Source organism: Sphingorhabdus sp. (assembly GCF_023910635.1).
Taxonomy (GTDB): domain Bacteria; phylum Pseudomonadota; class Alphaproteobacteria; order Sphingomonadales; family Sphingomonadaceae; genus Sphingorhabdus_B.
Genome location: NZ_JAAVVZ010000005.1, coordinates 57,672 through 115,342, shown reverse-complemented (window position 1 = coordinate 115,342; position 57,671 = coordinate 57,672). Strand labels below are relative to the sequence as shown.

At 54.4% G+C, this 57,671-nt stretch carries 51 protein-coding genes and 1 tRNA gene (2 of these 52 cut by a window edge); 9 read left to right on the top strand and 43 right to left on the bottom strand.

Going from position 1 to position 57,671, the window contains the following annotated elements; translation table 11 throughout:
- The 16 genes from nuoF to tkt all read right to left on the bottom strand — a co-directional run.
- Nucleotides 1–845, bottom strand: partial view of an NADH-quinone oxidoreductase subunit NuoF gene (nuoF, locus tag HEQ34_RS04365; protein WP_296197911.1) — the 5' portion only. It extends 451 nt beyond the left edge of the window; 845 of the gene's 1,296 nt are visible here — the first part of the coding sequence; the start codon lies at nt 843–845; its stop codon lies beyond the left edge, outside the window.
- Nucleotides 845–982, bottom strand: coding sequence for a hypothetical protein (locus tag HEQ34_RS04360; RefSeq protein WP_296197908.1), 138 nt, complete (start codon nt 980–982; stop codon nt 845–847). The genes nuoF and HEQ34_RS04360 overlap by 1 nt, the downstream gene beginning before the upstream one ends.
- Nucleotides 983–1,139: 157 nt before the next feature.
- Nucleotides 1,140–1,811: an NAD(P)H-dependent oxidoreductase subunit E gene (locus HEQ34_RS04355; RefSeq protein WP_296197904.1), complete on the bottom strand. Its 672-nt coding sequence runs from the start codon at nt 1,809–1,811 to the stop codon at nt 1,140–1,142.
- A 171-nt stretch (nt 1,812–1,982) separates the two neighbouring features.
- Nucleotides 1,983–2,315, bottom strand: a complete 333-nt coding sequence (locus HEQ34_RS04350; protein ID WP_296198073.1) for a nuclear transport factor 2 family protein — start codon at nt 2,313–2,315, stop codon at nt 1,983–1,985.
- 52 nt (nt 2,316–2,367) lie between these two features.
- Entirely contained in the window at nt 2,368–2,547 is a 180-nt protein-coding gene (locus HEQ34_RS04345; RefSeq protein WP_295491143.1) for a hypothetical protein, read from the bottom strand.
- Nucleotides 2,547–3,758: an NADH-quinone oxidoreductase subunit D gene (locus HEQ34_RS04340; protein ID WP_296197901.1), complete on the bottom strand. Its 1,212-nt coding sequence runs from the start codon at nt 3,756–3,758 to the stop codon at nt 2,547–2,549. Before HEQ34_RS04340 ends, HEQ34_RS04345 begins: the two co-directional genes overlap by 1 nt.
- Nucleotides 3,755–4,507, bottom strand: coding sequence for an NADH-quinone oxidoreductase subunit C (locus HEQ34_RS04335; protein WP_296197896.1), 753 nt, complete (start codon nt 4,505–4,507; stop codon nt 3,755–3,757). The genes HEQ34_RS04340 and HEQ34_RS04335 overlap by 4 nt, the downstream gene beginning before the upstream one ends.
- Nucleotides 4,504–5,040, bottom strand: a complete 537-nt coding sequence (locus tag HEQ34_RS04330; protein WP_296197893.1) for an NADH-quinone oxidoreductase subunit B family protein — start codon at nt 5,038–5,040, stop codon at nt 4,504–4,506. The genes HEQ34_RS04335 and HEQ34_RS04330 overlap by 4 nt, the downstream gene beginning before the upstream one ends.
- A complete protein-coding gene (ndhC, locus tag HEQ34_RS04325) occupies nt 5,031–5,405 on the bottom strand; it encodes an NADH-quinone oxidoreductase subunit A (protein ID WP_296197889.1) in 375 nt (124 codons plus the stop codon). Before ndhC ends, HEQ34_RS04330 begins: the two co-directional genes overlap by 10 nt.
- A 102-nt stretch (nt 5,406–5,507) precedes the next feature.
- Entirely contained in the window at nt 5,508–6,326 is an 819-nt protein-coding gene (locus HEQ34_RS04320; RefSeq protein WP_296197887.1) for an inositol monophosphatase family protein, read from the bottom strand.
- Nucleotides 6,326–6,889, bottom strand: coding sequence for an elongation factor P (gene efp / locus HEQ34_RS04315; protein WP_295491160.1), 564 nt, complete (start codon nt 6,887–6,889; stop codon nt 6,326–6,328). Before efp ends, HEQ34_RS04320 begins: the two co-directional genes overlap by 1 nt.
- 81 nt (nt 6,890–6,970) lie before the next feature.
- Nucleotides 6,971–7,594: a thiamine phosphate synthase gene (gene thiE, locus HEQ34_RS04310; protein ID WP_296197884.1), complete on the bottom strand. Its 624-nt coding sequence runs from the start codon at nt 7,592–7,594 to the stop codon at nt 6,971–6,973.
- A gap of 63 nt (nt 7,595–7,657) precedes the next feature.
- Nucleotides 7,658–8,545, bottom strand: coding sequence for a fructose bisphosphate aldolase (locus HEQ34_RS04305; protein WP_296197881.1), 888 nt, complete (start codon nt 8,543–8,545; stop codon nt 7,658–7,660).
- Between the two features lie 75 nt (nt 8,546–8,620).
- Nucleotides 8,621–9,817 carry a phosphoglycerate kinase gene (locus HEQ34_RS04300; RefSeq protein WP_296197878.1) on the bottom strand — a complete coding sequence of 399 codons (1,197 nt, stop codon included), beginning with the start codon at nt 9,815–9,817 and terminating at the stop codon, nt 8,621–8,623.
- Nucleotides 9,818–9,827: 10 nt separating this feature from the next.
- The gene (gene gap, locus HEQ34_RS04295) at nt 9,828–10,835 is read right to left on the bottom strand and encodes a type I glyceraldehyde-3-phosphate dehydrogenase (RefSeq protein WP_296197875.1); all 1,008 of its coding nucleotides are present in this window, start codon (nt 10,833–10,835) and stop codon (nt 9,828–9,830) included.
- Between the two features lie 11 nt (nt 10,836–10,846).
- A complete protein-coding gene (gene tkt / locus HEQ34_RS04290; protein WP_296197873.1) occupies nt 10,847–12,805 on the bottom strand; it encodes a transketolase in 1,959 nt (652 codons plus the stop codon).
- A 221-nt stretch (nt 12,806–13,026) separates the two neighbouring features.
- Between tkt and HEQ34_RS04285 the strand changes: the two genes are divergently transcribed.
- The 4 genes from HEQ34_RS04285 (at nt 13,027) to HEQ34_RS04270 (ending at nt 14,545) form a co-directional block, all read left to right on the top strand.
- Complete coding sequence (locus HEQ34_RS04285) at nt 13,027–13,212, top strand: hypothetical protein (protein WP_296197870.1); 186 nt, start codon at nt 13,027–13,029, stop codon at nt 13,210–13,212.
- Entirely contained in the window at nt 13,212–13,526 is a 315-nt protein-coding gene (locus tag HEQ34_RS04280) for a cell division protein ZapA (protein ID WP_296197867.1), read from the top strand. The genes HEQ34_RS04285 and HEQ34_RS04280 overlap by 1 nt, the downstream gene beginning before the upstream one ends.
- 216 nt (nt 13,527–13,742) lie before the next feature.
- Entirely contained in the window at nt 13,743–14,312 is a 570-nt protein-coding gene (locus HEQ34_RS04275) for a 5-formyltetrahydrofolate cyclo-ligase (protein ID WP_296197864.1), read from the top strand.
- Nucleotides 14,309–14,545 (top strand): DUF2842 domain-containing protein, encoded by a 237-nt coding sequence (locus tag HEQ34_RS04270; RefSeq protein ID WP_296197861.1) that lies wholly within the window; start codon nt 14,309–14,311, stop codon nt 14,543–14,545. Before HEQ34_RS04275 ends, HEQ34_RS04270 begins: the two co-directional genes overlap by 4 nt.
- A 14-nt stretch (nt 14,546–14,559) precedes the next feature.
- On the opposite strand, the gene HEQ34_RS04265 is transcribed toward HEQ34_RS04270, so the two are convergent.
- The 5 genes from HEQ34_RS04265 to thyA form a co-directional block, all read right to left on the bottom strand.
- Nucleotides 14,560–14,636, bottom strand: a tRNA-Asp gene (locus tag HEQ34_RS04265).
- A 326-nt stretch (nt 14,637–14,962) separates the two neighbouring features.
- Nucleotides 14,963–16,234 (bottom strand): dihydrolipoamide acetyltransferase family protein, encoded by a 1,272-nt coding sequence (locus HEQ34_RS04260; protein WP_296197859.1) that lies wholly within the window; start codon nt 16,232–16,234, stop codon nt 14,963–14,965.
- Between the two features lie 4 nt (nt 16,235–16,238).
- Nucleotides 16,239–17,267: an alpha-ketoacid dehydrogenase subunit beta gene (locus tag HEQ34_RS04255; RefSeq protein WP_296197856.1), complete on the bottom strand. Its 1,029-nt coding sequence runs from the start codon at nt 17,265–17,267 to the stop codon at nt 16,239–16,241.
- The gene (locus tag HEQ34_RS04250; RefSeq protein ID WP_296197854.1) at nt 17,267–18,553 is read right to left on the bottom strand and encodes a thiamine pyrophosphate-dependent enzyme; all 1,287 of its coding nucleotides are present in this window, start codon (nt 18,551–18,553) and stop codon (nt 17,267–17,269) included. Before HEQ34_RS04250 ends, HEQ34_RS04255 begins: the two co-directional genes overlap by 1 nt.
- A 108-nt stretch (nt 18,554–18,661) precedes the next feature.
- Nucleotides 18,662–19,594: a thymidylate synthase gene (gene thyA / locus HEQ34_RS04245; RefSeq protein WP_296197851.1), complete on the bottom strand. Its 933-nt coding sequence runs from the start codon at nt 19,592–19,594 to the stop codon at nt 18,662–18,664.
- Nucleotides 19,595–19,981: 387 nt separating this feature from the next.
- Here thyA and HEQ34_RS04240 point away from each other — a divergent pair, with 387 nt between their 5' ends.
- Entirely contained in the window at nt 19,982–21,049 is a 1,068-nt protein-coding gene (locus HEQ34_RS04240; RefSeq protein ID WP_296197847.1) for a transglutaminase-like cysteine peptidase, read from the top strand.
- Here the strand turns inward: HEQ34_RS04240 and HEQ34_RS04235 are convergent.
- From HEQ34_RS04235 to HEQ34_RS04210, 6 genes are read right to left on the bottom strand one after another with little or no spacing between them, the layout of a single operon-like run.
- Entirely contained in the window at nt 21,035–22,294 is a 1,260-nt protein-coding gene (locus HEQ34_RS04235; RefSeq protein ID WP_296197845.1) for an HlyD family type I secretion periplasmic adaptor subunit, read from the bottom strand. The two genes, HEQ34_RS04240 and HEQ34_RS04235, sit on opposite strands and share 15 nt — an antisense overlap.
- Complete coding sequence (locus HEQ34_RS04230) at nt 22,291–23,361, bottom strand: cell wall hydrolase (protein WP_296197843.1); 1,071 nt, start codon at nt 23,359–23,361, stop codon at nt 22,291–22,293. Before HEQ34_RS04230 ends, HEQ34_RS04235 begins: the two co-directional genes overlap by 4 nt.
- Nucleotides 23,358–25,523 carry a type I secretion system permease/ATPase gene (locus HEQ34_RS04225; RefSeq protein WP_296197841.1) on the bottom strand — a complete coding sequence of 722 codons (2,166 nt, stop codon included), beginning with the start codon at nt 25,521–25,523 and terminating at the stop codon, nt 23,358–23,360. Before HEQ34_RS04225 ends, HEQ34_RS04230 begins: the two co-directional genes overlap by 4 nt.
- 37 nt (nt 25,524–25,560) lie before the next feature.
- On the bottom strand, nt 25,561–27,222 hold the full coding sequence (locus HEQ34_RS04220; protein ID WP_296197839.1) for a TolC family protein: 1,662 nt from the start codon (nt 27,220–27,222) through the stop codon (nt 25,561–25,563).
- A gap of 13 nt (nt 27,223–27,235) precedes the next feature.
- Nucleotides 27,236–27,949: an OmpA family protein gene (locus tag HEQ34_RS04215; protein WP_296197835.1), complete on the bottom strand. Its 714-nt coding sequence runs from the start codon at nt 27,947–27,949 to the stop codon at nt 27,236–27,238.
- 30 nt (nt 27,950–27,979) lie between these two features.
- The gene (locus tag HEQ34_RS04210) at nt 27,980–38,023 is read right to left on the bottom strand and encodes a DUF5801 repeats-in-toxin domain-containing protein (RefSeq protein WP_296197832.1); all 10,044 of its coding nucleotides are present in this window, start codon (nt 38,021–38,023) and stop codon (nt 27,980–27,982) included.
- Nucleotides 38,024–38,405: 382 nt separating this feature from the next.
- Between HEQ34_RS04210 and HEQ34_RS04205 the strand changes: the two genes are divergently transcribed.
- The gene (locus tag HEQ34_RS04205) at nt 38,406–40,115 is read left to right on the top strand and encodes a hypothetical protein (RefSeq protein ID WP_296197829.1); all 1,710 of its coding nucleotides are present in this window, start codon (nt 38,406–38,408) and stop codon (nt 40,113–40,115) included.
- Nucleotides 40,108–40,746, top strand: a complete 639-nt coding sequence (locus HEQ34_RS04200) for a response regulator transcription factor (RefSeq protein ID WP_296197826.1) — start codon at nt 40,108–40,110, stop codon at nt 40,744–40,746. The genes HEQ34_RS04205 and HEQ34_RS04200 overlap by 8 nt, the downstream gene beginning before the upstream one ends.
- A 10-nt stretch (nt 40,747–40,756) precedes the next feature.
- Here the strand turns inward: HEQ34_RS04200 and HEQ34_RS04195 are convergent, their stop codons facing one another.
- The 14 genes from HEQ34_RS04195 to HEQ34_RS04130 form a co-directional block, all read right to left on the bottom strand.
- Nucleotides 40,757–41,248 carry a prepilin peptidase gene (locus HEQ34_RS04195; RefSeq protein ID WP_296197823.1) on the bottom strand — a complete coding sequence of 164 codons (492 nt, stop codon included), beginning with the start codon at nt 41,246–41,248 and terminating at the stop codon, nt 40,757–40,759.
- Nucleotides 41,245–42,090 carry a hypothetical protein gene (locus tag HEQ34_RS04190; RefSeq protein WP_296197821.1) on the bottom strand — a complete coding sequence of 282 codons (846 nt, stop codon included), beginning with the start codon at nt 42,088–42,090 and terminating at the stop codon, nt 41,245–41,247. Before HEQ34_RS04190 ends, HEQ34_RS04195 begins: the two co-directional genes overlap by 4 nt.
- A gap of 7 nt (nt 42,091–42,097) precedes the next feature.
- On the bottom strand, nt 42,098–43,138 hold the full coding sequence (locus tag HEQ34_RS04185) for a hypothetical protein (protein WP_296197819.1): 1,041 nt from the start codon (nt 43,136–43,138) through the stop codon (nt 42,098–42,100).
- Between the two features lie 4 nt (nt 43,139–43,142).
- Nucleotides 43,143–44,087, bottom strand: coding sequence for a type II secretion system F family protein (locus HEQ34_RS04180; RefSeq protein WP_296197817.1), 945 nt, complete (start codon nt 44,085–44,087; stop codon nt 43,143–43,145).
- Between the two features lie 31 nt (nt 44,088–44,118).
- Nucleotides 44,119–45,120: a type II secretion system F family protein gene (locus tag HEQ34_RS04175; RefSeq protein WP_296197814.1), complete on the bottom strand. Its 1,002-nt coding sequence runs from the start codon at nt 45,118–45,120 to the stop codon at nt 44,119–44,121.
- The gene (locus tag HEQ34_RS04170; protein ID WP_296197812.1) at nt 45,120–46,475 is read right to left on the bottom strand and encodes a CpaF family protein; all 1,356 of its coding nucleotides are present in this window, start codon (nt 46,473–46,475) and stop codon (nt 45,120–45,122) included. Before HEQ34_RS04170 ends, HEQ34_RS04175 begins: the two co-directional genes overlap by 1 nt.
- 3 nt (nt 46,476–46,478) lie before the next feature.
- A complete protein-coding gene (locus tag HEQ34_RS04165) occupies nt 46,479–47,588 on the bottom strand; it encodes an AAA family ATPase (protein WP_296197810.1) in 1,110 nt (369 codons plus the stop codon).
- An 89-nt stretch (nt 47,589–47,677) separates the two neighbouring features.
- A complete protein-coding gene (locus tag HEQ34_RS04160) occupies nt 47,678–48,307 on the bottom strand; it encodes a TadE/TadG family type IV pilus assembly protein (protein ID WP_296197807.1) in 630 nt (209 codons plus the stop codon).
- The gene (locus HEQ34_RS04155; protein WP_296197804.1) at nt 48,307–48,801 is read right to left on the bottom strand and encodes a TadE/TadG family type IV pilus assembly protein; all 495 of its coding nucleotides are present in this window, start codon (nt 48,799–48,801) and stop codon (nt 48,307–48,309) included. The genes HEQ34_RS04160 and HEQ34_RS04155 overlap by 1 nt, the downstream gene beginning before the upstream one ends.
- A 2-nt stretch (nt 48,802–48,803) precedes the next feature.
- Entirely contained in the window at nt 48,804–49,985 is a 1,182-nt protein-coding gene (locus HEQ34_RS04150) for a TadE/TadG family type IV pilus assembly protein (protein WP_296197801.1), read from the bottom strand.
- Nucleotides 49,986–50,005: 20 nt separating this feature from the next.
- The gene (locus HEQ34_RS04145) at nt 50,006–50,278 is read right to left on the bottom strand and encodes a hypothetical protein (protein ID WP_296197799.1); all 273 of its coding nucleotides are present in this window, start codon (nt 50,276–50,278) and stop codon (nt 50,006–50,008) included.
- The gene (locus tag HEQ34_RS04140; RefSeq protein ID WP_296197797.1) at nt 50,268–51,704 is read right to left on the bottom strand and encodes a type II and III secretion system protein family protein; all 1,437 of its coding nucleotides are present in this window, start codon (nt 51,702–51,704) and stop codon (nt 50,268–50,270) included. Before HEQ34_RS04140 ends, HEQ34_RS04145 begins: the two co-directional genes overlap by 11 nt.
- 4 nt (nt 51,705–51,708) lie before the next feature.
- Nucleotides 51,709–52,665, bottom strand: coding sequence for a Flp pilus assembly protein CpaB (gene cpaB / locus HEQ34_RS04135; RefSeq protein WP_296197795.1), 957 nt, complete (start codon nt 52,663–52,665; stop codon nt 51,709–51,711).
- Between the two features lie 75 nt (nt 52,666–52,740).
- Nucleotides 52,741–52,929: a Flp family type IVb pilin gene (locus HEQ34_RS04130; RefSeq protein WP_296197792.1), complete on the bottom strand. Its 189-nt coding sequence runs from the start codon at nt 52,927–52,929 to the stop codon at nt 52,741–52,743.
- Between the two features lie 454 nt (nt 52,930–53,383).
- Here HEQ34_RS04130 and HEQ34_RS04125 point away from each other — a divergent pair, with 454 nt between their 5' ends.
- A complete protein-coding gene (locus HEQ34_RS04125; RefSeq protein WP_296197790.1) occupies nt 53,384–54,652 on the top strand; it encodes an O-antigen ligase family protein in 1,269 nt (422 codons plus the stop codon).
- Here the strand turns inward: HEQ34_RS04125 and HEQ34_RS04120 are convergent.
- Nucleotides 54,615–55,412, bottom strand: coding sequence for a DUF2569 domain-containing protein (locus tag HEQ34_RS04120; RefSeq protein WP_296197787.1), 798 nt, complete (start codon nt 55,410–55,412; stop codon nt 54,615–54,617). The two genes, HEQ34_RS04125 and HEQ34_RS04120, sit on opposite strands and share 38 nt — an antisense overlap.
- Nucleotides 55,409–55,588 carry a hypothetical protein gene (locus tag HEQ34_RS04115; RefSeq protein ID WP_296197784.1) on the bottom strand — a complete coding sequence of 60 codons (180 nt, stop codon included), beginning with the start codon at nt 55,586–55,588 and terminating at the stop codon, nt 55,409–55,411. Before HEQ34_RS04115 ends, HEQ34_RS04120 begins: the two co-directional genes overlap by 4 nt.
- A gap of 203 nt (nt 55,589–55,791) precedes the next feature.
- On the opposite strand from HEQ34_RS04115, the gene HEQ34_RS04110 reads away from it, so the two are divergent.
- Nucleotides 55,792–57,671 carry the 5' portion of an EAL domain-containing protein gene (locus HEQ34_RS04110; protein WP_296197781.1) on the top strand. It continues 259 nt past the right edge of the window, so the window shows 1,880 of its 2,139 coding nt (coding positions 1–1,880); it begins with the start codon at nt 55,792–55,794; its stop codon lies beyond the right edge, outside the window.

The following is a 57,671-nucleotide window of genomic DNA, read 5'->3' as shown; positions in this document are numbered from 1 at the left end:
AAATTGTCCCAACCGCCGCGAACGCCGCCGCAATGCTTTTCAATCAGCTCGCGAAACGGGATGCCCATTTCTTCTTCGACCACGCATGGCTTTTCGACATGGCCGGAGATTTGGAATAGCTTAGTACCATGGTTATTCTCGCGACCAAAGCCTTTGAACCACGCCGCGCCGCGCCGCAATATGGTTGGCACGACCGCAATGCTCTCGACATTGTTCACGGTCGTCGGGCAACCATACAGCCCTGCACCTGCCGGAAATGGGGGTTTCAGGCGCGGCTGGCCCTTTTTGCCCTCAAGGCTTTCTATCATCGCGGTCTCTTCGCCGCAAATATAGGCGCCCGCGCCGCGATGGACGAATACGTCAAAATCATAACCCGACTTTGCGGCATTCTTGCCCAGCAAACCTGCCGAATACGCCTCGGCAACCGCTTTTTCGAGAACCTTGGCTTCGAAAATATACTCGCCGCGAATGTAGATATAGGCCGCACGGGCGCGCATCGCAAAGCCAGCGATCAGCGCGCCTTCAATCAGTTTATGCGGATCGTGGCGGATGATCTCGCGGTCCTTACACGAACCGGGCTCAGATTCATCGGCGTTGATGACGAGGAAATTGGGACGTTCAGGCGTCGGGGCCTTCGGCATGAAGCTCCACTTCATTCCCGTCGGGAAGCCCGCACCACCGCGACCGCGCAGTCCCGACGCCTTCACTTCCTCAATAATCGCATCCTGCCCGACCTTCATCAGGTCAGCAGTTTTGTCCCAATCACCACGCGCCTGCGCCGCTTTCAGGGCGAAGTCCTGATAGCCGTAGAGGTTGGTGAAAATGCGGTCTTTGTCAGCGAGCATCAGCCCAAACCTCCAATAAAAAACCAAGCCGCCCCAGCGATCAGCAAACCAATAACGGCCAGCTTAATAACGCCCTTGAGCAATTTCCACGCGACGAACGCGGCGATGAGAATGCCGATGAGGGGGAGAAATTCCATTACGGCAATACCTCGCCTAAACTGCGGTCATGCTGAACTTGTTTCACCTCTGGTGACTGACGTTCCAGCATCCATCGTGCCACGCAGACCGAAGAGTAAAGGAGCGAAATGGACCCTGAAACAAGTTCAGGGTGACGTTGAGTTGGAAGGTAATGGCTCACTTCCATTCCCCCCGATAGTCATGGTTCTTGTCCACCATCGCATGCAAGGTCGTTACGCCACCATAAGGTTCCACCGTGTGCCGACCCGGCAATTGCGTGCCGACCTTTGGCTGCTTGCCCTCGGCCAAGTCTTTTAGGATCGCGGTCATGCTGCTATGATCAAGATCTTCGTAATTATCGTCGTTGATCTGCACCATCGGTGCCGACGCGCAATTGCCCATGCATTCAACTTCGGTCAGCGTAAACATGCCATCAGGTGTCGTCGCATTTTTCACTAGCCCACGGCTCTTGCACGCCGCAATAATATCATCCGACCCGCGCAACATGCATGGCGTGGTCCCGCACACTTGCACATGATAACGGCCCACGGGCGCGAGATTGTACATCGTGTAGAAGGTCGCAACCTCATAGGTGCGCATATAGGGCATGCCGAGATAGTTCGCGACATATTCGATCACCGGCACCGGCAACCAGCCTTGCGTCTGCGTTTCTTCGCCGACCTGACGTTGCGCCAGGTCAAGCAACGCCATCACGGCCGATTGCTGCCGTCCGGCGGGATAGCGGCCGATATACATATCGGCTTTGGCCTTATATTCCGGCGAAAAGGCAAAGCTGCCCCATGTCGCACGGGTTTCTGCTTCGTTGGGGATTGCTACTGAATCAGCCACCACACACTCCGTCACCCTGAACTTGTTTCAGGGTCCATTTATCTGCACGCTCAATTTTTGAAATCGAACGCAATGTTTCCGATTCAGTTTGGCCACTGCACGCGCCGGACTGGCTGCACGATGGACCCTGAAACAAGTTCAGGGTGACGAATGAAGAGAGCTGAGGATTTGTCATCGCACAAACTCCACGCGACTGACTTTGTCGCCTTCAAAACTGTAGATGGACATCACTTCAAACGGCTCTGCCGTCGCTGAGCGAAACACACGTTCATGCAACGCGACATAATCGCCGAGTTCATAGGCAGTCAGAATTTCGGCCCTGTTTTCCGGAAATTCGGCGAACATGGCGTTCAGGCCTGCCCGCGTGCCTTCTTTCCCCTCACGCACCACAGCACCGCGATAGCTGGCTTCGCAGGCATCGCCGGTCATCAACGCAACGTAAGAGTCAGCATCTTGCGCGTTATAATGCACGATCATTTGGGTGGCTGTCGAGAGTCTAGTCATCGGAAACGCGCCGCTTAACACAGTTTCGGCTTCGTTGGGGATATTTACTGCGTCAGCCATGTGCTTCTTTCCGTCCCCAAATCCGCCCGATATACGCGCCAAACATCATGGCCGCAGCGGTCGAGCCCACTTCTTTTGCCGACACCTCGGCATGAAACAAATAGAGATAGGCCGCGACCAACGCGACCGAACCAAATGCCGCCGATGCCAAAAACATAAGCTCGCGAGACATCAGCGGTCACACTCCCCAAAAACGATGTCGAGCGCGCCCAAGATTGCGGTCGTATCCGCCAGCATATGCCCACGAGTCATGAAATCCATCGCTTGAAGGTGCGAAAAGGCTGTTGGCCGGATTTTGCAGCGATAGGGCTTGTTGCTGCCGTCGGCGACTAGGTAGACGCCAAATTCGCCCTTGGGGCTTTCGGTGGCGACATAGACGCTGCCTGCGGGCACTTTGAAGCCTTCGGTGTACAATTTGAAGTGATGGATCAACGCTTCCATCGACTGTTTCATTTCGGCGCGATTGGGCGGTGCGACCTTTCGGTCGTCGCTGCATACCGGACCTTCGGGCATCTGTTGCAAGCATTGCTTCATGATGCGGACCGATTGGCGCACTTCTTCGACGCGGACCATGAACCGGTCGTAGCAATCGCCGCGTGTGCCGACGGGAATGTCGAATTCCATCCGGTCATAGACGTCATAAGGCTGGCTTTTGCGGATATCCCAGGGGATGCCCGCGCCACGGATCATCGGGCCGGAAAAGCCCCATTTGATCGCGTCTTCCTTTGACACGATCGCGATGTCGACATTGCGTTGTTTGAAAATGCGGTTGTCGACTACCAACGACATTGCGTCCTCAAACAAGCGCGGCATGCGGTCATCGAGCCACTCGGCAATATCGGTTAAAAGCTTTAACGGCACATCCTGATGCACGCCGCCGGGACGGAACCATGCCGCGTGCATACGCGCACCGCTGGCGCGTTCATAAAAGCCCATGATGTCTTCGCGGATTTCATACAGCCACAAAGGCGGCGTCATCGCGCCGACATCGATAATGTGGTGCGCAATGTTCAGCGTGTGATTCTTGATCCGCGTTAGTTCGGCGAACAATACGCGCAGATATTGCGCGCGAAGGGGCACTTCGAGGTCCAACAACTTCTCAATCGCGAGCACATAGCTATGCTCCATCGCCATCGGCGACGCGTAATCCAACCGGTCGAAATATGGCAAAGCCTGCAAATAGGTTTTATACTCGATCAGTTTCTCGGTGCCACGGTGCAAAAGGCCGATATGCGGGTCAAGCCGCTCGACGATTTCGCCATCCAGTTCCATCACCAGACGCAAAACGCCGTGCGCTGCGGGGTGCTGTGGCCCAAAGTTGATCGTGTAATTCTGGATGACTTCATCGCCAGTGGTCGGCGCGAGATCTTGCTGCATGCTCATGCCTTGTCTCCCGTCGCCTTTGGTTTGCGCACGCTGCGCTTGACCGCTTCTTTGTTCGCAGCGTTACCGGCACCGGTCTGCGCCGCGGTATCGGTTGTTTTGGGTGTAGGCGGCGGCGGCGCGCCGTTGCCAGCGCCCTCGCCGCTTTTCTCATCGCCCGGCAGGACATAATCCGCGCCTTCCCAAGGGCTAAGAAAGTCGAAATTGCGGAAATCCTGCGCCAATTGCACGGGTTCATATTTCACGCGCTTTTCCTCTTCGGAATAGCGCAGCTCAACATAGCCCGACAACGGAAAGTCCTTACGCTGCGGGTGTCCCGAAAAACCGTAATCGGTCAGTATGCGGCGCAAATCCGCGTTGCCGGAGAATAATACGCCATACATGTCGAACACTTCGCGTTCCAACCATCCGGCGACGGGCCAAATGCTGGTGACCGACGGCACAGGATGATCCTCATTCGTCGTCAAATGCACGCGAATACGGTGGTTTTTGGTCAGGCTCAGCAGACAATAGACAATTTCAAAACGTGGGTCACGATCAGGCCAGTCAACGCCCGCAATTTCCATCAACTGCTGATACGCACATTCGTCGCGCAATTGGATCATGCATTCGACCAACGCATCACAGTGAATGTGCACGGCAACTTCACCATTGGCTTCTTCTATAGAAACCAAATGCTTGCCCATCGCTTTTGATATAGATTCTATCGTGCCATCGGGCGTTTTGATCAGGGGCGCAGAATGGGTCACCGTTCGATGGTCCCTGTCCGGCGGATTTTGCGCTGCAACTGCATAATACCGTAAAGCAACGCTTCGGCAGTGGGCGGGCACCCGGGTACATAAATGTCTACCGGTACAACACGGTCGCAACCGCGCACAACGCTGTAACTGTAATGATAATAGCCACCGCCATTGGCGCAGCTACCCATGGAAATGACATATTTGGGTTCGGACATCTGGTCATAGACCTTGCGCAACGCAGGTGCCATTTTGTTGCAGAGCGTGCCTGCGACGATCATCACGTCCGACTGACGCGGTGACGCGCGCGGTGCGATGCCAAAACGTTCAAAGTCGTAACGCGGCATATAACCGTGGATCATTTCAACTGCGCAGCACGCAAGCCCAAAGGTCATTGGCCACAAAGACCCGGTCCGCGCCCAATTAAACAGGTCTTCGGCCGAAGAAACGACAAAACCCTTGTCGTTCACTTCGCTTTCAATATCCTTAAAGAACGCTGCATCCGGCGCTTGCACGTCAGAGTGTGATGGCGCGATTACTCCCATTCGAGTGCTCCCACTTTCCATGCATAGATAAATCCGATGACCAATTCGAACAGGAACAGCATCATGGTGCCCCAACCGATCCAGCCTGTTTCACCCAGGCTGACCGCCCATGGAAACAAAAAGGCGGCCTCAAGATCAAAAATGATAAACAAAATCGCAACGAGGTAGAAGCGAACGTCAAACTGACTACGCGAATCTTCGAATGCTGGAAAGCCGCACTCATACTCGGTGAGCTTCGCCTCGGTAGGCTTGTGCGTGCCAGTTAATCGTGAAACACCCATCGGCAGAAACACAAAAGCCGACGACAGCGCAAGCGCCACCACGAGGAAAAGCAGTATGGGCAAATATTGCGACAAATCAGTCATATCAGACTCGTTTCCGAAACCCCGTAAGTTGCGGCGCTTTTAGGCAGAAGAATCCAGACCTGCAAGGCCAAGACTCGGCATTTTTGGTGCCATTTTCGCGATTTATTTTATGGCCCCAACCAACAGCTTATGTAGCTTGCTGTGGAGAATGTCATTTGCCGCCAAAACCTGAACATCTGCGATATGCGGGCTGCGTCCCCGATAGTCGGTTACAAAGCCCCCCGCCTCGCGCACAAGCAGACATCCAGCTGCCGTATCCCACGGAGATAAGCCGCTTTCCCAGAAACCATCATATCGGCCAGCGGCCAGCCAAGCGAGATCAAGGCTTGCTGCGCCAAAACGCCGAACGCCCGAAACCGAAGGTCCGATGGCCCCAAAAATCTTGGTCCATTCTTCAAAATCGCCATGGCCCTTATAAGGCGTGCCTGTGGCAATCAGAGCCTCGTTTAGCTGACGGCGTGCGGATACCCGTAAACGGCGGTTGCCAAGCCAAGCCCCCTTGCCCCGTTCGGCCCAGAAGCTTTCGTCCGTGATCGGGTTGTAGACAAGACCCGCGAAAATATCGCCCCAGCCCGAACCATCAGGCTTTGGATCTTGCACGGCAATCGAAATCGCAAAATGCGGAATTCCGTGCAGGAAGTTGCTCGTTCCGTCGAGCGGATCGACTATGAAGCGTGGTTTACCCTCCGCACCTGAAATCTCGCCGCCTTCTTCCATTAGAAAGCCCCAATCGGGACGTGCGATTTCAAGTTCCCGGAAAATCGTATCTTCAGCGCGCTCGTCGGCTTTCGATACAAAGTCTGCAGGCCCCTTTTGGGAAACCTGCAAATGTTCAATCTCACCAAAATCGCGGCGAAGCTTGCCACCCGCTTTACGAGCTGCTTTTTCCATGATGGTCAAAAGACCGGTTAATGCTGGCATTAGTCAGCCTTCCGGACATATTCCCGTTCGTAGACATCGACAACGATCCGCGTACCCGCGCTGATGAACGGCGGCACCATCACGCGCACGCCATTGTCGAGAATTGCAGGCTTATAGCTAGATGACGCCGTCTGGCCTTTTACCACTGCGTCCGCTTCGACAATCGTAGCCTCGATTTGGTCCGGCAAAGCGACCGAGAGCGCTTCGTCATCATACATTTCCATCACAACGTCCATGCCGTCCTGAAGGAAAGCGGCAGCGTCACCCAGAAGGTCGCTAGGCAAAGTCACCTGATCATAGGTTTCCTTGTCCATGAACACCAGATTATCGCCCTCTGCATAGAGAAACTGAAAATCTTTCTGGTCAAGGCGCACTTTTTCGACGCTTTCGGCCGAACGGAAACGGATATTGTTCTTGCGGCCGTCGCGGAGATTCTTGAGCTCAACCTGCATATATGCGCCGCCCTTACCCGGTTGGGTGTGCGCGGTCTTTACGACACGCCATAGGCCGCCTTCATATTCCAATATGTTACCCGGCTTGATTTCAACCGCGTTGATTTTCATGAGTGCACTCGCTTGACAGATGGAAAGAGCAGGCACGCAAAAACGTGCCGATGGACGCGGCCTTTAACGATGACGGCGCCATTAGGCAAGCAATGCGTTGAACGCCCTGACCGCTTCGGCGGGACCCTGCGGATGGTTCCACACCGCGCTGCTCACCGCTATGAAATCCGCGCCTGCATCGATTAATGGCTTGGCATTGTCTGATGTGATGCCGCCAATGGCAACGCAGGGGACCTCCGTCACAAACGACCATTTCTGTAACGTGTCGAGTTCAGCGACATGCTCAACCGTCTTCGTCGCTGTGGGGAAAAAAGCGCCAAAGGCCACATAATCGGCCCCGGCCTCGGCTGCCTCCATCGCCAGATGACGGCTGTTATGACACGTAACGCCAATCTGTGCGTCGCGGCCAAGCAGTTCACGCGCCTCACGCACGTCGCCATCGCCCTGCCCCATATGCACGCCGTCGGCTTTCAACCGCTTGGCCAAAGCCACACTGTCATTCACGATGAACGCGACGTCATGCGCGGCGCAAATGGCCTGCAATGGTTCCGCGAGCGTCGCCGCCTCATGCTGATCCACATCTTTTACCCGAAACTGGAACGCTGCAACGGGACCAGCGGATAAGGCAGCCTCAAGCTGGGCGGGAAATTCACCGCCTACGTCAAGCGGTGAGATCAAGTATAACTGGCAGGGAAATTCTTTCATGCCGCGCTCATTAGCGGGGCTTTAGGCTGGCGGCAAACTTCTTGCGCATAAGTGGTCCTTACCCTAGGTTGCGGATGCTGCGTGGATTTCGTCAATGGCGCTGGCAAGCGCGGCATCAAATTCCTCTCCGGTCATCTGGTGACGTAAATCTTCCAACAAAGCGCGGGAGAAGCTGGCGATCATGCCTTTATTCTTGGCGAGTTCAGCACAAGCCTCGGGACGGGCATAGCCGCCGGAGAGCGCGACAACGCGCAGCACGCGCGGGTGATTGATCAGCGCATCAAACGTACCTGCCTCTGCGGGAATCGACAGTTTCAACATCACCTTGTGATCGGCCGATACGTTATCGAGCGCTTTCAAGATTTCATCGCGCAGGATGATGTCGCTGTGCGCGCGATCAACGCTTTTGATGTTCACCTCAGGCTCGATAATCGGCATCAATCCAGCAGCGAGGATTTGTTCGGCCACATCAAATTGCTGTTTTACGATCGCGGCAATGCCGGATGGCGAGGCTTGATTGATGACGGAGCGCTTTTTTGTGCCAAACACGCCTTTGGCTTTGGCGCGTTGGAGCAACGCATCCAAGTCTGGCATTGGCTTCATCATTTGAACGCCGTCTGCTTCGTCCTCAAGCCCCTTGTCTACCTTCAGGAACGGCACGACGCCGCGCTCTTGCAATGCCATCGGCACGGGTTTGCCGCCTGCTTCACCGTCCATCGTGCGTTCGAACAATATCGCGCCCAGCACCTTCTCGCCGGAAAAGCTTGGTGCAGTAATGATCCGCGCACGCATGTTGTGGATAAGGCCGAACATCTCTTCATCGGTCGTGTAGGCATCTTCCTCTATGCCATAGCCCTTGAGCGCCTTGGGCGTTGATCCACCGCTCTGATCGAGTGCCGCAATAAAGCCCGAGGCGGTGGACACTTTTGCAAGCATTTCGTCGTAATTCATTGTTGGCATCCCATTATCTGGCCTTGCATACGTATGCATCGGCAATTGAAAAAAACGGGGCATTGCCCCGCAGGTTTAAGCGATATTTAAAGCATCGACCCCCGGAAGCGGCTTTCCCTCCATCCATTCGAGGAAAGCGCCGCCTGCAGTCGAAACAAATGTGAAATCTTCAGTCACGCCCGCATGGGCAAGAGCAGCAACGGTATCGCCACCCCCTGCAACCGATACTAGCGACCCTTCCCGGGTCAGGGCAGCCGCCGTCCGCGCCAATGAGACCGTTGCGGCGTCAAAAGGTTCAATCTCGAAAGCACCCAATGGCCCGTTCCACACCAAAGTGCGGCAGTTTTTCAAAACATCGGCCAATGCCTCAACAGCGGCAGGGCCCACATCTAAAATCATTTCATCCGCTGCCACTTCATGCACATTGACCGTCCGGATTGGCGGGTTTGCGCGGAATTCGACCGACGTTACAACATCATAGGGCAGATGGACCGTGCAGCCTGCTGAATCCGCCGCATCCATAATCGCATTTGCTTGATCCGCCAGATCATGCTCGCACAAGGATTTTCCGACATTGACACCGCGCGCAGCCAAAAAGGTATTCGCCATACCGCCGCCGATAATCAAATGGTCAACCTGCTTGACCAGATTGTTTAGCACGTCGAGCTTAGTGGAAACCTTTGCCCCGCCAACGACAGCGGCGACGGGATGCTCGGGCGAGCCCAAGGCAGCTTGAAGCGCCTTCAACTCGGCCTCCATGGCACGGCCAGCATAAGCTGGCAGGACATGCGCGAGCCCTTCAGTCGACATATGCGCACGATGCGCCGCAGAAAAGGCGTCGTTTACGTAAAAATCGCCGTTGGTGGCAACGGCGCGTGCAAGTTCAGGATCATTCGATTCCTCGCCCGGCCAAAACCGCGTGTTTTCGAGGAGTGCGATATCACCATCGGCCAATATACCAATGGACTGCGCAACCACATCACCCGCTATTTCCGGCACGAACATGATCTCGCGGCCGAGCACCTCTTGCAAGGCATCAAGCACCATCGATACCGACATTTCACTATGCTTCGCGCCCTTGGGACGCCCAAAATGTGCGAGCAGAAGGACCTTGGCCCCCTTATCCGCCAGTTCCAGCACCGTCGGCAACAACGCACGCATGCGCGTTTCATCGGTCACGCGCCCGTCAGCCATAGGCACGTTCAGGTCAACGCGCACTAAAGCGCATTTGCCCTTGATATCGCCGAGGTCGTCGAGCGTGCGGAATGCCATTGATCAATCCTTACAGAAACTTGCCCATGACACCGGCGGTATCAACCATGCGGTTGGAGAAGCCCCATTCATTGTCATACCAGCTCAATACGCGCACAAGCTTGCCGTCGATCACGGCGGTTTCCAAGCTGTCGATCGTCGAACTTGCGGGGCAATGATTATAGTCAATTGAGACCAAGGGCTCATCCGAATAGTCTAAAACACCCTTTAAAGCGCCTATTGACGCCGCTTTCAACAGGGCGTTGACTTCTTCGACGCTGGTATCGCGCTTTGGGGTGAAGGTCAGGTCAACGATGCTGACATTCGGCGTAGGCACGCGGATCGCAGAACCGTCCAGCTTGCCCTTCAGCTCTGGCATAACTTCGCCAACAGCGCGCGCAGCACCTGTCGTTGTGGGGATCATCGACATGCCCGCAGCACGCGCACGACGCATGTCATCGTGGATTTGGTCCAAGATCTTTTGATCATTGGTGTAGCTATGGATCGTGGTCATCAATCCACGTTCAATACCAATGGCATCGTTCAGGACCTTCGCCATTGGCGCCAGGCAGTTGGTCGTGCAGCTTGCGTTTGACACGATGATATCGGCGGCGCTCAACACTTCATGATTGACGCCAAAAACAACCGTCTTGTCGACATTCTTACCGGGCGCGGAGATCAGAACGCGCTTTGCGCCAGCCGCGAGATGCTTTTCGGCGCTGACGCGGTCTGTAAAGAAACCGGTGCACTCCAACGCAATATCGACGCCATTGGCGGCGTGCGGCAAATTGGCCGGGTCACGTTCTGCCGTCACATGAATACGCTTACCGTTGACGATGATGTCATTGCCATCGGCCTCAACCGTGCCGGGGAAGGCCCCATGTACGCTGTCACGTTTGAACAATAGGGCATTTGCCTTGGCGGGTGCAAGATCGTTAATTGCGACCAGTTCCAGATCATGGTCATCGCGTTCCAAAATCGCGCGGGCGACCAAACGGCCAATGCGACCAAAACCGTTAATTGCTACTTTCACTGTCATATCTGCTCCTATCAGCCCAAGCGGGCGACAATTTGAGGGGTGATTTTGTCAGCCGTCAGGCCAAAATGTTCATAAAGCGCCTCAATGGGTGCAGAAGCGCCAAAGCTGTCGATACCGATCCGAAGTCCGTCGCCGACATAACGTTCCCACCCCATGGTTGTGCCAGCCTCAATGGACACGCGCAGCGTATCTGTTGGTAACAGTTCCGTTTTGTACGACGCCGGTTGTGCGTCAAACCGCTCCCAGCTTGGCATCGAGACCACGTCCGCGCCAATGCCTTGTGCTTCGAGCCTGTCAGCCACCACAGCAGCAATCTCCACTTCGGAACCGGTCGCAACAAGGATGACCTTGCGTGCCGCTTTCGCCGCGCGCAATTTGTAAGCACCCTTGGCGGAGAAATTCTCGCTAATGTCCGTGCGCAGTTGTGGCAGATTTTGCCGCGAAAGCGCCAGCACCGAAGGCGTGGACGCGCTTTCAATCGCCAAGGCCCAGCATTCGGCGGTCTCAATCGTATCACATGGCCGATACACATCCAAATTTGGGATAAGCCGCATCGACATAATCTGCTCAATGGGTTGGTGCGTCGGGCCATCTTCGCCAACACCGATGGAGTCGTGTGTCATGACGTAAATGACACGGGTTTCTTGCAGAGCGGACAGCCGAATGGCGGCACGGCAATAGTCGGAAAAGATAAGGAATGTGCCGCCATAAGGAATGATACCACCATGCAGCGCCATGCCGTTCATCGCCGCAGCCATCCCAAATTCGCGAATGCCATAATTGATATAGCGACCCGAATAGTCATTTTTATCCAATGTGTTGGTGGACGCAGTGCGGGTAAAGTTGGAGCCCGTCAAATCGGCAGACCCACCCAACAGTTCCGATATCGCTGCCGTTGCAGCCGTCAGCGCGATTTCGGATGCCTTTCGCGTCGCAATCTTTTGCGGTGCCGCAATCAAGCTATCGAGATGCGGCTTCAGCCATGCATTCATTGGTTCGCCCGACATGGCGGTTGTGAACGCGCCGTTCTTGGCCGATACCGAGAGCCTAGAGTTCCACTCCGCATGTGCAGCTGCACCTGCTTTACCCGTTGCTCGCCATGCCCCAAGGATATCCTCAGGTATTTCGAATGCAGGATAGGGCCAGTCAAGAGCAGCGCGTGTCGCAACTATTTCATCTGCGCCAAGCGGGCTGCCATGCGGCGCTTTGGTACCTTCTTTATTGGGTGATCCCTTGCCGATTAACGTCCGGCAGGCAATTAATGAGGGGCGATTATCCGCCAATGCTGCGTTAATTGCGCGCTCTATGTCATTGAAATCATGACCATCGCAAGCCTCAACATGCCAGCCACTGGCAAGATACCGTCCTGCAATGTCTTCGCTGGTGGAAAGGTCGGTCGAACCATCGATGGTGATGCGGTTGTCGTCCCAGAACACAATCAAGCGTCCCAACCCAAGATGCCCGGCCAGACCAACGGCTTCATGGTTAATGCCCTCCATCAGGCAGCCATCTCCAGCCACAACCCAAGTCCGGTGATCGACCAGATCATCGCCAAAGCGCGCATTCAGATGGCGTTCCGCAACTGCCATACCGACGGCCATAGCTAAGCCCTGCCCCAATGGGCCGGTGGTGCATTCAATGCCGTCGATCAGGAAGTTTTCAGGATGTCCCGCACATGGGCTACCCAATTGACGGAAATTGCGGATATCTTCGATGGTCGGGCTTGCATAGCCAGTAAGGTATAAGGTCGCATAAGCGAACATCGAACCGTGGCCAGCGGACAAAACAAAACGGTCGCGGTCGGCCCAATCGGGGGCTTTTGGGTCGAATTTCAGAAATTTTGAATATAGCACCGTTGCGACATCGGCCATGCCCATGGGCATGCCGGGATGACCACTATTTGCGGCCTGCACAGCATCCATGGCCAGTGCCCGAATTGCATTGGCCATTTGCTGGTCACTGACGGTCATGTTCTTTTTCCCCAATGGTTACTCCCAGGTGGGAGCGGGTGGCGGGGCACATTCATTTGAGCAGCACCGCCGAATCGTTGGACCGAACCCTTGCGGTTTCAAGCGCAAAGCGTCAAGTGAGCGAGGGGGCTTTTCCCCATGAATTTGTGCTTATAAACGCGTTCACACATTTGCATACGGCAAAGTCTCTGCTAAGCTTCCTCAGCAAAGGAAACTAACCCATGATAGAACAACGTTTTTTTGTGGCAATCGGCCGTATAGAGAGTGCCCTGTCGCGCATCGAAAAATCGGCAATCGCGCCTGCATCCGCAGGCGATAATGACCTTGCCGAACGGCATGAGAAGCTAAAATCTGAAACACGCATGGCCGTTCAAGATTTGGACAAGATTTTGGCGGATGCGCGCTGATGCCCGACGTTAAATTATCTATCGCTGGTCGCGACTATTTCGTTGCGTGTAACGCCGGAGAAGAACAGCGCCTGCTGCAACTGGGCGCTATGGTGGACGCCACTGCGCTTGAAGTGGCTGGCGGCGCACGTGGCTTGACAGAAACGCGCGCGCTGCTGTTTTCTGCGTTGATGCTCGCCGACAAATTGCATGATACAGGTGGCACAGTGACCGCCGATACTGCGGGGCCTTCGGCCGCAATGATGCAATCCTGCGATATATTAGAGGGGGTTGCGACCCGGCTGGAAAATCTGGCGCTAAGGCTTGAGAATTAACGTAAGTGGCTTATATTGGATGATGGCGGAACTGTCCGGCACGAACTGATGAGAACATCCCTGAGGCGATTATCTATCTAAGGGAGCTGTCCCTGCCTGGGCCGTTTGGGAAACCTTAAGGTCCAGATCACACGGTGCCCACCTGACGTCCTGGCGTCAGAGGATATTCCGGGAAACGACCCATGGTGGTTCCGCCAACATTTTTCAGGAAAAATTGTGCAACCAAATTTTGACAAGCAGTCGCAGCGGTTGGAATTCCGCCATAAGCGTGACCAGTTTGTAGATGCACTGTCGCCGCAGGATCGCGCGCTGGCCTTCTCCAGTGTACCAAGTCCGATGGCGCAATATCTTTTACCGGGCAAGATTGTGGCCGGTTACATCGCTATTGGTTCCGAAGTTAATCCAGCCGCATTGTTGACACAGGCACATAAAATGGGCTGCGACATTGCCCTGCCCCATGTTACGAGCAAGACCGCACCGATGCGCTTCCTGCGTTGGACGCCCGGTGATGATCTGGTTCCCGGCCCCTTTGGATTGCAGCAACCTGCCGAAGATGCCCCCTTATGCACGCCAGATGTCGTTCTCGCACCCTTAGTGGCCTTTGATGCCCGTTTGATGCGGCTTGGACAAGGTGCCGGACATTATGACCGCGCCTTGAGCCTACTGGACCAAGCCGTGGTTATTGGCCTTGCATGGTCCGTTCAACATGCGCCCGCCCTCGCATCGGACATTTGGGACATGCCATTGGACGCTATACTCACTGAAAAATCATGGATGACCTTATGACAACACCACGCAAACAACCCACTTGGCGGAAACCTGCCGGAATGATGGCAATATTGCTGATTATATTGCTCTGGTCGGGCATCATTGTCAGTGCATCCGATTTTATCGGGGCGCAGAACATTGCGATCCAGAGTATCATCTATCTGGTTGCAGGTATCATCTGGATAGCGCCGATGCGGCCACTGATGATCTGGATGGAGACGGGATCGTTCCGAGCACCACCTCAAGCGTAAATACTTGAAAGAAGTGGCGCGAGTGACGGGGCTCGAACCCGCGACCTCCGGCGTGACAGGCCGGCGCTCTAACCAACTGAGCTACACCCGCTAACTTGCGGTGGGGGCGCACTATAAGCGGCGCAAGATTCTGTCAACGCCATTTGTCATAAAAGGGCATATTCGGCGACATCACCTTTCACCAACTTAGGGCCAGGACCTTTTAAACGCACTATCGCGCCGTCAAAATGGCCTCAAACCTCGATGGTGCATTTAAGTGGTCCTGACCCTAACAAAAGAATGCCCTAATAACGTCACCCAGATACTTCCGGGAAGGCCCGTAGAGCGCACATATAGGGGTTGGTGCGGCAACACAGCACCACCGATCGTTCTTGAGCCCCTACGCGCCGCGCAGGGACGCCCGTGCCGAGTTGCAAATCAGGCTGTGAACAACAGGACGGGCGTCTCGATCAGTTTTTTGAGAGCCTGAACATAATTGGCGGCATCCCAACCATCGACGACACGGTGGTCGCAACTGATGGACAGGTTCATCAACTTGCGCGCCTCAATAGTGTCGCCAACAAACATGGGGCGCTCCACAATCTTGTTCGGGCCGATAATCGCCACTTCTGGACGATTGATAACGGGCGTGGTTGCAATCCCGCCGAGCGGGCCAAGCGATGTGAGTGTCAGGGTTGAGCCCGATAGCTCTTCGCTTTTTGCAGAGCCACTGCGCGCCGCGTCGGCCAAGCGCGCGATTTCGGTCGCCAATTGCCAGATATTCCGGTCCTGCGCATCACGAATGACAGGCACCATCAGGCCAGCATCGGTCTGCGTCGCCATACCCAAATGCACGGCACCATGGCGGGTGACGATTCCAGCTTCATCATCGAAACGCGCGTTGATCATCGGAAACTGCGGAATGGTCTTGCAAATTGCGACGATCAACATCGGCAACATCGTCAGCTTTGGCTTTGACCCGCGATTGGCGTTCAAGTCTGCGCGCATCGCTTCGATGGCGGTAACGTCGAATTCCTCGACATAAGTGAAATGCGGGATGTGCCGTTTCGACGCTGCCATATTGTCGGCAATCCGGCGGCGCATGCCGATGACCTTGACGGCCTCATCCGCGCGCCGCGCATGGAACTGCGCAGGGCGATAGCCCAACTGCGTTCCATAGGTTAAAAACGCATCGAGGTCGGCGTGGCGAACATGCCCGCCTGCTGCCTTGACGTCCGCCAAATCGACCCCAAGGTCTTTGGCGCGCTGACGCACGGCGGGCGATGCCGTGACCTTGTCGACGGCGGGCGTGGCATGCTGCATTGCTGTTGGGGCGACGGGTGGAGGGGCAACGGGTGGAGGGGTGACTTCTGCGATAGAGACAGGCTCTGGCGCATGCGGATTTTCATCCTCGACCACAGCCAAAATCGGCTCTTTTGCTGGCTTTTCTGCCTCATTGTCGGCATCGCCAGCGACCTCAATTTCCACAAGCATCGCGCCAATGGCTATCACATCGCCCGCTTCGCCCGCAACCTTGGTGACAACACCCGAAACCGGGCTTTCCATTTCAACCGTCGCCTTGTCGGTCATCATATCGGCAAGCGGCTGGTCTTCGGAGATGATATCGCCAACCTTCACGTGCCAAGCGACGATTTCGGCCTCTGCAATGCCTTCACCAATGTCAGGCAGATTGAATGTAAATTTGGGCATCGCGTCAGTCCTTCATGATCTTGTCAAAGGCGCGGGCAAGCCGCACGGGTCCAGGGAAATAGGCCCATTCCAGGCTGTGTGGGTAAGGCGTGTCAAAGCCCGTCACGCGCTCAACAGGCGCTTCAAGATGATAAAAACACCGTTCCTGCACCTGCGCCGCCAATTCCGCGCCAAAGCCGCTTGTTCGCGTCGCTTCATGCACGACCATGCATCGGCCTGTTTTCTTAACCGATGCCTCGATGGTTTCAATGTCGAGCGGCAACAATGTACGCAGGTCAATGATTTCGGCGTCAATGCCATGTTCGGCAACGACAGCCTTCACGACATGCACCATAGTGCCATAGGTTAAAACGGTAACCGCCGCGCCTTCGCGCACAACCGCCGCCTTGCCCAGATCGATACGATAATAGCCTTGCGGAACTGCACTTCCGTCATGTTTTGACCATGGCTCAACGGGGCGGTCATAATAACCCGTAAACGGGCCATTATAGATGCGTTTAGGTTCGAAAAAGACAACCGGATCATTGTCTTCAATAGCCGCGATCAAAAGGCCCTTGGCATCATAAGGTGTGGCCGGAATGACGGTCTTGATCCCACACACATGGGTAAATAGGCTCTCCGGACTTTGGCTATGCGTCTGCCCACCGAAGATGCCGCCACCAAAGGGCGAGCGCACCGTCATGGGGCAAATAAAGTCATTGGCCGAACGGTAGCGCAAGCGCGCCGCCTCGCTCACCAATTGGTCAAGGCCGGGATAGATATAATCGGCAAACTGAATTTCGGGCACGGGGCGCAAGCCATAAGCCGCCATGCCAACGCCAACGCCAATGATGCCGCATTCGCTAATTGGGGTATCGAACACGCGCGTCTTGCCATGCTTGGCTTGCAACCCCGCAGTCGCGCGGAACACGCCGCCGAAATAGCCGACATCTTCGCCCATGATGACGACTTCGGGATCTTTGGCGAGCATGATATCCAACGCGCTGTTAATCGCCTCGATCATATTCATCGTTTTTGTGGCAGGCTCTGACATCAACGCGCCTCCCAATCGGGGCCAAATTTATCCTCTTGTTCCTCAAGCATTTGCGCGCATTGCTCTTTCAGATGCCACGGCATTTCTTCAAACACATCCTCGAACATCGTCTCGAACGGATGATGTAAGCCATGGCCGAGAATACCATTTTGTTCAGCCTCTTTCTGAATGGCCTTCACATATTCCGACAATTCCACGAGCAGCGCGTCATGCTGTGCATCGCTCCACGCGCCGATGGTAATGAGGTGGTCCTTCAACCGCGTGACTGGGTCGCCCAACGGCCACAAAGCATATTCCTCTGCCGCCCGATATGCGCCGGGGTCATCTGAGGTGGAATGCCCTTCCCCGCGATAGGTGAAATATTCAATCAGCGTTGGCCCGCCATTATTGCGGGCGCGGTTGGCGGCCCATTGCATCGCCGCGTAAACCGCCAGCGCATCATTGCCATCCACGCGCAAGCCCGCGATGCCATAACCTATGGCCCGCGCGGCGAAGGTCGTCCGCTCACTTCCAGCAAAACCGGAAAAGGATGAAATCGCCCATTGGTTATTCACAACCTGAAAAATAACCGGCGCGTTGTACACAGCGGCAAAGGTCAAGGCGTTGTGAAAGTCACCCTCCGCCGTTGACCCATCACCGCACCAAACCGCCGAAATACGGGTATCTCCGCGTGAAGCAGATGCCATCGCCCAACCCACAGCTTGCGGATATTGCGTGGTCAAATTACCCGATATGCTGAAAAATCCATATTCCTTGGCCGAGTACATAATCGGCAGTTGACGGCCCTTCAGCCGGTCACCGCGGTTGGAATAAATCTGGTTCATCATGTCCACGAGCGGATAATCGCGTGTGATCAATATGCCCTGCTGACGATAGCTTGGGAAACACATGTCATCAAAATGCAGCGCCATTGTCGTTGCAACCGACGTCGCCTCCTCACCAAAAGACTTCATGTAGAAGCTCGTTTTGCCCTGCCGCTGTGCCCGAAACATACGATCATCAAAAGCACGCAAAAGCAGCATTCTTCGCAACATGACCTGTAGAGTAGCGACATCAAGCCCGGGGTTCCAACTGCCCGACGCCTGATGGTCATCGCCGAGCACACGGACAAGACCATAAGCCAAAGGGTGAATGTCGGCCGGCATTACATGTTCGTCGGGGCGCGGATGGGCATCAACCGCAGGGACAATGATATCGCTAAAGTCGGCGACATCGCCGGGGCGGAATTTTGGTTCGGGGATGTGCAGATGCAGCGGCGCGAGATTGTCTTTCGTAGATTGCACCATGTCCATCTCCGCTCTCAACCGCCTGAACGACTCAGGCAATTTATTATCCATGCTTGATATAATATTTCAAACAGGACTTTAGGTCAACATAGCTGACCTAAATCGAGCTTAGACCGCAACAGGCGCGGAAATATGGGCCTGCGGATGATAATCGACGACCTCGAAATCTTCGATACGATAGTCGAAAATACTTTCGGGCGTGCGCAGTAGCTTTAGCTTAGGGGCGCCAGACGGTGTCCGCGACAATTGCTCTTCGACCAAGGGCGCATGATTCAGATACAAATGCACATCCCCGCCCTGCCAGATTAGTTCACCCGCTTGATACCCGCACACCGCTGCGAGCATCCGCGTCAGCAATGCCGCGGAAAATGCGTTAAAGGCAAAGCCAAGTCCCAAATCGCAAGAGCGCTGGAATAAGATACAGCTTAAAACACCATCGGCGACATGAAACTGGTATGTTTTGTGGCAAGGCGGCAGTGCCATTTGGTCCAGTTCGGCAACGTTCCAACCTTCGATGATATGTCGGCGTGAACCCGGATTGCTTTTCAGGCTCTCAACAAGCAGGCTAACCTGATCAATGCCCTTATCAGCCCGGCGGAATAGTCCGCTTTCTGTGGCTTCGTAACGCGGCCAATTCACCCATTGCGCGCCATAAACGGGTCCAAGGTCGCCCCATTTTTCGGCGAAATCGGCATCATCGATTATGCTTTGTTCAAAATCATCTTGCGAAATATCTGTGCCGGTTTCGCGGCGGTAGCGGTCCAACGGCCAATCGGTCCATATCTTGACCTTTTGTTCCAGCAATGGCCGGATATTGGTGTTTCCCGTCAGGAACCACAGCATTTCGCGGGCTGCCGTCTTCCAATAAACCCGCTTTGTCGTCAGCAACGGAATGGCATCGTCGGCGAGCGAAAAACGCATGGTCGCACCGAACAGTGCCTTCGTCCCGACGCCCGTCCGATCGCGCTGAACTGTGCCAGTTTCCCAGATCCGGCGCATCAACGACAGATATTGTTCTTCATAATGTGGCATATTGTGCATGTGCTATCGCTAAGCGCCGCGTAGCGTTTTTGCAACCTTGCCCATATCTTATTGTTGGGCGCGCTTTGTCGGCAAAATGGCCGATTGCATGTCGGCCACGCGACATCATCAAACTTAGGGTCAGGACCGATTAAAGAAGTGACGTTAATTCAGTCAGTCGAGCAACAATTGTTCACAATTCTTGCGTTGGGGCAGCATAAAATTGCACTTATTGCTGCGCTTCGTTCCGTAGCTGTCGCATGACCAAATCCGGATGACACATCGGCTTTGACATGCGGCACTTCAAGGATTTGTCGATGACGCAGCCAAAATTGTTAACATTGACCGTCGGATTGTTAACCGAACTTGGGAACGGAATAGCATTATTTTGTCCCGCAAAGAGCGGGCATGATTGAGAAACCGTTTTCTAAGCGCCCCAAAGCGCACAAAAGCGTTCTACGCAGAGCGGCGTTGCCTATGGCCGTCGCCGCGTTAGCCGCGGAGCTGGCATTTGCGAATGTGGCAATGGCGCAGACCTCTCAAGCCGCTGCATCCAACTTTTGCGCAGACAGTGCTGTTTCGCTCGCCTTTGGCAATAACATCCGTGTTGAACCTGCCGCTGGACCAGTAAGTTTGACAAAGGCCAGCGCAATCTTAGGTGGCACCATGAGCAAGTTGGAGCAAATGCGCTCCGCTCAGGCTTCCGGTCCATCGATTGCAGCCGCCGTTACGCCCCATAAAACAATAATCTCATCCGAATGTTCCCGCGAGCGCGCCATATTTGCCGCGCCGGGCATTACTGCAACCGCCGTCGCCAAAGATGCGGTCTTGGGTGCACAATCGGTCGTCATCGCACGCACACCTTTTGACAGTGATTGGGCTGCGGTCCAGCACCCGAATGTTGCCAGCATTCAAAATGCGGTCGCGAAATCTGGCGCACGCAGTGCCATTGATAAGCTACAACAAGTGCAAATGGTCAATCGGTGGATCAACCAGAATGTCGCTTTTGGTGACGATCAAATTGTATACGGGCGCGCTGACTATTGGGCCCCGGCGAGCGAAACATTGCGCCGCGGCGTTGGTGATTGCGAAGATTTCGCCATTGCCAAAATGGATATGCTGGCTGCACTCGGCGTGGCCCGTGCGGATATGCGCTTAATTATCGCGCGCGATCTTGTGCGCAACGCGGACCATGCCGTTCTTATGGTGCAGCTGGATGGCGGGTCGGTCATGCTCGACAATGTAACCGATCGCTTGCTTGATGGCCGCGCACCCAATGACTACCGCCCGATCATGTCGTTCAGCCAGAACGCAAAATGGGTGCATGGGTATAATGTGCAACAGCACAATGCGCAGGTTCGCTTTGCCGCATTACCGGCGACTTTTGAACCAGACATTCTTACAGTGACCGAAGAACTCGAATTGCCCACGATCTCGATCGCGTGGCTCGGGGTCAGGACCCTAACGCTCCGTTAGTGCTTCCGAACTTGCTTTGATCACTGGTTTCAACAGGTAACGCAGAACGCTTTTACGTCCGGTCATGATTTCCACATCGCAAATCATGCCTGGCGTGATCGGCAAACGCTTCCCGGACTTGAGCAAATAGGCGCGATCCGTTTCAACAATTACGGTGAAGTAAGCCTGACGCTCAACCTCGTCATATATACTGTCGGCCGAAACCTGCGCCACGCGACCCGACAAGCCGCCATAGATTGAAAAATCATACGCCGTGACTTTCACATTGGCACGGTCACCGATCTTTATAAAGGCGATGTCACCAGGGGCCACGCGTGCCTCGATCAGCAATTTGTCGCCCATCGGCACAATCTGCATGATTTTCTGGCCAGCATTTAAAAATCCGCCGACAGTTGTCACCTGAACATCGTTGATGACACCCGCTACTGGTGAGCGGATCTCCGTGCGGCTCAAGCGGCCTTGTGCACCGCGCATCGTCTGTTCATTCACCGCAATTTTCGTGTTGATCTGCGACCGTTCGTTCAGCGCGTCCTGACGATATTGGAATTGCGATTCCGACATTTGTGCTTGTGCTTCGCGGATCGCGGCGATGGCACGCGATGCGCCCTGACGCGCTGCGTCCAATCGTCCACGCACATCGACAAGCTCGCGCTGCGCAGACAATAATTCGGTTTGCGGCACGATGTTTTTCTCTGCCAGCGGACGGATCATGTTCACTTGATCCTGCGCCAATTTAAGACTCGATTCCAAAGATGCAATCGTGGCCTGCGCTTCGCCCAGATCACGTCGACGTTGTTCAACAGCAGCCGACAACGCCCCTACCCTGCTGCGTTGCGCGGATTGCCGTGCCGCTTGCAACCGTGCCTCATCAACGCAGCTTTCACCAACACAACCATCAGCACCACCGGTTTCCCGGTTCAAACGCGCGGCACTTGCCGCCAAACGCTCGGTTTCTGCTTGCAAGGAACCCAGCTCAGACGACGATGTTGTGTCGTCAAAACGTACGAGCAACTGACCTTTTTTGACGGTCTGTCCTGACCGGACAAGAATGGCTTCAATGGTCGAAGGTTCTGCGGCTTGCACCAACTGCACCTTGGACGAAGGGATAACCCGACCCTGCCCACGTGTGATTTCATCGACTTGCGCAAGGCTCGCCCACAAAATGAAAAGCGATACCCCAACCGCACTGAAAAATATAATCCGTTCGCTGGCATTTAATTGCGCGAACCATAAGCGAAATTTCATTGTGTCGCCTCCACAGCGGGTAACTGAGTTGTGGCGGGAATATTGGCCTTTGCGGCGCTTTCGGGGCCCATCTTCATGGTCAATCGCCATGTTTTGCTGGTGTCAATTCTGCCGCCGACATCATTGTCTGCACGGCGGTCAGACACATGTTTAGCGGGCGTCAGGGCACCCGGGATATCCAGTTCCGCATCCGCATCAACAGCGATATCCGCACCCATATTGGCCAGGCTTGATACCGGAGGGATATACTCGCCGCCGCGATACACACCGCTAAAGGCAACGCGCCTGCCCCAGTTGCCGGGCCATCTGTAAAAGATATGGGCGCCCATTTGCGTGATTTTGTGCAGTTTCGGCGCCCAATAAGGCGAGACATAATTGGCATGATAATGGGTCGCCATGCCAACCGACGACGTTACCGTTCCTGCAAGGACCTGCTCGGCCACCTGCCGTGCCTCGGCCCACGCCTTGGCACCTGGCGCGCGAAGTAATGAGCCATCGCAGGCAAAGCTGAACTGGCAACCTGGCCGGTTGCTGCCTTGGTAGATCACGCCGCACACCGACTTTGGAAATGCGGGATGACGCATACGGTTAAGAATGACCTGCGCCACGGCAAAGCGGCCAGCGACAGGTTCAAAGCCAGCTTCATAATACACCGCTTGAGTCATGCAGCGCAGAGCCTTTTCTGCATCGGTCAGGCTCTTGTCGGTCAGGTAAAATGGCTTTGCAGTTTCAATCGGGCCTTTGCCCAAGGGGATTACCGCGTTCAACATTTCCGCAGCTTCACCTTCGGCTGCGACATTGGTCTGGTCATACTGCGTCACTTGCGTCAAAATAATCTGCTCCTGCGTAAAAGCAGGTGCAGGAACCTCGGCTGACGCATTCGGCAACAGGCGGCCATATACGCCCTGCCAATCAAGTTTGGTCACCAAGAGTGCCATAGCCATACTAAGGCCAATCAGGGCCGCCACGACCTTGCCGAGACCGCTTTTGCCGGGTGCAGTGCCGCGCGGTGGTAAATCATCGCTGACGACGGCCGCTGAGGCTCTGGGAGGGTCATCATGCATCATGCCGCAACCCCATTCGCCATCGCTTGCGCCATAATCTGTTCGCGCGGGCCATCGGCAACGATTTTGCCGCGATCCATTACGATCAACCGGTCACATAAAGACAACACGGCATGCCGATGCGTCGACACGATCAACGTCTGCCCCGGATAGATCGCGGTTTTCAGCAGCTCGACAAAACGCATCTCGGTCCGCATATCCATTGCGCCTGTAGGCTCATCAAGAAACAGTAGCTTGGATGGCGCTGCCAACGCGCGGGCGAGCACCAGAAATCCACGCTGACCACCAGAAAGATTGCGGCCCCGTTCGCCAGTGCCTCGGTCAAAGCCACCGTCATCGCGGCCCAGAAATTCGTCTGCGCCAACACGGCGCAACGCATCAATCAATGCCTCATCGTCGGCATTTGGCGCGCCCATCAACAAATTGTCTTTAATCGACCCGCTAAACAATTCGGCATCTTGCCCGACAAAGCGAAGCTGCGAACGCAAGTTGATCGGACGATATTGGCGGTTGTCCAACCCATCAATGAGTATCGATCCCGCGTCAGGATAATATAACCCACAAAGCAGCCGTCCCAAGGTCGACTTACCAGAGGCAACACGTCCGATGATGGCTATCTTTTCGCCAGGCTTAATTATAAGATTCAGCCCGGAAAGTGCCTCGCGATTGCTTTCCGGATAGGAAAAGCTCACGTCATCGAGCCTGATATGGCCTTCACGCACAGTCGGGACGACGCTTCGGCTGCCGAACGAACGCTCGTCATGCGTGTCCATCAATCCGCCAAGGCTGTCGAGCACGGTCAATGCTTGCCGCCCGCGCGTCATCAGAAACGCCAATTGTCCCGCGGGAGCCAATGAGCGCCCGGCGAGCATGACGATCGCGATAATCGCGCCCATCGAAATCTTGCCAGCATCAAACATATAAAATCCGCCGATAACCAGCGCGATGCTTGTCACTTGCTGACACATATTGGCCAAGGTCACGGCGGTCGCGTTTAGGTGCCGCAAACGTTCTTGCGTCTGCGCGCTCATACGCGCAAGATTGCGCCAACGCCCAATTACGCGGCCTTCTGCGGCAGTGGCCTTTAGCGTTTCGGCACCGCTGATCGCTTCAACAAGCAAGCTGTGTTGCAAGCCCGCATCTGCTTGTGCGTCGAGCGTCGCGGCAATCATTTTGCGTTGCAGGATATGACCTGCAAAAAACATAATCGCAATGATGACGACGGGCACCATCGCCAACCAACCAGCCAAAATCGCGATCAAGCCGACAAACACCACCAGGAACAAGATATCCACCAAAAGGACAGCCGTCGTGGAGGCAAAGAAATCACGCACAATTTCGAATTCGGACACGCGGCGGACCATTCTGCCGGTATCACCCGTGCGCCCCGACAACGGCATGTTGACTAACTTGCCGAAAATCTTCTCGGAAAGCTTTAGGTCCAGCTTGCGGCCCAATTCATCCAGCAATGTCGAACGCGCCATGCGCAAGGCAAAGTCAATTGCGAAGGCCAACAATACGCCAATTGCCAAGACCCAAAGGCTAGACACAGCGCGATTTGGAATGATGCGATCATACACATTCATCGAGAATAAAGGCAGCGCAAACGCCAATATGTTGATGATGAAGGCCGCGCCAAAAACAGGATAAAATTCAGGCTTCAGCTTGCGGAGTTCCGACCAGAACCAGTTGTCACGTGACGTCTTTGGTACGTCAGAGTCATCTATCCCGCGCGCCCGCACCGCTGCACCACCGACATGGATGGCTTGACCGACATAGACCGAGTCTACCTCGGCTGTGTCCGTCCAAACCGGCTCTGCCGCGTCGGCCTTCCATAACAGGACTTGCTCCTTGGCCGCTTCGTAGATGATCGCCACGCTGTCATCGTTAAGGCGGATCAAAGCAGGTAGCTGGTGCACCTTTGTCGGCAAGCGCGCGCCGTGAATGGGCGCGCAGGACAGCCCAGCGAGTTCAATCGCATGTTCGGCCTGGTGAAAAGGCAATTGCCCGTTGCCGTTTAACGGCAACGTCAAAAACAAGCTCTCCGGATCCGGGAGATCGTTTTCACGGGCAAGCCTTTTGACCGCCGCGGCTATTGTATCGGGTGCAATTTCTCCGAAAACAGCGACCGCGTCGGCCAATTCAGTATCTAAACGACTATGCAACTCTCTACTCCAAACTGGGCGATGCCCCACACCGCACTCAACGTGGGTAACGTCTACGCTGCAATTCTGCGGCTGCTGGCGGACCATAATCGAAGCGTGCCCTTGCCGAAGCTTCGGCGCCCTGCGGTGCAGCCATATTCATCGACGCCAACAGTTTGTTGGTCGACGCTAACACCCGGTATTCCGCAAATTGTTCCGCAAAACGTGCGGTATCTAGGCGGACCTGAACATTGTAGCGGGTGTTCTGCGCGTCGAGCACATCAAGCAACGAACGGCGTCCGACGTTGAACTGCTCACGATAGGAAAGCAGCAAGTCATCGCTGACTTTGCTTTGCGTGGACAATTCTTCGCCAACCTTGCGCTGCGTAGACATGCTGTTCCAAGCACTACGGACGTCTTCTTCGGCAAAACGACCCAATTCGTGCAGGCGGAAACGTGCCTCGCTCGCACGGCGGACCATCTCTTGATATTTCGCGCGATTTATACCGCCGTCAAAGATGTTCCAACGCAGGAAAACGCGCGCTTGAACGTCATTAGTCTTGCCTGCAAAGCCATCAATGTCTTCGCCAACACGACCACGGGCATCGACGCCAATGGTGGGATATAAGTCGCCCTTGGCCTTTGACACCATTGCATGGGCGGCATCAACGTCGGCAGCCGCTTCTTTAACCCTTGGGTTGTTCTGCCGCGCTTCGGCAACAGCTTCGCCCAAAGTCGGCGTGATGGCCGTTCGCAGGGATTGCGGCATGGAAGCGCCCGTCACAGTCAAGCCTGTCAACGTTTGCAGCTTGATCTGCGCGTTCACCAATGCTTCTTCAGCTTCAGCCTTGCGGACGATTGCAGCTTGCAAGCGTTCTTGCGCCTGTTGCTGATCCGCAATGCTGATTGAGCCCTGCTGGACGCCCTGCCCTAAATCACCGACAAGATTTTGGTGAAAGGTCACATTGTCGTCGGAGGCCGCAGAAATGCGCTGTTGCAACAAGATGTCGAGATATTGCCGCGTCACGAGCAAAGCGATGTTTTCCGAACGCTCCGCAACGCGCAATGCCGCGCCATCGGTTCGTGCCGCTTGACGCGTCAGCTCTCCACGACGGCGACCGAAGTCAATCAACGTCTGCTCGGCAGTTATGCCGGCTTCGAGCGGATAAAGTGTGTCGTCTTCAATACCCAATGTCCGCCGGGTTGGATTTTCAAGGCGGCGAATCCCTGCCGAAGCTTCGATATCTACGCGGGGCAGATATAGGCCCTGCGCTTGTTCGCGTTCAAATTCGATGGCTTCCTTGTTCATGATCGCCTGATTAATCTCAGGGCTTGTCTCCAAGGCAGCGGCAATCGCTTGGTCAAGCGTCAGAACGCCTGAATTGTCGGTCATCGCTGCTTGCAGCGCCAACCCCGTTGCCACAGTTGAAGGCGCAACATCGGCTTCGGCAAATTGCGACATTGTCACAAATTCAGCGTCGCCCGCAGCAGGTGCACCAATTTCGATAACAGGTTCAACCGCCAAATTTGGGACGAGCACAGATGGTGCCGTCATGATTTCTGCGATTGCCACCTCAATGGAAGGAATGGCAGCGGTCGCAACCTGGGCGACGATTGATGCCGCCTGATGGGTGGTGGCCACATTGCCCGATGCGGCAAAGGTGACAGATGAAAGCGATGCCACCGATACGGTGAACATTAAAATAGTGCGGGTGTTCATTGTTCTTCTCCCCTCAATTACTTGCCGTGATTTCAACGCGGCGGTTCGTTGGATTGCGTTCGCCATCGGCGGTCGAAACCTTTGGTTCAGCTTCGCCGCGACCGCTCACCATCAGCGCAGATGCGCTCAGGCCAGCGGCCTGCATTCTGGCCGAGACTGCCTCAGCGCGGCTCTTTGAGAGGGCGTCATTATAGCTATCGGACCCGGACCGGTCAGTGTGTCCAATAATGCTAAATTTATTCCAGCCACATGCCGCCTTGTTGGCCGTGACAAAGGCGATGGTCTCATCTGCATTTACCGGCAAGACGATCGAGTCCCAGTCAAAGAACAAGGTAGCGGCAAGCGCCGAGTCACATGCCGGCGAACGCGGCGGAGGCGGCGGTGGTAGGGGCATCGCGACGACTGGCTCTGGAACAGGCGCAGTCATCAACCGGTGATATTTCTCACACCGCGTCAAGCTTTGGCTGTCACGGATTGCGTTTTTCAGAAAGCCAGTGGCAATGCCGCACCAGACTTTTGCTTCGGAGGCATACATGTAAGTGCTGCCAAGCGATGCAAGTACCGCCGGGTTCGTCGTTGCCGCAAGCGCCTCGTCATAACGCCGCTCAACCTCGGGACGCAAATCCCGGACTTCCATAGACGTCAGATCCACCATTTGTGCGGAGGCAGGAAATGCAACACTAACTGCTGCTCCAGCCACCAATGCCTTTATCAAAGACCGTTTCATACTGTTTTCCTCCGAAGTATTTCTTGTTTCTTATCCATTACTTATCATCGCCATGTCATAATGATGCGCGCCTGACAGATCGTTGCTGGCCAACGCTGCCAACTGGAAAGCATCAACGCCTTGGCTGAGGATGCCCGCCAGCAGTGCGCTGTCATTTGCCCCGCCACCTACGTCATTTGCTGGCACACCCAACGCAGCGGTGAAGGCGTCAATCAGGCGATCCACCATCAAGTCTGGCATAGCCTCACGCAGCGCATCTTCGATGGGGAGCGGTAGAGCGGCATTTTCGCCTGCACCTGCCGATGTCGATGCCGAAAAGGCTGCGATATCCAGCATGCTGTGCATGACCTGATCACCGCCACCAAAGGCGACAGCAAAATTGCCCTGATCGTCGGAAACCGGATCAGCTTTATCCTCAAGCAAAGCGGAGCGCTCGGCCATCGGCGCATCTTGGAAGCTGCGGGCAACTTCTGCTTCTTCCGACGGACGTAGGCTGCTGGCGACGTCATGCGGGCGTTGAGCGAAGTCGTGCGTGAGTTTGAAAGCCAAATCGGATATAAAAGACGCTCCGCCCGTTGACGCAAGAGAAGCAACCTCATTTCCAATGCCTGGATTTTCGCTGACGAGCGCGCCCAATTGGTCCAGATTTCCATCGGGCATCGCAGCCGCATTTTCCGCAACCGAAAGGCCAAGTAGTGCCGCCGCAATAACCGACGTGGTTGCATTACTTGTCCGAATTTGATCGGCGGACCGGCTTACGACAGAAGTCGTGCCATTTGTCGCGAATGCGGCATCCGCGACAATGCCCGTTGAACCATCGGCCTTGGCATAGACAGATTGTCCGGCAACACTGACGCTGCCGTTTGCGGTGGAATAAGCGATACCATCCGAGACCAGGCCAATGCTAACAATGCCCGCGTCCGACAGGCTGCGATATTCGCCGGCGTCAGTAATGCCGTTGCTATTAGCATCCTGCCACACACCGAACTTGGCGAAATCTACGTCATTGGCGTCAAGCACACCATCGCGATTGCTATCATAATCAGCCGCCAACCCTTGGAGATCGGTAAGGCCGTCGCGAGCAAAGACGATTTCCGAGCCGTCGTTGACGATTCCATCACCGTTGCGGTCCAGCGCCAGCAACCCGTCATCCGAGCCAACCCAAGCCGTGCTTTCGGCACTGCCATCGCCGTGATAGTCGAAGGTTACGCCAGATGTTATGCCGAGGAATTCAACGCCATCGCCGTCGATGTCGAGGACCACAGGAGCAGTGGCATCCACAAACACATTTAGGGTCGACGTTGACGTTGTGTCGCCATCCCGGTCAGTCGCGGCGACATCAAACATCAGATTGATGTCCGAAGGCAAAATGGTGCGGCTGATATCCAGAGATGTAAAGCGCACACCCTGACCGCTGCCGCCGACACCCTCAACTAAAACGCGATTAAATTCGTTCATGATGGGGTCAATTACCGTCGCAGTGCCCGTCACATTGAGGTTGGTGTAAACGACCTCTTGCGTACCAAGATTGTCATTAAAGACCGTCACCTTGATAAGGAGCGAACCGTTGATATTGTCATTCCGCAAAGTGATTGAACTTACATAATCTGGGTTCGTGAGCGGTGCTTGATTGCCGACTTGTCCAGGATCGTGAAATTCGATTGTGAAACTCTCTCCGTTGCCAACGAACTGGTTGTCGACCCCAAAACCTTGGGTTGAAGAATTGACTCCATTACCGCTGCCCGTAAATTCAACACGACCGTCCGGCGTTTCCACGAACGGCGTCGGGCCACCCGCAGTCAGCCCAAGCAGCGAGATGGTTTCCGTTGACGCCGCAGACGGTGTGACCAGCGTAAACGCATAGGTACCGTTGCTGTTCACTTGAAGCGTGAACACCGTGATTGGTGGATTGCCACCCGCTCCATCCGGATCCGTAGTCGCCGTCAACAAAGCACCATTGGCGTTCTGGACGGTCGTGTAAGTAATACCTAGAAGTGCAGGCCCAGTGATTGCAAAGGAACCATGTCCGTCAGCACCTTGTGTGTAGGTAAATGTACCGTTGCCAATGGTGTTGGCTGCATTGACGACGGTGATACCTACAAAAGTGCCAAGTGAACCTGCATCATCCTTGAACGTCAGCGCATTGGCGATGTTCGCCGTAGCACTGGCGGTATCGCCGTCGCCATCGGTCGAGGTCGCGGTCAACGTAATCAGGTTCGCTGCCGATAGGGTCGTTGACTGGTCAGGACCCGAGTTGGGCGCGTGCACAACGGCGCGCTGTTGATCTAATGTGACGGTGCCCGATCCGTTCACTGTAACGGTAAAGACGAGCTCATTGCTAACCGCAGTGCGGCCTTCAACAACACTGCCATTAAGGAGGAGGTTTACCGCTTGGCCTGTGGCTGTATCCACAAGGCCGCTTGGACCTGCAACAACGCCAAGCGTATAAACCGTCGCGCCAGCACCATCGGCGCCATAGTTGGTGGTAAATATACCTGCAAAGCTGGCGCTCGCATCATCGCCAAGAACCGTCTCGTCAACCGTCAACGTTGGCACCGCACCAAGCGCGCTCACCGTTGGACCGTCATCGGCAAAGCGGACATTGCCGCCAAGGTCGAGAACAACCGCTTCGGATGCGCTATCGCCGTCCTTGTCGACAATGGTCGCAGTGCCGGTCAGCGCCACCTTGCCATTGGCAAGGACCGCAAACTGGTCATCAAACGGCGCAGTGGTCGTGCCTTCGACCGCATGGTCGATCTCGGCCAACTGGGTCAGCGTGACAACGCCGGTCGTTGGGTTGGTCGCAAGCGTGAATATCAATGCACCGCCTGCCCGACCTTCGAGGACATTGCCGTTCATACCAAGCGTGATCGCAACACCATTGCTGGCAAGACCCGAGTTGGCATCTGTTACGCTGAGCGCATAGGCCCAAGTCGTTGTACCGGCACCATCTGCGCCATAAGAAGAGCTCGCAATAGTAAACGCAGCCCCGAAGTTGGCAGCGGAGACCGACGTGTCAGACAAGTCACCGATAGTCTCTGCATCCTGCGTGGTCAGCAATACCGTGTTGGCGTCCACAACCGCTGCATCAATAGCTGGCGCATCATCCTTGAACGTCAGCGCATTGGCGATGTTCGCCGTAGCACTGGCGGTATCGCCATCGCCATCGGTCGAGGTCGCCGTTAGCGTAATCAGGTTCGCTGCCGACAGGGTCGTTGACTGGTCAGGACCCGAGTTGGGCGCGTGCACAACGGCGCGCTGTTGATCTAATGTGACGGTGCCCGATCCGTTCACTGTAACGGTAAAGACGAGCTCATTGCTAACCGCAGTGCGGCCTTCAACAACACTGCCATTAAGGAGGAGGTTTACCGCTTGGCCTGTGGCTGTATCCACAAGGCCGCTTGGACCTGCAACAACGCCAAGCGTATAAACCGTCGCGCCAGCACCATCGGCGCCATAGTTGGTGGTAAATATACCTGCAAAGCTGGCGCTCGCATCATCGCCAAGAACCGTCTCGTCAACCGTCAACGTTGGCACCGCACCAAGCGCGCTCACCGTTGGACCGTCATCGGCAAAGCGGACATTGCCGCCAAGGTCGAGAACAACCGCTTCGGATGCGCTATCGCCATCCTTGTCGACAATGGTCGCTGTGCCAGTCAGCGCAACCTTGCCATTGGCAAGGACGGCAAACTGGTCATCAAACGGCGCAGTGGTCGTGCCTTCGACCGCATGGTCGATCTCGGCCAACTGGGTCAGCGTGACAACGCCGGTCGTTGGGTTGGTCGCAAGCGTGAATATCAATGCACCGCCTGCCCGACCTTCGAGGACATTGCCGTTCATACCAAGCGTGATCGCAACACCATTGCTGGCAAGACCCGAGTTGGCATCTGTTACGCTGAGCGCATAGGCCCAAGTCGTTGTACCGGCACCATCTGCGCCATAAGAAGAGCTCGCAATAGTAAACGCAGCCCCGAAGTTGGCAGCGGAGACCGACGTGTCAGACAAGTCACCGATAGTCTCTGCATCCTGCGTGGTCAGCAATACCGTGTTGGCGTCCACAACCGCTGCATCAATAGCTGGCGCATCATCCTTGAACGTCAGCGCATTGGCGATGTTCGCCGTAGCACTGGCGGTATCGCCATCGCCATCGGTCGAGGTCGCCGTTAGCGTAATCAGGTTCGCTGCCGACAGGGTCGTTGACTGGTCAGGACCCGAGTTGGGCGCGTGCACAACGGCGCGCTGTTGATCTAATGTGACGGTGCCCGATCCGTTCACTGTAACGGTAAAGACGAGCTCATTGCTAACCGCAGTGCGGCCTTCAACAACACTGCCATTAAGGAGGAGGTTTACCGCTTGCCCTGTGGCTGTATCCACAAGGCCGCTTGGACCTGCAACAACGCCAAGTGTATAAACCGTTGCGCCAGCACCATCGGCACCATAGTTGGTGGTAAATATGCCTGCAAAGCTGGCGCTTGCATTGGTCGCAAGAACAGTCTCGTCAACGACCAAAGCAGGAACTGCGCCTAATGCGGTTACCGCAGGACCGTCGTCAGCAAAGCGGACATTGCCGCCAAGATCGAGAACAACCGCTTCGGATGCACTGTCGCCATCCTTGTCGACAATGGTCGCTGTGCCAGTCAGCGCAACCTTGCCATTGGCAAGGACGGCAAACTGGTCATCAAACGGCGCAGTGGTCGTGCCTTCGACCGCATGGTCGATCTCGGCCAACTGGGTCAGCGTGACAACGCCGGTCGTTGGGTTGGTCGCAAGCGTGAATATCAATGCACCGCCTGCCCGACCTTCGAGGACATTGCCGTTCATACCAAGCGTGATCGCAACACCATTGCTGGCAAGACCCGAGTTGGCATCTGTTACGCTGAGCGCATAGGCCCAAGTCGTTGTACCGGCACCATCTGCGCCATAAGAAGAGCTCGCAATAGTAAACGCAGCCCCGAAGTTGGCAGCGGAGACCGACGTGTCAGACAAGTCACCGATAGTCTCTGCATCCTGCGTGGTCAGCAATACCGTGTTGGCGTCCACAACCGCTGCATCAATAGCTGGCGCATCATCCTTGAACGTCAGCGCATTGGCGATGTTCGCCGTAGCACTGGCGGTATCGCCGTCGCCATCGGTCGAGGTCGCGGTCAACGTAATCAGGTTCGCTGCCGATAGGGTCGTTGACTGGTCAGGACCCGAGTTGGGCGCGTGCACAACGGCGCGCTGTTGATCTAATGTGACGGTGCCCGATCCGTTCACTGTAACGGTAAAGACGAGCTCATTGCTAACCGCAGTGCGGCCTTCAACAACACTGCCATTAAGGAGGAGGTTTACCGCTTGGCCTGTGGCTGTATCCACAAGGCCGCTTGGACCTGCAACAACGCCAAGCGTATAAACCGTCGCGCCAGCACCATCGGCGCCATAGTTGGTGGTAAATATGCCTGCAAAGCTGGCGCTTGCATCATCGCCAAGAACCGTCTCGTCAACTGTCAACGTTGGTACCGCACCGTTGGCCGTCACAACTGGTGTATCGTCATCAACATTGACGACCAGCGTTCCGTTAGCAGCATCACCATCCACGTCAGTTACCGTGTAACTAAGCGTGAATGGCGCGTTGTTTTCATCGCCGCCTGCTGCATGCGCGATAGGCGCATTTTGCGTCACAGTGTAAGCGCCCGTAGCGCTATTTAGCGTGACGGTCAGGACGGTGGTGCCTCCTTGCTTTACAAGAACGGAACCAGATGGTCCTGCCACATAATTGAAGCCAGTAGGCGCGCCTGTCAGCTGGTAGGCAAAGGTCAACGCTCCATCGCCGCCACTGCCGGACAGGGTTCCCGCGACATTGGCTGCATCAGAATCGTCGCCATTACCGCCGGGATTGCCACCAGCAAGGGCGTCGTCATCTAAAAGGACAACAGCGTTTGGCCCCACGAACGGGCTGTCATCCTGAATAGTGATTGTCAGGGTAGCCGTCGACGTGTCGCCGTCACCATCAGTAATCGTATATGAAAATACATCCTGCACATTGCCGGGCGTGCCGTCATTGCGCAGATAGCTATAGCTGCCATCCGCATTCAGTGTCAGGACACCATAAGTGCCAGCCGTTGAACCACCGACCGTGCCCGCAGCCGCCCCGGTGATCGCAGTAACGATCACGGTGTCTGCACCAGCAGTGTCTTTGCCGCCGTCTAATTCAGCATCGGTGATGACATTGCCAACTGCCGGCAAATTGCTGCCGGACGCAATGATATCGGTATCGTTCACCGCAGTTGGCACATCGTCGATAATCCGGACCTCAACCTGATCGGTATCGGTTGAACCATCGGTGTCCGTTACCGCAACGCTAAATATCTCGGTAATGAAGTTCTCATTATCGGCATTTGCATGCGCTGTATTGTCGGTCAGCACGTAGCGGTAACCAACCGTGATCGCGGTCGCGTTGCCATTTGCAGGCGCAGAAAGCGAAGTGATCGTGAACGTGCCATAAGCATTGGTGATCGTCTGACCAACAAAAGTCTCCACGCCGCCAATCTTGATCGAGGCGATGCCATCAACCCCATTGACCGTAAATGTGCCATTTTGGGTAAGCGCGGGGGTATTGGGTGATGAACCATCCAACAGATCATCTTCATCCACAATCAAGTCAGGACCTGAAACACTCAGGCCATTGATCGTGATCGGGTCATCGCTGCCGTTGATCGTCACGGTCAATGTTGTGGTCGATGTATCTCCATCGCCATCGGTTATGGTGTAAGTGAACACTTCCGTCAGGCTATCATCGCCATCAAGGCCTTGAACCGCAGCATTGGCGTTGTTCAGCGCATAGCTATAGCTGCCATTCGCGTTCATCGTCAGCGAACCATAAGTTCCGGCAAGCGCCGAGCCGACCACACCAGCATTTGCGCCAAAGGAGAACGCCGTCAGGGATACGCCGTCCGCACCTTGCGTGTCGGCAACACCGTCGGTGCTGTTGGCGTCAGCTACATTGGCACCGGTAATGACGTTACCGTCGGCTACCGTGGGACCATCTTCAGTAACACTGTCTATATCGGCGCGTGCCGTTGGCACATCGTCGATAATATCGATAACCAGCGTGCCAGCTGTCGCGTCACCGTCTTGATCCGTGACCACCACAGCAAAATCATCAAAGGTCGTGTCACCCGCAGTGTTAGTCGTCAGCGTGTAGCTGTAACCAATTGCGCCATTGGCGATGCTGGTCACGGTCAATATGCCGAAGCTGCCGGCGAAGATCTGACCTACAGAAGTTACAGCCTGACCGTCGAGTGTCACCGTGGCGGGCCCATCGGGCGCAGTGAAGGCGAATGAGCCGCTGGTGGTTTCGTTCGTGGAATCGCCATTAGCTAGGCCTGCCTCGTCAACCAATGTCCCAGCTTCGCCTGCGGTAGGCAAATCAAGTGTCGTTGGGCTGTCAGCGATGCTGATGGTCAAGGTCGCGATTGCGATATCGCCATCACCATCGATCAGGGTGTAAGTGAACACGTCCGATACGCCACCTTCGGTACCTGCATTGCGGGTATAAATGTAGCTGCCATCGGCGTTCAGCACGAGGACGCCATAGGTGCCTGCTGTGGTGCCGCCGACGGCGCCTGCCGTGCTGCCCATCACCGTGGTCACTGTTGCACCATCTGCGCCTGGGGTATCGGCCCCGCCATCGCCTTCTGCATCCGTGATGACGTTGCCGGTCACAGGACCATAAGTGCCAGCAGCAATTGCGTCCGCATCATCGGCAGCGCTTGGGACATCGTCCTGAATCGCGATAACGAGGGTATCGGTGGCGCTATCACCGTCACTGTCCGTCACTATGACGTTGAAGCTATCAGTGGTCGCATCGCCCGATGTATTATCGGTCAACGTGTAGCTGTAGCTATAAACGCCTTGTGATACAGATACTGTCAATGTGCCCGAAGCGCCTGTGAGAATTCCACCAGCGGTAACGTTTACGCTGTTGATGACAAGTGATGCCAACGCGTCGCCACCAGTTGCAATTGCGATCGTTCCGCCTGTGGTTTCGCTATTTGAAGCTGCGTCCGATCCAGAAGGAAGGCCCGCCTCCGATACCACATTTTCACCGTCAACTTCGACGCTTGGAAGAGAATCCTCAAGCAGCGAAATTGTGACGGTTGCGGTGGATGTGTCCCCGTCGCCATCGGTGATTACATATTGGAATGTAACCACGCCTTCTTCGCCCGGCGCGGGCGTGTAGGTGAAAATACCATTATTGCTATAAGCAAGCGCACCTGCCCCCGTTAGCGATCCGGCTACGACTGACACGCCAGTGGCAAGGTTAATGCCATCGGCACCAGGCGTATCGTTAACGAAAACGTTAATAGAAACGGGCGCATTTTCACTTTGCTGCGTTCCGCTGTCATTGGCGGCAAGTGGCGCATCATCAACGATTTTTATGATCAGGCTGTCGCTCGCTACATCACCATCAAGGTCGGTAACCACAATGGGAAAGCTTAGCGATTCACCATTTGTGTTAAGCGTATTATCGTTCAGCGTATAAACATAAGTGATGCTGCCAATGCCCGTCACCGGATTATAGGTATAAGCAGTGACAAGCAGCGAACCAGTGGCGTTTGAACTGACCAGCTGCGGCAAGGCACCGGGCGTTAGGACAGCCCCTGCGACGGTCACATTGCCAACGCCGTCAGGCGAATTGAACGTGATTGTTCCGCTAGTGGCTTCTGCGTTGCCGTCAAATTGCGAGCCCGATGGCTCGCTGTCGCGCGCTGGCAAATGTGGCTCACGTACAATCGTGCCATCGCCAATATCTGGAATGAATGTAATGCGGTTTGGCGCATCGCCGATGTTGATGGTCAACGTGGCGGTCGAGGCATCGCCATCGGTATCGGTGAGTTGATAGGTGAACACATCCGTAACACCGCCCGGAGTGTTAACATTGCGCACATAGCTATAGCTTCCGTTCGCGCCGAGCGTCAGCGTGCCATATTGTCCGGTAATATTACTACCAACGGCGGCAAAGCTACCAGATGCACCCGCACGGAACCCGGAAATTGCTGCGCCGTCGGCGCCAAGCGTATCGGCCCCTGCCAACCCGCTGATTGTGCCCGCACCAGTCAGAACATTGCCAAGCTCTGGCCCGAATGTACCACCTGCGAGGCTATCTATGTCATTACGCGCTGTTGGGACATCGTCCGCAATATTGATGGTCAAACGTGCCGTAGCAACGTCGCCATCTGGATCGGTAAGGCTTACCAAAAACGCATCGGTCGTCGTATCGCCTGAAGTGTTGTCCAAAAGACGATAGGTGTAGCCAATCTGATCACCGTTAAGCGCGCTCAGCGTCAAAACGCCAAGCGGCGTTGTGATCTGCTGTCCTGCGGCGCCGGTAACAACTACGCCATTGATTGTAATGGACGCGATGCCATCTGGCGAGGTGACGAAAATTGTGCCTGTCGTGGAATCTGAACCATTGCCAGCAGCCGAGCCAGGGCTTTCGACATTGCCGTTCGCCCGCGTTCCGGGCAATCCGGTTTCGTTGACATTGTCAATGACATCACGCCCTGCCGGACCGCCGTCCTGAATAATGACATCCGGGTCGCGATCAACGAGCCCTGGAACCACTTCGCGCTCTTCGGGTTGGGGGAATGCCAACTGGGTTGGTGGTAATAAATCACCTAATGCAAATGGATCGCCTATATCGCCCACATTATCGGCAAAGTTGCCGCCTGAGCTTTGCGGCAGCCCAGCCGCTGGCTGCGGTTCTTGTCCGGCCAATAGCGCCGCAAAGTTAAGCGCCGGAATGGCTACGCCGTCCACCACGATCTGCGGTACAATAATGGCACCATCGGGAACAATCATCTGCGTGCCATCTGGCATCTGGATAATCAGGTCGCGCCCAACAACTTTGATATCATCAAGCCCAACGCCCGCAGGCAAAACAAGCTGGCCATCCGCCGTCAACGGCATGATGTTTCCAGATTGAAGAGCCATTTTAAGCAATGCAGCGCCTTCCAAAGAAGCCGAGGCATCTGCACCCATCAGGCTGGTTACGTCCAAACCATTGGCGATATCGCTGTTCTTAAAGTCCATCGTACGTTCCTATGCAAAATGTTGCTATCGTGCCGGCTGGGCACGGTGCGTGCTTGGTCATTGGCGAACGGCATGGCCCACAGAAACCTGTGAAAAATTCTGTACAAGAACAAACGCACACGCCTGTCCTCAGACAATATACAGTGGCCATGATGCCCTTATCCTAATCTGTGCAAACCTCAGGCTCGATTACTCAAGCTGTCGGGTTTGCCATTCCAGTGGGCGACCCTAGAATGGTAAAACTGATTCGTTATTTAGGTAGTAATCACCAACTGCAGTCGATTGGCAAGAATGTTAGGCAATTTTAACCATTATAATTCAAAACTATAACCCTTGTATTAGACTAAAGGTTATACTATTGTATTTTTAACGAGTTCACAGAATGCGGATACCCAATCAAGTGCTAAATCGATTACCTACAGCCGTCATTTTATTGGCATGGCCGCTTGCACGAATATTGTTATGCAGCATCATTTTTTTAGCTTTATCGACATCTCCAGATGAGCTGACTTTTACCAAGTCACTGCAATTTTGCTTTTATGCTTTTCTTGGATGGACTGCTGCGACGACACTGCTCGCTGTTGGCGGCCAACTGCTACAACCAAGTGCGCTACGCGCGCAGGTTGCCGGCGACACGATTTTGATCCTCTGTGCCATCACACTGCTTCAGGGGACGGAGATTGCGACGATCCCTGTTATGGCCTTTGCTGTGTGCGTTGGCGCGATTGCGATGACAATCGGGTTGAAAGGCAAGCATGTATTGGCTGCTGTTGCTTTTGCCGTGTTTATTTTTCTTCTAAGTTCCCTTGCAGTACAACTTGCCGGAACTTCCCCACCGCCGACAATTGCCTCGTCGGAACTATCGGACGCCATATCCCAACTGATGGTGCTCCTTGCGATGGGCATGGTTATGATATCGGCCAGCCGGAAATATCGCTTGAAACTTTTCAGCATTGAATTTTCGTCTCTGCACACCCTCTCGCTTGAAAAATCGTTTGAGTTTGACCTTCAGGCGTGGACAAATGCATCCGCATTCTTGTTTGGGCCGCAACAAGCTGCCTGTATGGTGCAGGGACCGTCGCAGTATGCAACGGGCCAGTATCATCAGTGCAACCTGCCGATTTTGCAGAAGGAGCAAGAGCGCGAAGATCTGTTGAACGCTCTTCGCCACTTACCGATTGGTTACAGTCTTTTTGATACGCAGCTTAACCGCGTCATCTGCCCCGATACCGGGCGTCATCGGTCCTTTGATGAAAATGAGCAGCGCATTGCGCATGTGCTCCGTCGCGCCGACATCAGAGCAGCCTTGGTTCAACCCCTACAGATTGACCACATGCGGGGTGGATTTATCTGCGCTGTCAACAATCACATTGATGTCGTATTAATGGCAGAGGCTGCGTTCGTCGGTCGCCATGTAACTGAAATGAGTGAATATTTAGGGAAAGTCGCGACTGCTCAACGGAATTTTATAGCAGATGCGCACGATGTTGCGCGCCGCGATCTGCACGATGGAGTTTTACAAACACTTGCCGCGTTGCGCATGCGTTTATTGCTACTGACGAAGCGTAAGGATGTGATTCAACATCCAATCGAATTGGAAATTAGGAAAGCAGTTGATATTGTAACCTTGGAACAAGCCCGTCTTCGCGGATTTTTGGAACGCAGCGATACCGTTGATTATACCGTAAATCTGGTGTCCCAGATAGATATCTGCGTCCGGACCATTTCGTTGCAATGGGGCATTGAAGTAAAGTTAAAATCGGAAGAGCCTGCCATACCGGTCGATAAGGAATCGTCATTCAATATCGAGCATTTGTTACGTGAGGTAATCACTAATGCTGCCCGCCACGCCAAAAGCAAATCCTTGACAGTTACACTATCGCTCAAGCAAGATGCACTCATGATGGCGGTTATTGATTTAAGCCAACCGCTTGAGGGGCCTCAGGTATATGAAAAACCTGAATTAACATTGAAATCAGCTTCGCTGCGAGAACGATTGAGACTCGTCAACGGTGAGGCCTATGCGGAGGGGCTTGGGAAAGGAACGTTGTTATCGATCCGTATTCCCATGCAGCAGATAGAGAATGACTAGCATTCTTGTAGTAGACGACCATCCTTTCTTCTTACATGGCTTTAGCCAATATTTAGAAGACAGCTGCGACTTCACGGTTGATACGGCGTTGTCCGTGGATGAGGCGATTGCCAAGTTGGATAATGCGCGACCAGATCTTGCGATGCTTGATGTCACGATGCACGGTGGTGGTGGACTTCGGGTTTTGCGGCATATGCGCTTACACTATCCACATATTCCAACTATGTTCCTGACGGTCCATATTGACCCGGAACAGACGATTGAGGCCATGCGTCTTGGCGTCAAAGGCATAGCTTTGAAAGATAGCGACCCTGAAGTCATCATTAATGGCATGAACACCATATTAGCCGGCGGCAAGTGGTTCGAGCGTGGCGTTACTGAGCCGGCATTGCAATATTCCGTTGATAAACCAAGCCGGGGCATTCGTTCTGATGATCTTTTGACCAAGAGAGAGATGGAGATTGTTGAACTTGTGTGCTTAGGATTACGAAACCGTCAAATAGCAGATCGATGCACATTGACCGAAGGTACGGTTAAAATCCACCTCAACAGTGTATACCGAAAACTTGGTGTCGCCTCTCGTGCCGAATTGATCGTGAAACGCGAAGGCATGCGTTCTTCGCAGAATTAAACTTTTAGGGTCAGGGCCACTTAGGCAGATTGGCAAATATTGCGGGCCAGCCAACAAAGGCGGCGGCGATCACACCGCCGGCGGCGATGGCAACGCCATAAGGAATGCGGCGGTCCTCCTTAGGCACATTTTTACGGAGGCCCGTCATACGCGCGACGATAAAGCCCACGGCAAGCACTGCACCGGCAATCGTCGTGAAAAACAACAATATCGCGGCGCCGTTCAACGCGAACCACAAGGCGGTTGCTGCGTATAGCTTTGCATCTCCACCACCGATCCACCCCCTACTGAACAGAAACATGCCCACAATCAGGGCGATCCCAAAATGCGCGATATTGCTCCAAGGAACCGTTGCGTTTGAATCTATGATTTGAGCTACACCAAAAAGCAGCATTAAGACGCCTGGCAGCGCGTTAGGTATGCGATATGCCCGTAAATCGGAAATGGCTGCGGCAAAAAGAGTGGCCACCCAAATGGCGATAAAGCCAAACGTAACAGTCATTTAGTGGCACCCCCAATTACTTGTTTTACTTCGGACCAGACGGCTTCGTCAAACCGATCTAGCATGAGGATGGCACGGGAGAACAAAGCAGTCGCCTGAAGCTTACGAGATGCGGATTTTGCACCTTGGGCATATTGGAGCAGTTTGGCGCTCCAATCGGCATCGCTTTCCCCTTTTTCACGCACTGGTGCAAAGCCAGCAATGCCGGCAACGAAATTTCGATTGGCCGAAATTGCACGATTTAGCGGACTTTTTTCGGCAGCGCGGCTCAAGGCGTGCAAGGCAGCATCCACGGCACCATCCTGCAACGCCGCGAGGGCGTCGTTATTCATCAACTGCGCATTTTCGGGTTCGAGCAACATAGCCGCTCCAAATGCATCACGCGCGGCCATTGTCTCGCCTTTTCCAAGGAACGCCAGACCAAGCAAATTCCACGCCCCCGCGTCGTCGGAACAATTTTTAGTCGCTCTGGCTAAAGCGACTATGGCGTCATCAAAAGCCTGTTGATTAGCAGCCACCCATCCCATGGCGGAATCGATGCGGCAGATGTTTCGTTCACGGTTTTCAATACGCGACAAGGCCATAGATGCCGATGCCACGTCCATATGGGCAATGTGGAACTCGGCCTTTAACAGGCGAAGGTCATCAGCAAAAGCGCTAGAACCAGATCGCTCTAGCAAGGCGATCATCTGCCCCGCTTGGGTCAACCTGCCCTCACGGATTGCGACATCCACCTGCTGCAAATAGTGCACCTGCGCACGCAAAGCGGGCTCATCGGACTGCGCACGAAGTCCAGCCGCCGCAGTGAGCGCCAGAAAAAGTCCAAGAATAAGTTGTTTCATAATGACGTCAGGTGCCAACAGAACCCGTGCTGTCGGCAAAGAATATATAAGCAAATTCAGGCACGTGTACGCCATGCGTTTTCGACGCGACCGCCACCTTCTTCTTTAACGTCGCACGCTCAACCGCCGCCATGATCACGATATTTTCATCCCCCTGGTAACGGCTAGCGGCTTGTTCCGCGTTCATATATGCGGGCAACCACAATGCTATCCGGTCGCCGAAGCTATCAAAGCTCCGCTTTGGCTGCTGGCCCTGTGGAAGGTTTGTTGCCAGGGTAATCAATCGCACTTCGTTCAAAGATACCCGTTCCAACCGAGCACCTGCACGGATGTCTGGCTGGAGATAAGGGATCGGGCGCTCCGAAGGGCGCACGGGTGGCTTGACCGGCGGAACCGGCACAAAAGTCCGCAAAACAACATTTTTGTCAGCCTTATCCATTGCCACATCAGCCGACGCCACGGCAAAACGCGCCGACAATATCCCGCGTTTTGCCAAAATTTCCTGCGTTGGTGTGTCGCTTAATGCCTCAGATTTTATCTGTGCTGCGGCCGGCAACGGCAATATAGGGACATCTTCGAAAACGACGCTAAGCTGATCGAGATTGTTTGCCGTAACTGCCACGGGCTCTCGCGCGGGACCGATGGGCGAGGCAACGGCTTGTTGAGCCGCGAACCCTTCTTTGCCTTGAAGCTTAGCAAGATTAGCCTGCACTTTGACGTTCAGGGGATCATTTGCCAGCGCGAATTCAAAATAACGCTGCGCCAGATCATTGCGCCCGATGCGACCATAAGCCACTGCCAAACCGTTATATGCTTCTGCACTGTCGGGGTTTAATCGAATTTCTGCACGAAAAGATTCAACTGCCAAGGCTTCGAGGCCAGCGGCCAATTGCGCCCTGCCCCGTTGCAACATTGACGTGCTTTCGACAATTTGCGCTGACGGTGCCGACAACCGATATTCCGGCTGGGCATTCTGCTGGGTGGCGCATCCTCCCACTGTAAGGGTTGCGCATCCACCCAAAACACATCTCGCAAATGAAATATGCATTTTCCTACCCCCCACTCATCGCTGGCAACATTTCGCGGACTAGACGAATAATCGCGGGCAACATCAGAACACCAATCATTACGGGCAGCATGCAGGCCACAAGAGGTACCGACAAGAGCACTGGCAAACGGTGCGCCTTTTCCTCTGCGCGCATCCGACGTTTTTCGCGCATTTCCGAAGCGTAGACGCGCAACGTCTCGCCAATGCTCGAACCCAATTTATCGGATTGGATGAGCAACGTCGCAAATGAACGGATTTCGGTGACTTGAGTCCTAGTTGCCATGTTCCGCAATGCTTCTTCGCGGGTAGAACCGGCGCGCAATTCTAGTGTGACGATAGATAACATCTCGGCCACCAATGGATGCGAATTTTGCATCTCCCGACCTACACGGTCAAATGCAGCCTCCATACCCAGGCCGGCCTCCACGCATACCAGCATCAGGTCGAGGCTATCGGGAAAACCATTGACGATAGCCTCCCGGCGACGATCGGCCTTTGCTGAAATGAATAGGTTCGGGGCATAAAGGCCAAATATCGCGAGTGCCACGCCAAACAGATACAGTTTGAACGGCGAAACCTCCGTGCCTCCTAAGAAAATGACGCTTACAAATATCGTCGGCAATACCACCAGCATTCCAAGACGAACTGCCGTGAAGACCTTCGGTGCGAGTGGAGAATTATATCCGGCAGCAACTAAACGGGCACGCAGGCTATCGCCCTGGGTATCGACCAGCGAAATCCCTGATTTTTCAATAATCGCGGTAAGCTTATGCCACCCCTTAGCCATAGTATCGCCGCGAAGACTGGCAGAGGCCGTTAGTCGACTTTGCTGCCCGCGCACTTCGTCTAATCGCGACCGAGTTGCCGCACGCCGCGCATACGCATTGGACATTAAAATGACGATTGCCATCACGATGACAAACACCAAGGCAAGCAACGCAAACCGCATAGGCCCGTTCAGAGAGAGTCCGCCTAACATTTCAGACCTTCAAATCTATCATGCGGCGAATAGTGAAAAAGCCGATGAAGTATAAAACTACCAGCCCCAGAAATCCCGGAACAAATATCGGATCTTGCGCAACGTCGAGATAAAATGAGGGATTTAGCAGAAACAGTCCCGAGATGGTCAAAAGCGGCAGCGCAGTCAAAACCAGAGCTGTCATCCGGCCCTCTGAACTCAGCGCACGGACTTTCATATACATGCTCGCGCGTTCACGGATGACAGAAGACAAATTTGCAAGGATTTCAGCAAGATTGCCGCCTGTTTCATTTTGTACGGACAAGGACACGACAAACATCTGGATATCTTCCAGTCCCCAACGATCCGCCATGGATTGGAGGGCATCACGCACATCTGCGCCATAGGCCACTTCATCAAGCACAAGACCAAATTCAGAGCCCAGCGGGTCTTCCATTTCTTTGGTAAGCAAATCTAACGCCGACGACACCGGGTGACCCGACCGCAATCCTCGAATAAATATGTCGAGAGCAACGGGAAATTGCTCCTGCATTTTCTGCCGACGCTTCGACGCTATCCGCGATAAAATGACCAAAGGAATGCCAAGCCCAATCGCAAGACCAACGACCAAAGCCAATTGAACACTGCCAAAATTGATCGCGTAGCCCGCGATTGCCGCGCCGATGATCACGATTACGGTGACCAACGCCGAACCCAGTGCCATAGCCAACATGATCTGATGCGCAGGCATTGCGACGCCGCTCGCTATCACCGACTGTTGAATATTCGCAAGCGCCTTACCAATAAACCCGTTGCCGCTGGCAAATTCAAGTGGTTGTGACTTGCGCAATTTCGACGACACCAGTTCCCGGTCCATTCCGCCTTCGATCATTCGCAAGCGCTTATTAATGGCACGGGTTTCTGACGAGCGGCGTCGCACTGCTGAAATGGCCAACTCGGCAAGAAGAAACACCGCCACAAATAAAAGGATAAGGATGACAAGTCTGGCGATCATCGGGTTCATTAGGCTATCACCCGATCCGGACGGAAGAGATCCGGGGACAGATTAATCCCGTGCGCGGCCAACTCATCCATCATTTTTGGCCTGATACCCGTCGCTTCAAAATGCCCGATTACCAGATTATTCTCGTCCCGGCCCATCATCTTGAACCGAAAAATTTCTTGCATGGTAACGACCTCGCCTTCCATCCCAACGATTTCGGAGAGGCTTAGGAGCCGACGGCGTCCGTCGGAAAGCCGACCAATTTGGACAACCACATGGAGCGCTGAGGCGATTTGCGCACGCGCCGATCGGGGCGAGATATCAATGCCGCTCATGCCGATCATCTGCTCAAGACGCGACAGCGCATCACGCGGAGTGTTTGCATGGACCGTGGTCATCGACCCATCATGGCCAGTGTTCATGGCTTGTAACATGTCAAAGGCTTCACCGGCGCGTACCTCGCCAACGATGATGCGATCTGGACGCATACGAAGCGCGTTTTTAACCAGATCGCGCTGACCGATTTCGCCCTTGCCTTCTATATTGGGCGGCCGTGTTTCCAGACGGGCAACGTGCCTCTGTTGAAGCTGGAGTTCGGCGGAATCTTCAATTGTCACAACCCGTTCACGTTCGTCGATAAATGACGACATCGCATTCAACAAAGTGGTTTTGCCGGAACCAGTTCCCCCTGAAATCAGGACATTGCGCCGTGCTCGGACGATACCCCCTAAAACCTCGGCGATTTCCGGCGGGACACTCCCATATTCCGCTAATTTTGCCATGCTGATGGGGATTTTTGCGAACTTACGAATGGACAGCAATGAGCCATCAACCGCGAGCGGTGGCACAATAGCATTCACCCGCGAACCATCGGGCAACCGAGCATCTACAAATGGCGAGGATTCATCAACGCGTCGTCCGACTGCGCTCACAATCTTTTGGATGATACGCAATAAGTGGCGTTCATCTTTAAATCGCGTTTCTACACGCTCAAGAACACCGCCGCGTTCAACGAACACGGTGTCATGTCCATTTACCAAAATATCGGTAATCGACGGATCTTGCAGCAACGGTTCAAGCGGCCCGAGCCCCAACAATTCGTCCAATATATCGGCGACGAGGCGTTTGCGTTCCTCTTGGTTCAATGCATGTTTTTGAAGGGCGAGCTGTTCATGCACAAGCTCACCAATTTCGGTCTCAATCTGGGGCCTGGTCATTTTTTCTAATGCGGACAAATTGATGAGGTCCAGCAAACGACGATGCAGCTCTACTTTCAGATTGATGTAATCAAGCGTATCGCTTTGAACATCATTGGCGACTAAGACGCCAGATGCACTTGGCACCGCAAGTTCATCGCCTGTTCGTATCTGCCACATCGCCTAGACCTCCAACCCGAGACGTGGAAGAAACGCAGCGATGTCGGAAACGATTTTGCTTTTCGCACGGATATGTTGAATCAAAACGCCTTGGTCGTGCGCCGCACGCACCAACGGATGGTCGTTATGGATACTCAATTCCACCGGGTGACCTAGTGCCAAAGACGCAGATTCAAGATCGATGGTGCGAAACATGCGTTTTTCCACGCGGTTGGCCACGACATGAACATGAGAACCGCTAATGCCTTGGCTGTTCAGCAGCTGAAGCTGCCGTTTCGCCTGGCGCAGGCTTCCGACGGACAATTCAACAATTAAGAATATCGCCGTGGAACGGGCCACCAGAGACAAGGCCCAATTGGTCCAATTGGTCGGCAGATCAAGGACGACATAGTCATATTGCTGGCGCGCGAGATCGATAATCCGCAGGATCTGGTCGGCGTTGACGGCCTCAATTGGCATCATATCAACAGGCGCCGCTATGACGTGCAGTCCTCCGTCGGTTATTGTGGCAACCGAGCGAAGCAAATCGCCATCAATGCGTGCACCGGCGTCTAACAAATTTGCAATGGTCAGTTCGTTTGATAGGCCCAAATAAGACGCCGCGTCGCCAAATTGCAGATCCAGGTCAAAGACGCACACACCACGGCCGGTGTTCCGCGCAGCCAGTTCACTGCCCAGATGCGTAGCAATCGTCGTTGCGCCAACACCGCCGATACTTTTTATGATCGTTACCAGCTGTCCCAATGCACTCTCAGGAGAGGACACCGCCCGCAATTCTGTCGAGATTTCCTGCAATATTTCGATTATTTCGGCATGCGGCAATGGTAAGCCGACGACATCACGTACACCTTGCTTCAGCAACGAACGCACGAGCGGCAGATTGGCATCGCGAACTGCCGCAATTATCGGAAGATCAGGATAAAGCGCGCGCACTGCGGACAGGCGATCCAATGAAGCTGCGCTGGCAGGCGACACTTCCAAAACCAGTATGCTGGCATTCGCAAGGTCTTCCGAAGGGATTTCGGCGTCTAATGGTAAGGTTTGGACAAGAATTGGTAATGTACCAAATTCCACAGTATCAAGATGCGCCGCAACCATTTCGGCCTCGGACATTATAAGGAGCACAGAATGTGGATGGAGGTCCAAAGCCCATTCCTCCTTTAAAGTTTGAAGTTGATTGAGATAGCCCATGGTCATGTTACCTAATTAGACACCGAACCGGTGCCATCTTCTAAAGTCAGGGACGATGCGAACCCCTCTTTATCAATCACGCCACCGAAGAGTTGCCCCACGATGGACTCGAATTCCATATCCCGGATACGCACCGTTATAATTGGCGCTACATCAGGCCCATATGGGTTGCCTGCGAAGCCTAGCCCCGAATAATCATAGTCAATGACCACATTGGCAGGCGTTATCCGCCCTTCCATTCGGCGCATTCGGGTTACGATATTGTTAAAGGCCGTGGCGTTTGAAGTGAGCGGAAAACCGCACGTCCCTTTGCAAGTGCAGTTGGCAGTGGTCGCCGTGCCGGTGCAACGCACACCCGGAAAGAGCGCAGAACTTACAGAATAACCCTGCGCAACATTGGCTTGTGTAGCAAAATCATAACCCGCCAGCCCCGAAGGCACAATATCCGTCACCGCGGCAAAACGCACACCCATTTGGGTTGCCTTTTCCGCCCTATTCCATTCCCACATTAACCGGCCAACATCAATGATACCAAAAATGAACAGCAGCAACAGCGGCAGAACCAGCGCAAACTCGGCTGCACTCGCCGCTGTTTGGTTCCTTGCGACCCGGCGGCATAGATGAAATACCCGGTTGACCATCAAAACCCCATCGCCGCCGCTTGCGCATTAGCCTGCAAGTTCAATGTGGCTGTCGTAAAGCCAAGATTGTTGAATAACGCGTTGTAGGACACGGTCGCTGTCACGTTGACCACAGGAGCCCCAGCGGGGCTGTTCACATAAATGCCGGTCTTGGTCGTGGCGCTGCAATGGCCGGTGATGGTGATTGTCGCAGCGCCATCAGTCCACCCGGCAATACGCGGTGTCCCACCCGAAACGCGCCCGGTTCGTATCACATTGCGGGTTTCGCTCACAACCGCAGTGCTCGGCGCGCAGCCGGCAAATTCGGACAGCGGCTTACGCCCCGCAAAGCGGACGCCATCACGAACGGCGTTTTCCACGATATGCTGGTTCCAGAAAAAATTACCGGCCTCAAAAATACCGAACATGATGATGATCAGCAACGGCGTCACTAACGCCATTTCGGCGCCAGCAGAACCTTGTTTACAAGATATCAAGGCACGGACGGTCTTCATGGTCATTCAATTAAATATGGTACGTCGCGACGTCCGGAGGCTGCCGAGCTGCTCTCGCCAATGACCTCGACATAAAAACGCAGCGGATCCTTCTTAGAATTACCGTTCCCCGACATTTCTTCGGTTATGAACACATCCAGCCATAATGTCGGCGTTACGGGGGTTCCCGAACTGCCGCTGCCAAATGCGCCAAATGGAATAACGGCGACGGTCAATCGGCGGCGATCATTGCCAATGTCATAATTTGAACCAACGGCGGCTTTATATCGTTCGTAACGCGTCTCTTTCATGCTGACATTCTGTCCGGGCCACGCGCCATCCCCAATAACCGTTGTGCAAGGCGCTACTGGCTTTTTGGGCGTGAAATTTGTGGCATGGCATGAATCACGCGGATAGGATGTCTGAACCAATGCGGCGCTGCATGTTCCGCCATTGGGGCAATTTCCCTTTCCGCCAAAACGGCTGTTGAAGCCTTTCTCAACCGCCGCAATCACGCCGGTTTGGATCGAAACAGATGCCGTGCGCTGGCACATCCCTTGCTGATCATCCCACGCCATCGCCTGTTGAACGGCGTTTCCACCGCCTTTACCATTATCGAGATAACCAAACTGGCTTGCGTCCTCCGCGCCCAAGAGCAAAACACCCGTACCTTTTTTAAGTCGGGACAGATCTTCGCTTGCCGGATCAAACGCCATGTACAGCGGTGGAACGTTGCAAATAGACGTTTCAAGACCCGCCAGTGCGCTTGCAGGCAGGTTACCGGACCCGAAAAGACCGACAATTGGGGTGAGTGCAAAACGAACGCTTCTTGGGGTAACGCTAACGCGCACACGGTCGGCATTGGCGTCGGATGTGGCCAAGATATTAGCGTCGGTAAGGAATTCAACGGTCGGAATGTTAACGGTTCTTCCCAACCCATCGTTCGAAAGCCGGGTATCATTCAATACTAAGGACTGCGCGGCAGTTGTGGCGCGCGCGCGCGCGCCAGGAAGGCCATCCAACTGCGTTACTCCCGCCAGAGCGGCCTGATCAGCGGCGTTTTGCAATTCGGTGTCAAGCGTCGCCATACGCGCATAGTCAAACGCAATGCCGCCAACGGCGATCAGGCCAAAAAGTGATAACGCAACGGTTACTGCGACCGCCGCCGATTCATCTTTTTTCAAGCGCCATAATAACCGCAACACGCTGCATTCTCCTTACCCACTTAATTGGATTGCGCACCGGAACCACTGCCTGAACCACCGGTAGTCGTTTTCACGCTAACGGGTTTTTTGACCGTTCCCTTACGATAGCGGTCTTGTGCAGCGGCGGTCTGCGCGCCGTTGGCGACTTGGGGGCCTTCATAACTTGGATCGGGGTCGACCACCTGCATGGCGTAATTGGCGCGGGCGGCATTGCCGAGGCCGATGTCGTTGGGCGTACAGGCCGTAACCATCAGGGCGAGTGCAACACCTGCGATGATGCGCTTAATAGTCATAGCCATCTACCTTTTTTGTTGTGGTCGACATGCTGCCTTCTGGCGGTGGTGCATTGGGATCAAGCGGGTTGACGCCCATGGCTTTGTCCGTGCGCCCCAATAGAAACAGCTCACCCTCATTTGGGTTCTGCACGCGGTCGGTGGGCAGTTGAATCTGGCTTGCCTTCACCGGTTGCACAATGCGCGGCGTAACAACAATCACCAGTTCGGTTTCGCCCTTGTTAAAGCCGGTTGACCGGAACAAAGCGCCAATGATGGGGATTGATCCCAATAATGGCACTTGACGCACGGTGGTCGCGAAATCCTTGCGGATCAGGCCAGCCAAGGCGAAGGATTCCCCATCCCGCAATTCCAACACCGTATTGGCGCGGCGGGTTTGCAATCCTGGGATCGTAAGGCCGTTTACAGTGATGGATGCGCTCGGGTCGATTGAGCTGACCTCTGGTTCCACCTGAAGATTGATGATGCCGTCGGCCAATATGGTCGGGGTAAAGGCCAGGCTGACGCCGAACGGCTTAAACTCGACCGTAATGCCGCCTGAGTCTCCGCCACCACTGCTTTGCTGCACCGGCACAGGAAATTCGCCACCGGCAAGAAATGATGCCGTCTCACCCGAAAGCGCGATCAACGTTGGTTCAGCCAGCGTCTTTACCAGCCCCTTGCGTTCCAGCGCGTCAAGCGTAGCGTTTATGTTCAGCCCCAATGCGCCAAACGTTTTGCGGAACACGCCAAAGCTGCCGGTGATGGAATCGAGGCGCAATATCCCCTGCCCAGTTTCCGGATCGGTCGTCAGGCCAGCGCCATTTCCCGTTGCCGAACCAAAGGTTCCACCATCGCCGCTCGTAAATCCGCTAAAGCCGATTTGCTTGCCCGTCTGGCGATTAATTTCGGAAAAGCGCACCTCCAGCATCACCTGCTGGCTTGCGCCTACCGACATCATGTTGATGACCTTGTCACCAGCATAGCTTTGCGCGAGTTGCATGGCGCGGTCGACGGCAGGGCCGTTGGATACAACGCCCGTCAAAACGACGGCGTCATTCGAAATGCGCGCGCCAATTTGCTCACCGGGGATCAGCTCGGCCATTTGCCGCCGCAGCGAAACAATGTCCGGCCCTACAGCGACATCGACCACCGAGATAACGATATTGTTACGGTCATAAATCGTCAGGCTGGTCGTGCCCATTTTCTTACCCAGCACATAAAGTGATCGGTTGGTAACAGGAACAATATCGGCGATTTCGTCATTGCCAACCATCGCTTTGGAAAAGGGACGGTCTACGGTCACAACTTGGCTTTTGTGCAATGGGACATCCAACTGCCCCGCAAGCAGGCCAGCGTCAGATGATGTGGAATAGCCCTGCGCCAGTGCGGCGGGGGGCGTGACCAGTGCAAGCAATGCTGCGGTCAGGAAATATGCCTTTTTCATGCGCTTAAAATCCCCCCTGGCGCGTGACGTCGTAACTTGTGCTGGTCGTCCCACGCACGATTTCGACGCCAACCGAATTGGCTGGCCGTGGCCTAACTGCTGCTACTGCGCCGCGTCGCATGGCGGCCACAGGCTGGGATGGATAAGGGAACGGATTGGCGGTAAATGCAGGCGGCGCAGTATTGCGCTCTGCGGGTCCAGCATAAAGGCTAGCCCCCGTGTTACCTTGACCCAAATCCCGGGTTCCCACGGTCTGTGACATAAACTCGTCTTGGTTCGCGGCATTGCGCAAGGCCAAAGACAATGTGCCGACCTGCCCCGCAAGCGCCAATTTTTGCGCGCCTTGTTGGTCTACGGTCAATGTTGCCGTCTTACCCACTGTCGGTTCGGTTTTTTTCTCGTTCGGTGATTGGTCGATGGCCAGAACGCCGACATTTTGTAGTAGAATATCCGTGACTGGCTCCACCTCGCCCGCTTCGCCATCAAGCATTGGCGTGCGCGTCAACAGCACATCGACGCGGTCACCGGGAAGGACAAAGCCTGCAACCCCGGCCACATCATTTATGCGCACCGCAACGGCGCGCATATCGGTTTCAAGCAATTCCGAAAGGCTGGCTCTGCCGCCAAAGCCGGTGATCTTGCCCGGCAAAATCGGTTCACCCGGTTCGATGGGACGCAAGACAATGCGGGCCTCACCACCATAAAGCCCCTTGGGCGATTGAAACGCGCCAACAGGCATGGATGTTGCTGGCCAGCTTACCATCCGGATATTTTCCGACGTCAGCGTTGCACCATATTCCAATGGCACCCGCGCAACGGCTATCTGTACCAGGCGCCCTTGTTCCGCAGCAACCTGTTGCTGCTTTTCAGCGCCCGACAAATAGCTATTGGCTATAACAACGGCAATGATGCCGATGAATGCCGCAATCGCGACGATCAGCAAATTACGATTTGCAAGCATTCTGCATTCCGCCCCAATGTTCGTGATAAATAAAAATAGCCCGCCGCACTGTCGCCCAATGCGGCGGGAATTTATTTATGAGCAGGCTGCTGCTGTACCTGTCTTAATGCAGTCACCAGCATCAGTCATTGCATTTCCAATTTCTTGGCCCAATGTTAATGCCCCGGCAACGATAGCGGTACCAACGATCGCGAGGATCAAAGCGTATTCAGCAGCCGAAGCGCCGCTCTCGTCACGCAAAAACGAAGTTACAAATTTAACCATAATAAAACCCCTTATCAAAAACTAAGCAAATTCCCTTTCGGTGTCCGACCGAACAAGATGAGCACTAGGAAAGGGAGACAAACTGGTGCCAAACGCGACCCTGTTATTTTTTTCAAACCAGCGTTGCGTCTGGCCACAATTCGCGTTCGTTTTCCTAGAACACGTAAAAACTCCTCCAAAACGGGCATCATCGTCAACAATTTTAATTTACGCATTGTAAACAACAGTTTACAATTCAGTTTTGTTAACCATGACGTAAAATTGTACTTCTACGGCAATAAAGTGACCGAATCACAATATGTTACTAAAGATATATAACCCTAATGGTTAATGGGCGTCGGTTGTAACATATGGAAAACTACAGGCCTGCACGCACGAATTGTTAACTATGTTCGTGAACTTGAACCGGTAAATAATCAGGCTAGGCGTGCGGCGGATCAGTTTGGGGGAATATATGCATAACGATAATTTTCGGATGCGGATGGGCGTTGCTGCGATACTCGTTGGCCTTTTGCCCGCATGGATGGTGCTGGCCCCGCTCGACATCACCAGTGCCCCCGAAGGCTGGCAAATATTCGTCCGCACCAACGCGTTCGCGGTCCCATTGGTTCAACTGGTTTTTATATTGTCGGCGATGAGCGGGAGCTTTTCTCCGTTCCGCGCGGTGCAGGCACTGCCCTTCATATCCAAATTCGCTTTGGTACTGTGGCTTATACTCGCCATCTTTGTGTCGTTCCAACCCGGAAAAGACTATCTTCTTGCAAGTATCGGCATGGCCAAGCTGATGATTGCCGGTTTGTTTTTTCTGGCGCTCATCGACGTTTTGCGAACGGCGGGGACGCGATTTACGCAAATCATATGGTTGTCCATCGGCGCAGGCACATTGATGTGGACTTTATTGTGGGCCCTCCACATATTCCTCAATTCCCCTCAAGACGGTGAATGGATATCCAGAATACCGGGCGTGAATAATGTTCGGCATATCGGGCATTTTGCCTTTGCTGGCGTGACGGCAGGTCTGGTTTGCCTGATCACGATGCACGACCGGGCGAATATGTGGCTGCGGTGGGTGTTGCCAATATCGTTCGGAGCGGTCAGTTTTGGCCTGTCGTTATGGACCGGATCTCGCGGTCCGTTACTGGCATCGTTGGTGGTGGTGACTGCGACGTTTTTCCTAGCTGCGGGTCATCGCAAATCAATCGTGAAGTTCTTTGCTGCATCGGCGCTGTTGTCCACCGCGATGGTAGCTATATTGCCTCTGCCGCACCCCATTTATGGTATTGCAGAAGCAACAGGCATGGCGGATGTCACCGCGAAAGCTGGCCACGACACAAGCTCAGGCCGGACCGCCCTGTGGTCGGGCACCATAGAAAAGATTAGCCAGAGGCCCCTATTGGGCTGGGGCATCAACCAGTTTCTCAAGTCCGGCCCATCCAAACCCGCCAGCTTTTTCCACCCGCATAATCTGCCGCTGCAAATGCTATTCTCTGGCGGAGTGTTTTCAGTGTTGCTGACATTGCTTATCTGTATTCCGACATTGCGGCGGTGGGGATGGCCTTATACGCAGGGAGAAAGCGCAGCGGGCGTGGGCGCTGTCGTGGGGTTTTTTGTCTATGCGCTTTACGATGGCGCGCTATATTTCAGCTATCCCATCACGATCTTCCTCGTGGCAATAGCCAGCTCTATCAGGCCGGGTTCAGCGCAACACGGCTGCGATAGGTAAGATTTACCCGTTCGGAGAGGATAAGATAGGGCAGCCAAATAGCCATGCTTATCAGCACTTTTTGCATATTGCCCTGAAGCAGGTTTACCAGAGCTTCACCCACGCCGACGGGCAACCCCGCTGTCCCTGCGACAACATGGGCCATGAACAATTGCGCGCTGATGTCAAAGCCCCATACGACAAAGAGAAAGCGCGGGAACCATGGCACGCAGCGCAGCGCCGCCATGAAACATAAAATGTAGAGAAAGTTCATAACGACAACATCAAATGTGGTCACTGCGAACAAGACTTGGCCCCATAATGGCGCATTGCCATTCATAGCGGGCACGGCCGCAAGGAATTCAAGGCTGCGGACGGGGACGTTAAGTAGCATTCCGATCAACAGCGATGCCATCATGCCAGTTGGACCAAATATCGGGTTTGCCCGCGCAACAAGGACGTCCACCGAACGCCATTTACCGATACGCGAAAGACGGATTTCGGGTTGTTGCATTAGCAATCCGCGGGGGAAAAGTTGATCCGCGATCCAATATGCCGCAACCGGGGACAGCCCCAACAGCATATAAGGTAATACCGTTTGAAACAGGCTGGCACCGCTCGTGATGGGGGATGCTGAAAAACTGGTCCGCAATATCCCGGCGACTACAATACAGGCGACCCATCCCATGATTATCTTTGGCATCCCGCCGTCAAGCCAAGCGACTGCCGAAACGCTCTTACGATACAGCTTTGCCTTAAATGTCGCCATAACTGCCCTCATGCCCAGCGTGCTTTCGTTTCAAGTAGACGCAACCAGCTTAGGGAAACAAGATTAAGGGAGTCTTGCATTTTGTTTCTGATTCCAAAAAATTCAATATTTGCAGTTTCGCCTTCGGTTGCCATTTCGTTGCAGGCGCCTAACGCCCGCAAGCTTCCAATTGAAATGATAAGTCGCATTTTTCAGCTCCTTTTTGCATATTTCTGGCAACCGAAGGCTCATGGGAATGTTCCGGATTTGTTGGATATACAGGCTGAAGCGAGCAAGCTGTCAATATTGTCTTCGCAAACCACCCTCCGACACATCTGTCTGAATTGGAATATGACTCAATCGTAAACCCGGCTTTAACCATTTCTTGAGGTTCTCAGCTTAGCGCATTTGCATGCAAGCGCGTATTGTCATTGTGGATGATCGGTCAACGAACCTGCGCGTATACGCGCAATATGTTGCCATGTTGGGTCCGGAGTTTTCCGCAAAGTGCTTTCACAGCGCGATTGATGCTCTAAAATGGCTTGAGACCGAGACGGCTGACCTATTGGTGGTCGATTATCGTATGCCGGAAATGAACGGTGCCGAATTTATTAGCAAAATCCGGTCGCGGACGGTTGGCGCGCATATTCCAGCGATTATCATCACGGCGAGACAAGACCGAGAATGTCGGATCATCGCACTTGACGCAGGTGCCACAGATTTCTTGCAGACACCCGTTACCCACATAGAATTTCGCGATCGCGCTTTATTGCTGATTCATCAGCATCGTCGACAACGTGAACTGAACCGGTTGCTTGAGACCAATCGTGCTTCTGACAACCATGATGACGACGAAAAAAGCGGCAAATCGATGCTTGAGCAAATCATCGACACCACGCCCATTCTCATCAATGCAACGGACCGCAACGGGAAATTCCTCTTCCTAAACTCCTATCAGGCTGCGCTTTTCGAACGTGAGCCCGAGGGACTTGTCGGAAAGTCGATCAGTGACATTATGGAACCGGATTTAGTCGCACGCGAAATGCGCCGGAACAATATCATTCTGGATTCGGGCGTGACCATCCCGAACTTCGAAGAGAAATTTGTCAGCAAGGGCGTCGAGCTCATCTTCCACTGCAACAAATCGCCTTTGTTGAACAAGGATAATCAAGCGATTGGTATCTTGACGACGGGTTTGGACATTACCGCGCGCAAATTTGCCGAGCAACATCGCACACATCTGGCGCTTCATGATATACTCACCGGGTTGCCTAACCGCACGTTATTGGCGCAATGGATGCGTACGGCCATTGACGACAGCAATTCTAGCAAGCGCGGCGCGGCGCTGTTGCTGCTGGATCTGGACCGGTTCAAGGTCATCAACGATACACGGGGCCACCAAACAGGCGATGTCCTTCTGCGGCAGGTCGCCGAGCGTATTATTTCTGTTTTGGATAGTGACGGCTTTGCTGCGCGCATTGGCGGTGACGAATTCGCCATCGTGCTCCAAAATCTGGATGACAATGGCAGCGTTTCAGGCATCTGCACAAGGTTGCTCGCCAAAATTGGTGAGCCCTATACCATCGGCGGCGTTGAGCAGCTTATCAGCGCAAGTATTGGCGTTGCCTTGATCCCCGAAGATGGCTCCTCCCCTGACGAGCTCCTTCGCCTCGCTGACCTTGCGATGTACGAAGCCAAAGCATCAGGCCGGAATTGCTTTTGCTTTTTCTCGCCCAAGATGAACCATATCGCGCAAATGAATGCGAGAATTGAGGCCGACTTGCGCGATGCCTTGAACAATGATCAGCTTTTCCTAGAATATCAGCCAATTGTTGACACACATTCAGGCGACTATGTCGGGCTTGAAGCATTGGTTCGCTGGAACCACCCTGTTCGGGGTCGCTTGACCCCGGCTGATTTTATCAAGGTTGCCAATGACTCAGGCCTTATTGGCCGTGTTGGCGCATGGGTTGTCGAGGCGGCTTGCAAGCAAATCGCAAGCTTCACGAAACAAAATATCGATCTGCCACATATCGCCGTGAACATTTCGCCAAAGCAGTTTCAATATGCGGCAATGTGCACCGAAATACTTAGTCTCGTCGAAAAATACGCCGTACCGAAAGGCAAGCTGGCAATCGAGATTACGGAAGAATTACTCATTGATAATAGCCAGAAAGTGCACGAACAGCTCGCGACCTTACGGGACGCGGGAATCCAGATTTCAATTGATGATTTCGGCACAGGTTATTCATCGCTTCAATATTTGCGCGATTTGCCGGCGACAAGACTGAA

Excerpts from the sequence above, each read along its gene's own strand:
- HEQ34_RS04360 (WP_296197908.1), bottom strand. The coding sequence starts at position 982 with ATGGAATTTCTCCCCCTCATCGGCATTCTCATCGCCGCGTTCGTCGCG.
- HEQ34_RS04350 (WP_296198073.1), bottom strand. The coding sequence starts at position 2,315 with ATGACTAGACTCTCGACAGCCACCCAAATGATCGTGCATTATAACGCG.
- HEQ34_RS04345 (WP_295491143.1), bottom strand. The coding sequence starts at position 2,547 with ATGTCTCGCGAGCTTATGTTTTTGGCATCGGCGGCATTTGGTTCGGTC.
- HEQ34_RS04340 (WP_296197901.1), bottom strand. The coding sequence starts at position 3,758 with ATGAGCATGCAGCAAGATCTCGCGCCGACCACTGGCGATGAAGTCATC.
- HEQ34_RS04330 (WP_296197893.1), bottom strand. The coding sequence starts at position 5,040 with ATGGGAGTAATCGCGCCATCACACTCTGACGTGCAAGCGCCGGATGCA.
- ndhC (WP_296197889.1), bottom strand. The coding sequence starts at position 5,405 with ATGACTGATTTGTCGCAATATTTGCCCATACTGCTTTTCCTCGTGGTG.
- HEQ34_RS04320 (WP_296197887.1), bottom strand. The coding sequence starts at position 6,326 with ATGCCAGCATTAACCGGTCTTTTGACCATCATGGAAAAAGCAGCTCGT.
- efp (WP_295491160.1), bottom strand. The coding sequence starts at position 6,889 with ATGAAAATCAACGCGGTTGAAATCAAGCCGGGTAACATATTGGAATAT.
- thiE (WP_296197884.1), bottom strand. The coding sequence starts at position 7,594 with ATGAAAGAATTTCCCTGCCAGTTATACTTGATCTCACCGCTTGACGTA.
- HEQ34_RS04305 (WP_296197881.1), bottom strand. The coding sequence starts at position 8,545 with ATGAATTACGACGAAATGCTTGCAAAAGTGTCCACCGCCTCGGGCTTT.
- HEQ34_RS04300 (WP_296197878.1), bottom strand. The coding sequence starts at position 9,817 with ATGGCATTCCGCACGCTCGACGACCTCGGCGATATCAAGGGCAAATGC.
- gap (WP_296197875.1), bottom strand. The coding sequence starts at position 10,835 with ATGACAGTGAAAGTAGCAATTAACGGTTTTGGTCGCATTGGCCGTTTG.
- tkt (WP_296197873.1), bottom strand. The coding sequence starts at position 12,805 with ATGACCGTCAGTGACCAGCAAATGGCCAATGCAATTCGGGCACTGGCC.
- HEQ34_RS04285 (WP_296197870.1), top strand. The coding sequence starts at position 13,027 with ATGATAGAACAACGTTTTTTTGTGGCAATCGGCCGTATAGAGAGTGCC.
- HEQ34_RS04280 (WP_296197867.1), top strand. The coding sequence starts at position 13,212 with ATGCCCGACGTTAAATTATCTATCGCTGGTCGCGACTATTTCGTTGCG.
- HEQ34_RS04270 (WP_296197861.1), top strand. The coding sequence starts at position 14,309 with ATGACAACACCACGCAAACAACCCACTTGGCGGAAACCTGCCGGAATG.
- HEQ34_RS04260 (WP_296197859.1), bottom strand. The coding sequence starts at position 16,234 with ATGCCCAAATTTACATTCAATCTGCCTGACATTGGTGAAGGCATTGCA.
- HEQ34_RS04255 (WP_296197856.1), bottom strand. The coding sequence starts at position 17,267 with ATGTCAGAGCCTGCCACAAAAACGATGAATATGATCGAGGCGATTAAC.
- HEQ34_RS04250 (WP_296197854.1), bottom strand. The coding sequence starts at position 18,553 with ATGGTGCAATCTACGAAAGACAATCTCGCGCCGCTGCATCTGCACATC.
- thyA (WP_296197851.1), bottom strand. The coding sequence starts at position 19,594 with ATGCACAATATGCCACATTATGAAGAACAATATCTGTCGTTGATGCGC.
- HEQ34_RS04240 (WP_296197847.1), top strand. The coding sequence starts at position 19,982 with ATGATTGAGAAACCGTTTTCTAAGCGCCCCAAAGCGCACAAAAGCGTT.
- HEQ34_RS04235 (WP_296197845.1), bottom strand. The coding sequence starts at position 22,294 with ATGAAATTTCGCTTATGGTTCGCGCAATTAAATGCCAGCGAACGGATT.
- HEQ34_RS04230 (WP_296197843.1), bottom strand. The coding sequence starts at position 23,361 with ATGATGCATGATGACCCTCCCAGAGCCTCAGCGGCCGTCGTCAGCGAT.
- HEQ34_RS04220 (WP_296197839.1), bottom strand. The coding sequence starts at position 27,222 with ATGAACACCCGCACTATTTTAATGTTCACCGTATCGGTGGCATCGCTT.
- HEQ34_RS04215 (WP_296197835.1), bottom strand. The coding sequence starts at position 27,949 with ATGAAACGGTCTTTGATAAAGGCATTGGTGGCTGGAGCAGCAGTTAGT.
- HEQ34_RS04210 (WP_296197832.1), bottom strand. The coding sequence starts at position 38,023 with ATGGACTTTAAGAACAGCGATATCGCCAATGGTTTGGACGTAACCAGC.
- HEQ34_RS04205 (WP_296197829.1), top strand. The coding sequence starts at position 38,406 with ATGCGGATACCCAATCAAGTGCTAAATCGATTACCTACAGCCGTCATT.
- HEQ34_RS04200 (WP_296197826.1), top strand. The coding sequence starts at position 40,108 with ATGACTAGCATTCTTGTAGTAGACGACCATCCTTTCTTCTTACATGGC.
- HEQ34_RS04195 (WP_296197823.1), bottom strand. The coding sequence starts at position 41,248 with ATGACTGTTACGTTTGGCTTTATCGCCATTTGGGTGGCCACTCTTTTT.
- HEQ34_RS04190 (WP_296197821.1), bottom strand. The coding sequence starts at position 42,090 with ATGAAACAACTTATTCTTGGACTTTTTCTGGCGCTCACTGCGGCGGCT.
- HEQ34_RS04185 (WP_296197819.1), bottom strand. The coding sequence starts at position 43,138 with ATGCATATTTCATTTGCGAGATGTGTTTTGGGTGGATGCGCAACCCTT.
- HEQ34_RS04180 (WP_296197817.1), bottom strand. The coding sequence starts at position 44,087 with ATGCGGTTTGCGTTGCTTGCCTTGGTGTTTGTCATCGTGATGGCAATC.
- HEQ34_RS04175 (WP_296197814.1), bottom strand. The coding sequence starts at position 45,120 with ATGAACCCGATGATCGCCAGACTTGTCATCCTTATCCTTTTATTTGTG.
- HEQ34_RS04170 (WP_296197812.1), bottom strand. The coding sequence starts at position 46,475 with ATGTGGCAGATACGAACAGGCGATGAACTTGCGGTGCCAAGTGCATCT.
- HEQ34_RS04165 (WP_296197810.1), bottom strand. The coding sequence starts at position 47,588 with ATGTCCGAGGCCGAAATGGTTGCGGCGCATCTTGATACTGTGGAATTT.
- HEQ34_RS04160 (WP_296197807.1), bottom strand. The coding sequence starts at position 48,307 with ATGGTCAACCGGGTATTTCATCTATGCCGCCGGGTCGCAAGGAACCAA.
- HEQ34_RS04155 (WP_296197804.1), bottom strand. The coding sequence starts at position 48,801 with ATGAAGACCGTCCGTGCCTTGATATCTTGTAAACAAGGTTCTGCTGGC.
- HEQ34_RS04145 (WP_296197799.1), bottom strand. The coding sequence starts at position 50,278 with ATGACTATTAAGCGCATCATCGCAGGTGTTGCACTCGCCCTGATGGTT.
- HEQ34_RS04140 (WP_296197797.1), bottom strand. The coding sequence starts at position 51,704 with ATGAAAAAGGCATATTTCCTGACCGCAGCATTGCTTGCACTGGTCACG.
- cpaB (WP_296197795.1), bottom strand. The coding sequence starts at position 52,665 with ATGCTTGCAAATCGTAATTTGCTGATCGTCGCGATTGCGGCATTCATC.
- HEQ34_RS04130 (WP_296197792.1), bottom strand. The coding sequence starts at position 52,929 with ATGGTTAAATTTGTAACTTCGTTTTTGCGTGACGAGAGCGGCGCTTCG.
- HEQ34_RS04125 (WP_296197790.1), top strand. The coding sequence starts at position 53,384 with ATGCATAACGATAATTTTCGGATGCGGATGGGCGTTGCTGCGATACTC.
- HEQ34_RS04120 (WP_296197787.1), bottom strand. The coding sequence starts at position 55,412 with ATGAGGGCAGTTATGGCGACATTTAAGGCAAAGCTGTATCGTAAGAGC.
- HEQ34_RS04115 (WP_296197784.1), bottom strand. The coding sequence starts at position 55,588 with ATGCGACTTATCATTTCAATTGGAAGCTTGCGGGCGTTAGGCGCCTGC.